Source organism: Pontibacillus chungwhensis BH030062 (genome assembly GCF_000770675.1).
Taxonomy (GTDB): domain Bacteria; phylum Bacillota; class Bacilli; order Bacillales; family BH030062; genus Pontibacillus; species Pontibacillus chungwhensis.
On the sequence record NZ_AVBG01000020.1, the window covers coordinates 1 to 50192 of the forward strand.

At 40.2% G+C, this 50192-nt stretch carries 39 protein-coding genes, 2 pseudogenes and 1 riboswitch; of the genes and pseudogenes, 33 read left to right on the forward strand and 8 right to left on the reverse strand.

Annotation, left to right across the window (positions count from 1 at the left end; translation table 11 throughout):
- Positions 1-18: 18 nt before the first annotated feature.
- The 4 genes and pseudogenes from N780_RS17780 to N780_RS17795 all read left to right on the forward strand — a co-directional run bounded on the left by N780_RS17780 (position 19) and on the right by N780_RS17795 (position 8203).
- Positions 19-1208: pseudogene (locus N780_RS17780) on the forward strand (ISL3 family transposase).
- Between the two features lie 472 nt (positions 1209-1680).
- Positions 1681-2235 carry a hypothetical protein gene (locus tag N780_RS17785; RefSeq protein WP_036787272.1) on the forward strand — a complete coding sequence of 185 codons (555 nt, stop codon included), beginning with the start codon at positions 1681-1683 and terminating at the stop codon, positions 2233-2235.
- Positions 2236-3192: 957 nt separating this feature from the next.
- Entirely contained in the window at positions 3193-6582 is a 3390-nt protein-coding gene (locus tag N780_RS19345; RefSeq protein WP_052115157.1) for a peptidoglycan-binding domain-containing protein, read from the forward strand.
- Positions 6583-6802: 220 nt separating this feature from the next.
- Positions 6803-8203, forward strand: coding sequence for a CAP domain-containing protein (locus tag N780_RS17795; RefSeq protein ID WP_036787274.1), 1401 nt, complete (start codon positions 6803-6805; stop codon positions 8201-8203).
- Between the two features lie 80 nt (positions 8204-8283).
- Here N780_RS17795 and N780_RS17800 read toward each other — a convergent pair whose 3' ends face one another.
- From N780_RS17800 to N780_RS17810, 3 genes are all read right to left on the reverse strand, one after another.
- The gene (locus tag N780_RS17800) at positions 8284-9006 is read right to left on the reverse strand and encodes a PQQ-binding-like beta-propeller repeat protein (RefSeq protein ID WP_036787276.1); all 723 of its coding nucleotides are present in this window, start codon (positions 9004-9006) and stop codon (positions 8284-8286) included.
- Positions 9007-9621: a PQQ-binding-like beta-propeller repeat protein gene (locus N780_RS17805; RefSeq protein ID WP_198135883.1), complete on the reverse strand. Its 615-nt coding sequence runs from the start codon at positions 9619-9621 to the stop codon at positions 9007-9009.
- A gap of 80 nt (positions 9622-9701) precedes the next feature.
- A complete protein-coding gene (locus tag N780_RS17810) occupies positions 9702-9899 on the reverse strand; it encodes a hypothetical protein (protein WP_036787281.1) in 198 nt (65 codons plus the stop codon).
- 239 nt (positions 9900-10138) lie between these two features.
- Here N780_RS17810 and N780_RS17815 point away from each other — a divergent pair, with 239 nt between their 5' ends.
- Positions 10139-12931: a glycosyl hydrolase 108 family protein gene (locus N780_RS17815; protein WP_036787283.1), complete on the forward strand. Its 2793-nt coding sequence runs from the start codon at positions 10139-10141 to the stop codon at positions 12929-12931.
- Positions 12932-13004: 73 nt separating this feature from the next.
- Here N780_RS17815 and N780_RS17820 read toward each other — a convergent pair whose 3' ends face one another.
- Positions 13005-14819, reverse strand: coding sequence for a hypothetical protein (locus N780_RS17820; protein ID WP_036787286.1), 1815 nt, complete (start codon positions 14817-14819; stop codon positions 13005-13007).
- Positions 14820-15100: 281 nt separating this feature from the next.
- On the opposite strand from N780_RS17820, the gene N780_RS17825 reads away from it, so the two are divergent.
- From N780_RS17825 to katG, 3 genes are all read left to right on the forward strand, one after another.
- Complete coding sequence (locus N780_RS17825; protein ID WP_036787288.1) at positions 15101-15811, forward strand: hypothetical protein; 711 nt, start codon at positions 15101-15103, stop codon at positions 15809-15811.
- Between the two features lie 71 nt (positions 15812-15882).
- The gene (locus N780_RS17830; RefSeq protein WP_036787290.1) at positions 15883-16149 is read left to right on the forward strand and encodes a hypothetical protein; all 267 of its coding nucleotides are present in this window, start codon (positions 15883-15885) and stop codon (positions 16147-16149) included.
- A gap of 291 nt (positions 16150-16440) precedes the next feature.
- On the forward strand, positions 16441-18660 hold the full coding sequence (gene katG / locus N780_RS17835; RefSeq protein WP_036787292.1) for a catalase/peroxidase HPI: 2220 nt from the start codon (positions 16441-16443) through the stop codon (positions 18658-18660).
- Positions 18661-18797: 137 nt separating this feature from the next.
- Here katG and N780_RS17840 read toward each other — a convergent pair whose 3' ends face one another.
- A complete protein-coding gene (locus N780_RS17840; protein ID WP_036787294.1) occupies positions 18798-19283 on the reverse strand; it encodes a competence protein ComK in 486 nt (161 codons plus the stop codon).
- Between the two features lie 451 nt (positions 19284-19734).
- Here N780_RS17840 and N780_RS17845 point away from each other — a divergent pair, with 451 nt between their 5' ends.
- From N780_RS17845 to N780_RS17905, 14 genes are all read left to right on the forward strand, one after another.
- The gene (locus N780_RS17845; protein WP_052115158.1) at positions 19735-20253 is read left to right on the forward strand and encodes a sigma-70 family RNA polymerase sigma factor; all 519 of its coding nucleotides are present in this window, start codon (positions 19735-19737) and stop codon (positions 20251-20253) included.
- Between the two features lie 740 nt (positions 20254-20993).
- A complete protein-coding gene (locus tag N780_RS17850; RefSeq protein WP_036787297.1) occupies positions 20994-22706 on the forward strand; it encodes an alpha/beta hydrolase family protein in 1713 nt (570 codons plus the stop codon).
- 261 nt (positions 22707-22967) lie between these two features.
- On the forward strand, positions 22968-23153 hold the full coding sequence (locus N780_RS20380; RefSeq protein WP_369094775.1) for a helix-turn-helix domain-containing protein: 186 nt from the start codon (positions 22968-22970) through the stop codon (positions 23151-23153).
- A gap of 241 nt (positions 23154-23394) precedes the next feature.
- Positions 23395-24414 carry an amyloid fiber anchoring/assembly protein TapA gene (gene tapA / locus N780_RS17855; protein WP_036787299.1) on the forward strand — a complete coding sequence of 340 codons (1020 nt, stop codon included), beginning with the start codon at positions 23395-23397 and terminating at the stop codon, positions 24412-24414.
- Positions 24415-24433: 19 nt separating this feature from the next.
- Positions 24434-25048: a signal peptidase I SipW gene (gene sipW, locus N780_RS17860; RefSeq protein ID WP_232299564.1), complete on the forward strand. Its 615-nt coding sequence runs from the start codon at positions 24434-24436 to the stop codon at positions 25046-25048.
- Between the two features lie 32 nt (positions 25049-25080).
- Complete coding sequence (locus N780_RS17865) at positions 25081-25755, forward strand: TasA family protein (RefSeq protein ID WP_036787301.1); 675 nt, start codon at positions 25081-25083, stop codon at positions 25753-25755.
- A gap of 67 nt (positions 25756-25822) precedes the next feature.
- The gene (locus N780_RS17870; protein WP_036787302.1) at positions 25823-26440 is read left to right on the forward strand and encodes a TasA family protein; all 618 of its coding nucleotides are present in this window, start codon (positions 25823-25825) and stop codon (positions 26438-26440) included.
- 47 nt (positions 26441-26487) lie between these two features.
- A complete protein-coding gene (locus N780_RS19350) occupies positions 26488-27141 on the forward strand; it encodes a class D sortase (RefSeq protein ID WP_198135884.1) in 654 nt (217 codons plus the stop codon).
- A 214-nt stretch (positions 27142-27355) separates the two neighbouring features.
- Positions 27356-27439, forward strand: a riboswitch (cyclic di-GMP riboswitch).
- An 18-nt stretch (positions 27440-27457) separates the two neighbouring features.
- Positions 27458-27712 (forward strand): anti-repressor SinI family protein, encoded by a 255-nt coding sequence (locus N780_RS17880; protein ID WP_036787304.1) that lies wholly within the window; start codon positions 27458-27460, stop codon positions 27710-27712.
- A gap of 59 nt (positions 27713-27771) precedes the next feature.
- The gene (locus N780_RS17885; RefSeq protein WP_036787306.1) at positions 27772-28095 is read left to right on the forward strand and encodes a helix-turn-helix domain-containing protein; all 324 of its coding nucleotides are present in this window, start codon (positions 27772-27774) and stop codon (positions 28093-28095) included.
- Between the two features lie 331 nt (positions 28096-28426).
- Positions 28427-28699: a hypothetical protein gene (locus N780_RS17890; protein WP_036787309.1), complete on the forward strand. Its 273-nt coding sequence runs from the start codon at positions 28427-28429 to the stop codon at positions 28697-28699.
- A gap of 14 nt (positions 28700-28713) precedes the next feature.
- The gene (locus tag N780_RS17895; protein ID WP_036787312.1) at positions 28714-29091 is read left to right on the forward strand and encodes a hypothetical protein; all 378 of its coding nucleotides are present in this window, start codon (positions 28714-28716) and stop codon (positions 29089-29091) included.
- Positions 29007-29522, forward strand: a complete 516-nt coding sequence (locus N780_RS17900) for a hypothetical protein (RefSeq protein WP_156969231.1) — start codon at positions 29007-29009, stop codon at positions 29520-29522. Before N780_RS17895 ends, N780_RS17900 begins: the two co-directional genes overlap by 85 nt.
- 298 nt (positions 29523-29820) lie before the next feature.
- The gene (locus N780_RS17905) at positions 29821-30021 is read left to right on the forward strand and encodes a cold-shock protein (RefSeq protein ID WP_026801633.1); all 201 of its coding nucleotides are present in this window, start codon (positions 29821-29823) and stop codon (positions 30019-30021) included.
- A 564-nt stretch (positions 30022-30585) separates the two neighbouring features.
- On the opposite strand, the gene N780_RS17915 is transcribed toward N780_RS17905, so the two are convergent.
- Positions 30586-30912: a hypothetical protein gene (locus tag N780_RS17915; protein ID WP_036787318.1), complete on the reverse strand. Its 327-nt coding sequence runs from the start codon at positions 30910-30912 to the stop codon at positions 30586-30588.
- Positions 30909-33017: a hypothetical protein gene (locus N780_RS17920; protein WP_036787322.1), complete on the reverse strand. Its 2109-nt coding sequence runs from the start codon at positions 33015-33017 to the stop codon at positions 30909-30911. Before N780_RS17920 ends, N780_RS17915 begins: the two co-directional genes overlap by 4 nt.
- Before the next feature lie 227 nt (positions 33018-33244).
- On the opposite strand from N780_RS17920, the gene N780_RS17925 reads away from it, so the two are divergent.
- The 6 genes from N780_RS17925 to N780_RS17950 all read left to right on the forward strand — a co-directional run bounded on the left by N780_RS17925 (position 33245) and on the right by N780_RS17950 (position 43330).
- On the forward strand, positions 33245-35008 hold the full coding sequence (locus N780_RS17925; protein ID WP_084599742.1) for a YecA family protein: 1764 nt from the start codon (positions 33245-33247) through the stop codon (positions 35006-35008).
- 663 nt (positions 35009-35671) lie between these two features.
- Positions 35672-36871: a hypothetical protein gene (locus N780_RS17930; protein ID WP_036787326.1), complete on the forward strand. Its 1200-nt coding sequence runs from the start codon at positions 35672-35674 to the stop codon at positions 36869-36871.
- Positions 36811-37386, forward strand: a complete 576-nt coding sequence (locus tag N780_RS17935) for a hypothetical protein (protein ID WP_036787329.1) — start codon at positions 36811-36813, stop codon at positions 37384-37386. Before N780_RS17930 ends, N780_RS17935 begins: the two co-directional genes overlap by 61 nt.
- A 12-nt stretch (positions 37387-37398) precedes the next feature.
- On the forward strand, positions 37399-38022 hold the full coding sequence (locus N780_RS17940; protein WP_036787333.1) for a hypothetical protein: 624 nt from the start codon (positions 37399-37401) through the stop codon (positions 38020-38022).
- Positions 38023-38055: 33 nt separating this feature from the next.
- Complete coding sequence (locus N780_RS17945; RefSeq protein WP_036787336.1) at positions 38056-41373, forward strand: DEAD/DEAH box helicase; 3318 nt, start codon at positions 38056-38058, stop codon at positions 41371-41373.
- Between the two features lie 88 nt (positions 41374-41461).
- Complete coding sequence (locus N780_RS17950; RefSeq protein ID WP_198135885.1) at positions 41462-43330, forward strand: nuclease-related domain-containing DEAD/DEAH box helicase; 1869 nt, start codon at positions 41462-41464, stop codon at positions 43328-43330.
- A 216-nt stretch (positions 43331-43546) separates the two neighbouring features.
- Here N780_RS17950 and N780_RS17955 read toward each other — a convergent pair whose 3' ends face one another.
- On the reverse strand, positions 43547-44242 hold the full coding sequence (locus N780_RS17955; RefSeq protein WP_036787341.1) for a DUF2306 domain-containing protein: 696 nt from the start codon (positions 44240-44242) through the stop codon (positions 43547-43549).
- Positions 44243-44501: 259 nt separating this feature from the next.
- On the opposite strand from N780_RS17955, the gene N780_RS17960 reads away from it, so the two are divergent.
- The 5 genes and pseudogenes from N780_RS17960 to N780_RS17980 all read left to right on the forward strand — a co-directional run bounded on the left by N780_RS17960 (position 44502) and on the right by N780_RS17980 (position 49989).
- Complete coding sequence (locus N780_RS17960; RefSeq protein WP_026801633.1) at positions 44502-44702, forward strand: cold-shock protein; 201 nt, start codon at positions 44502-44504, stop codon at positions 44700-44702.
- A 195-nt stretch (positions 44703-44897) separates the two neighbouring features.
- On the forward strand, positions 44898-46082 hold the full coding sequence (locus N780_RS17965) for a hypothetical protein (protein WP_036787343.1): 1185 nt from the start codon (positions 44898-44900) through the stop codon (positions 46080-46082).
- A 183-nt stretch (positions 46083-46265) separates the two neighbouring features.
- The gene (locus N780_RS17970; RefSeq protein WP_036787345.1) at positions 46266-47096 is read left to right on the forward strand and encodes a hypothetical protein; all 831 of its coding nucleotides are present in this window, start codon (positions 46266-46268) and stop codon (positions 47094-47096) included.
- Between the two features lie 131 nt (positions 47097-47227).
- Positions 47228-47392, forward strand: a pseudogene (locus N780_RS19630) (cold-shock protein); the annotation flags it as partial.
- 1256 nt (positions 47393-48648) lie between these two features.
- Positions 48649-49989, forward strand: a complete 1341-nt coding sequence (locus N780_RS17980; RefSeq protein ID WP_036787350.1) for an alkaline phosphatase — start codon at positions 48649-48651, stop codon at positions 49987-49989.
- Positions 49990-50192 lie beyond the last annotated feature (203 nt).

Sequence of the window (50192 nt, forward strand, 5' to 3'; positions counted from 1 at the left end):
AAGAAGTAAAGGAGTTGCGTGTACGTGTATTCTAACATGCCAGTACCAGGACTACAAAATGTAATTATAAAGAAAAGTGATGAAGTGAATGGGGACTTTCATCTTCATGTGGAAGTGCCGTAAAAGAAGCATAGATGTAAACAATGTGTATCGAACTTAGAAAATCCAACACCTCAAGATCTTTGAACGCACAACTTATCTCTTTTACCGGAAGCGTCGCTATATCTGTAAATGTGGAAAGCGTTTCTTTGAAGATAACCATCTCGTAAAACGATATCAACGGCACTCAAAGGAGTGGAATCAAGCTGTAGGTCTTCGGGTTATACAGGGCAAAAATTTCAAAGATACAGCCGCACTGTTTCGTACCTCGCCAACCACAGGGATGCGACGGTTTGATGAGCTAGCCACTCCAATGTTGAAAAAAGTAGAAACCCTCCCGCCAGTCATCGCGATTGATGAGTATAAGGGCGATACAAGTGCAGGGGAATATCAAGTCGTTATCGCCGACGGAGACACTGGCCAACTCCTAGATATCCTTCCTGATCGCTCGGTAGATACTGTGAAAGAATACCTTCGGGAGAAGGGATCTGAGGTAGAGATGGTCAATATGGACATGAGTCACGCCTTTAAATCTGCGGTAAAGAAAGCCCTGAGGAGTCCTGTTATCGTGGCAGATCGTTTTCACTGCTGTCGATATATCTATTGGGCCCTTGAAGGTGTGAGGAGGCGGGTTCAAAGCGAATTTGATGACTATAATCGGAAGAAATGTAAACGCAAGAAACACATCTTTTACAAACGCGAAGAGAACTTAACTGAGAATCAGAGATGGCACCTAGAGCGTTATTAAGTATGTCTCCAGGTATGATTTAAAGTAAGCTTTTCGATTCGTGAGTGGTTTGAGAGGGCGAAAGGGATTGGTGTAGAACAACTTTCGAGGGTGAAGGATGAGTTACATAGCTTCTATCAAAAGGTACATGAAGCTGTATTACCCAAGTTTATACTGGGAATTAAGACCCTTAAAAACTGGCAGAAGGAAATCCTGAAACAGTTTTGCATTTGATTATAGCAATGGTTTCGTAGAAGGAATTAATAATCAAACTAAGGTTATTAAGCGAAACGCATTTGGATTCAGAAGGTATGATTGCCTTCGTCTAAAAGTACTTCTTCACCATCAGGACAAGAATACAAAAGATTTTCAAGTTGGATAAAGATAAAGGGGGGAGGAGCTTGCCTCCTACCCCAACAATTGACTTAGAACCATTTTCCAATCTTTCACCGTTTATAACATAAATTCATTACCTGAATAATCCTTAAGCAATCTATAAATACTTTAAGCATACCTTTCTCTCACGGGGGAAAAGGTGTTGTCGCCTTCTAAAATTAAAATCCATGAAAAATCTGGTTCAATTCTATCAACATTAGTCGCAGTACATAGAAGTTTACTTTACTATAGTCAATTAAAAGGTCAAGGAGTAAGTAAATATGTGGAAGAAGCTCTGGATGCTGATTAGAGTTTTCCTTAAAGTTATTAATTGTAATCGTTGAGTCTTTGCATCATCTAGATTCTACAAATGGTAAATATATCTTCAACATCTATAAAAAGCAACCGATAAAATAAGTGGGAAAATGTGCTTACTTAGTATTTTTCTTAAACTTGATAGTATATGGAGGGAATACGGTATGGTGATAAAGAATCCTTTTATGGATAATTTTATTATTCATTTTGTATGTGTAGTAGCAGGTATTTTAACCGAAGGTGTTTTATTGATTCCTTACATCGGAATTCTGATTTATTTGAAGAAAAAACGTGAGAAAAATGCATCTGAAGAAATTAGAAGAGAATTAAATGAAGAACCCAAAATCCAAATAAGATCATACATGGAAGAAATAGGATTTGGGCAGTTGGGGGTTACAGAAAACTATCTCTTCTTTATACCTAAGCGTAAGAGAGAGGGATCAGTAATAGTTAATTTTAAGTATATTAATTATTATGATGCAAAAACAGTAGCCACATTAACTACAAATAAAACAACAGATTTTGATGGATCAGAGGAATCCTCTCCAAGAAAAGCACCTGTGTTTATGGTTCAAGGAATCTCTCATGATCAGGTAGAATTCAATTATATATGGATTACGGGACCTGGCATAAGTAAAGCAAACAAAAAATTATTTGATGTTGTAAATTCGCTAAGCAGTGCTCCTAAAAAAGTACATGTTGCTAGAAAGCAATTATGAGTTATAGGTAAACTAATAAAGAACTTAATCCTCATTTTTTACAAGGGTAAATTAGTTCCAAAATTATTACTATATTCAGTAAGTGCGGTTAACGATACTTTACTAGAAGTTACTACGTCCAAACGTGAGATTACTGAAGTAACTCTTGAAGAAGCTCCTGCTAGTGATGGCTTTTGCCTTAGGAGAACCTCGTGCCGCTATTGTAAAAGTCCCTTCTGATTTAGAAGATAAGGAAGGGCCTAATATTTTCGAGGTTATTGGAAGGTTTATTGAGTGTTAAAGTTGTAAATAATGTTTTAGTTGCTGACTCTATAAGTCAAATTAGTCTTTTAGCTTCATTAAATGATAACGGCTTTGAAAAAATGTGAATGCTAATCTAATTGCTTAGTATGATGCAGAATAGTTGGTTCTGAATATACACTTGAAGACATTCAAGCTGATATCACGCTTGTAAAATCAAATGTCGCAGCTGAACGAGCAGTAGCTGCTCTTAAATTACTAGATACAGACGAAGCAATAGAAGTTTACTCAAGAGTAAAGTAAACTTATCTTAATAAAAGGTTAAACATACATTATATTCATGATGGATCATTTGAGTCTTAATGCCTTCGCGTGTTAGGGCTATTTTTATGGGAAGGAAATAATGAACTTTAAGTATAAAGTGTTTCATATTATGTTGTGGGAAGAAAATGAGAGAAAAGTATTAATCATTCAAAGCGCAGATGGGTTAATTGGTATCTAATTGAAAGATTGATTGTTCAATTTCTTTCCGCTTCTAAAACCTATAACGTGGTAAAATTGAACTAATTGTCTTTTTGGTCAAACAATCCAAAATTTTATAAGAAAGGAGATGTACTCAGAAAATAGGGTGAAGAGGTTGTTGCCATATCAACAAAGATAATTGAACAAAACATGTAGTGAAAGAAACATATAAAATCGTCGAAGGGAAGTAGTTTTTTGGGAAAGAAAATTGTCAAGCAATTATTTAAGTTATTATTAGTTTTTACATTAGTGTTCACCCTGGTTGTAGGTACCAACATAACTCATGTAAAAGCATACACTGGAGATTCATTTGAATTACATAATAGAACCGGAATAAATATATCATATAGCTGGGGTTCCTCTTTGCCAAGCTTTGTTAATGATTTTGGATACGAAGATATCCACCCCTATTACACCATACAGATTTCAGATCCTAAGAAGTGGCGGATTATAAGGCATGTTCCTCTAGGTACAACTGCGTATAATGTTGTTTATGGGGACATCAATTGGAATACGTTATTAGAGGCCGAACTTGAGGTAGTTACAGGTGCTGTAGGCAAGGGAGTTAAAAAATTTAACCGGAATATAGTTGATAAAGCAGCAGAATTACTAGATCATTATGAAGAAGGGTACGCGTACAAGGATTTTAATAATGTTACTACTTTCTATGATAATATCTTAAGCAAAGATGGAGAAACCAAAGATGTGGAGGAACTCATAACTAAGTGGTATCAAGTCAACCAGGGTGACATAGATGTAGAATCAAAGACAATAAGTATGGTAGCTTATGCGATTGGTTCAACCTACCGACAATTTGACACGAAGGAAAGTTGGGAAATGTTAATCCCTCCATTTGATACTAGGTTTATAACGGGTGGTTTTGGGTCGCAGTTTGTGCTTATGGATGATAAAATCCAACTTTACCATTTGACGAGTGTGGGTGAAGGGGCTAAATATAAAGAGAATAATAAGTTATCCATATATTTGCGATCTTACAGTAAAACATTGAAGCCTAAGAATGCTCCTGAATTGCGGATGATGGTACATGATTTATACAATTTAATCGAAAATAAAGGAAAAGGCTACAGGGTACAGACCCCTTATGGGGATTATGCTCAAAACCTTTATTGGGATTACGTGACAACGGAAATAGATATGCAGATGTCTGAAATGCTAAACAACATGGAGAAGAGAAGTACTCCGGTGGAACAACCTACTACAAATACTGACACTCCAGAAATATCAGAACCCACATACGATTACCTGGAGACGGGCGACCGTGGCCAGAGAGTTGTGAAGGTACAGCAACAACTGAACTTGGTCGGATATCCTTTAGTCGTCGATGGAGTGTATGGTCCTAACACGAGAAATAAAGTAAAGGAGTTTCAAGGGGATCATTCTTTGTCTGATGATGGTGTCATTGGACCAAATACAGAAGATAAATTGAACTTGTTAAGTAAGAAAGCACCTTATGATCAGATATCTAAAGCAAAATCCCTCATGAAAGCAAATGATACGAGGCTTGAGAGTATCCAATTGCTAAGCAAATTAAGCCAATATCCCAACGTACCGAATGATGTTCAAGTAGAAGCGAAAAAATTACTAGCAGAGATCAAAAAGTCTTCTAGATACGGTGAAGCTGAATGGTACTACAAAGAAGGCAACTATCTCAACGCTCTCATCATAAGCGAGGAAGCTATGGAATACGGCTACCAAACAGAAGAAGCTCTTAATTTTGCAGAAAAAGCTGCAAGAAAAGTGTTGAGCGAAGCGTATAAGCTTAATGAAAATGGGGAAAACAAAGCAGCGTTAAAATTGTTTGAACGAGTAGAAGAGAATAGTACGTATTTGAACGCTATCCAAGAAGAAGCGAAAAGGGCAATAAAAACCATATATGAAGGTTCTAGTTTAGGAGAAGCCAAATGGTATTATAATAATGAGGATTACACGAACGCCCTAAGACTGGGAGATAAAGCCATACAATACGGATTCGATACAGATGAATCGAGAGCCTTTATTGATAAAGCAGCGCAAAGAGTGTTAGACAAAGCCTATAAGGTGAATGAAAACGGGCAGAAGGCACAAGCCTTGAACTTATTTAAGTTTGTCGAGCACTATACTGAAGTGACCGAAAAGATACGAGAGGAAGCTTCAGGAGGAGTCCGAACAATTCGAGAAGGCTCAAAGATTGGTGAAGCTACCTGGTATTTTGAACAAGGTAATTATGTCAATGCTTTGAAGATGAGTGATGCAACCATTGAGTATGGCTATGATACGAAGGAAACGAGAGAGTTAGCGAATCAGTCAGCACGTAAGCTGTTGGATCAAGCATACCAACTCAACAAAGATGGGAAAAGAAATGAAGGTTTGAATAAAATTAACTTTATCTTAGAGTACACGATTTTATCTGCACCGATTCAGGAAGAGGCTGAAAAAGCTCTAAAAGCCATTAAGGAGGGGTCTACCTTTGGTGAGGCGGAGTGGTATTATGAGCAAGAAAACTTTATCAATGCCTTACTATTGAGCCAAGAAGCGATTCAGTATGGATACGATACGAAAGAATCACGTGATCTGGCAAACCAGGCTGGGCGACAACTGTTAGATCAAGCACAGCAACTGAAAGCTGATGGCAGCATAAAAGAAGCACTGAAGTCATTTGAAATGTTAGAAGGGTATTCCATTTTAGAAAATTCTTTGCACCAAGAAATTGGTCTAGCTATCAAAACGATTCGAGAAGATTCAAAGGTAGGGGAAGCCACATGGTACTTTGAAAAGGGTGATTACACAAATGGTCTCATACTAAGTGATGAAGCTATCGAATATGGGTATGATACAGAAGAATCTCGCAATCTTGCCAATAAATCAGCGGAGAAACTATTGAATGAGGCATACCATTTGAATAGTTCAGGTGAAACGAAGAAAGCATTGGATTTATTCGGGTTCTTGAAAGAGTACAGTAGTATAGCAGAGAACCTTCAACAAGAGATCAATGATGCTATACAAACGATCCGGAGAGAATCAAGGATAGGCGAAGCGAAATGGTACTTTGAGAATGGGAACTTTATCAATGGTCTCATCTTGAGTGATGATGCGGTTGAATATGGGTATGATACGAAAGAATCCCGAGACCTTATCAACCAGTCCGCAAGAAAGTTACTAGATGAGGCTGCCCAATTAAGTACGGACAAAAAGCCAAAAGAGGCCCTCGAACTATTAGAGCTTATTGAGAGTCAAGAATATGTACCAGCTGCTCTTTTGGAAGAGACGAAAGAATCTGTACAATCCACATTAGCAGCATCTAAAGTCATGGATCATAGTGAAGCGGTAGATCAAAACAAGACTTGGACAATTAAGTTCAATAAGGAACTGGATGTATCCGACTTAAAGAAAGCGGGAATCAAGGTTCTTGATCAAGATGGGATAGGAGTAGAAGTAGCTATTACAAAAGGAAAGAATGGCGAAATTGTCGTCCACCCACCTGAAAGCGGCTACGAAAAAGGAACAGAATACAAATTGATGATCAGTAGCGAAATTACGACTTATGGCTTGAAAGAGCCTGTTATTTTTACATTTAAGATAAACTAGGATTGCCTATGAGGATATAAGTAGGCTGAGGATTAGGTGAGTAAGCATAAAATAATCTATTAGGCTACCAGGATACCAAAATTGATTGGTTGAACGGTAGCCTATTTTTTTAAATAGTTCAATATGGTTTTACATGTTTAAATGTCGGGCAAATCCCCCGATATACTACATGTGAGAAGCTCCGCATATCTAGCTAAATATCTTTATTGGAGGAAGTATAATGAAAATAATAAGGTATGGTATATCTGCATTAACGTTTATGTTCTTGTTGTTATATGTCTCAAGTATTACTGCTGCATCTACTAGCTTTAAAGAGTTCGATCCCGTAACAGAAGTTAAACCCTATAAAGATTGGACGATCCAGTTTAACACCGCAATGGATGGATCGACCTTTAACAAGATTAGAGTTGAAGATTCAAATGAGAACGCAGTTGACGTAGTAGTCTCCATTGACGATGACAACATGAGAGCTATTGTTGGAGCTCCAATGGAAGGATATTTAGGGGGAGAAACATATACATTAATCATTAGTAGTGATATAGCATCCATAAGAAATAAAAAGTTACAAGAAGAAGTTCGTATTGATTTCAAGATTAAAAAGGGTCCAGAGATGAACAATACAAAGGAAGAGGTTGCGACGAAATGGAACTCATATAAGCCTCTATTTCAAGGTGATCCATTTGCGGTAGCTCCCAGTATATCGTCCCCTTATGCTATGGGAGAAATAAAAGATGGATTTTTACAGGATGGTGTTAGGATGTCTAATTTCGTCAGGTATCTTTCGGGTTTACCGGATGATTTAGAGCTCAGCCCATCTTTAAACGAACAAGCCCAATATGGTTCCGTTGTCACAGCAGCAAACGGTTATTTAAGTCATCACCCGTCAAAGCCAGATGGTATGAGTGAGGAATTCTTTGATATTGGATATACATCGACTTCAAGTAGTAATTTGAGTCAACAATACACAAAAGAAGACTATACCTCTTCATATGAAGTGGAAGATACCATTCAAATGGGGACGTTGGAAGGTTCAGTGTATAGTTATATGATGGATGAAGATGCTTATAACATTGGTGGAGTTGGTCATCGCCGTTGGATATTAAATCCTCCGCTTAAAAAGATAGGATTTGGCTTTGCAATCAATGAAAATATGAATGATTATTATCACTATACTTACTCAGCTATGCAAATTTTCGACAAAAGTAGAGTGGAAGAGGTCGAGTATGATTTCATAGGGTGGCCAGGCAATAATAGATATTTCCCTAATGAATTCTTTAAAAGTGATGTACCTTGGTCCGTATCTTTAAATCCTAATAACTATCAACCTCCAAATATGAATGAAGTAGAAGTCCGCTTAAAGAGATTATCAGATGGTGAATCTTGGACTCTGGATAAGAACGATACTGATTTTGATGAAAACGAGCGTAATGTACCTGGAGAATATTTTAATGTGAACAATCAATGGATGGGAATTCCTTATTGTATTATATTCAGACCTGATCCAGAAGAGATAAAGGAGTATACTGGCTTGTATGAAGTTACGATAGAAGGATTGAAAGATCGTAACGGTAATGATAAATCTCTTCAATACACGGTCAGTTTCTTTGATATGTTGAAATAATCTAGTAAAAAAGATCACCTTTATGATTGTAAAGGTGATCTTTCTTTTTATTCTGGCTTAGTTTGCGAGTCTACTGTATTTTATATACCGCTATGCTTGCTTAAAACATACAAGGACTGCTTAGGACTAATAACAATATCGTAGACAATATCGTGACTATCAAGCTCCACTTCCCATTTTTTCGTTCCATCAGGACTCAGAGCATAGATCTTTCCACTTTCGTTCCCTACATATGAGTTGCCTTCCTTATCGACTGCAATGGCTTTGACCCAATCTCCTGTTTGAAAAGACCAGGAATCTTTATTCATAAAGGTATCAAAATCATATAGATCATGTAGTTTTTCATTCTCATAGTCTAGCCTAGAAGATGGAGGTACTTCATCAACTTCGTCTAATTCAAGCTTGTATAGATTCCCAGCTTCTCCACCTATATAGAGAGCGTTATTTCTCGTGATAATAGGCTTAACGGAAATTATTTCCCCTGTTCTTGATGATACGTACTTAGAAGAACTGGTCGTTGTTGTCTCGAACTCCATTTCCCATTTTGGTGTTCCGTCAGGCTTCATGGCTCCGACTTCACCGACATAACCACCAAAGTATATGGTTTCGTCTGGCCCTACAACAGGTGTAGAGTAGGCTGTGTTTAAATGAGGGTACCTCGTGAGAAAATTATCGTTATGGAAGTATAAATTATGTGCGAATAAATAGCCGCTAGATGTAAGTGTTGGGGTGGTAATAAATCCATTGAGGGTAAACTGGCCCTCATCACCAAGAGTATCGATGATCACCCCGTTTTGACTCACTTAATAAAGCTTTCCTTTTTGATCTCCTGAAAACGAAGATTCAGTTCCAATATATATGGACCCGCCAGGACTTATAGTAGGCCCGGAATAGGTAACCACTTCATCTAATAGGACTTTCCAAGCTTCTGTTCCATCTGGATTGAGGGCGAACAGACCTCCCTTGTAGCAAGAAGTCTCATCACATAGCTTTGTCTCTCCTTCAGCAAATTGTCCTGAAACTCCGAAAAATATTCGACCATCTTCTGCAATTACTGGGGCGGTACGGATTTCTGCACCTTCTCCGATCTTAAAGTTCCATTCCAGCGTTCCATCTGGAGAAAGGGCATACAAGATTCCGCTAGAATTACTAAAGTACATCGTTCCGTCTTCAGCAACAGCAAGCTTGGAATCCGCCCAGTTTCTTGAATCAGATAACTCGGTTACTTGACGTACTTCGTCTGGCCCTTTGAAGGTCGAATGTCCTGTCCAACTACGTGGTGCAGGCAGGATAGCGCTTTTGTCATATGCTCCATCTGCATATCCCTTTCCTTGTTGGAAGGGTTCATTATTAAAATCAGGCTGATCGGTTTCTGATTCAGTAGTAAATGTCATGTGTACTTGGCTATCTAATGACACTCCCCTTGCTGAGGGAATTGTAGGTTCCATTGTTAAATGGTATGTAGTGTTCGGAGTATATGAAGAGGTGGGGGCTACAATTATCTTGTTTTTTCTTGATCTACTGTAATAGGTATATTAGCTCCTCGATCACTGATCACATACACAGATTTTGTATGTACCGTATTTGGATTTACATTCACGTTAAACTCAATGGTCCATTCTTTTTCAAGAGAGACATTTTCAAACGTGTACTCTGAAGTAGCATGCACTGATGTAAGGTTACTTTCGAGGATCATAAGGTAATGTGTGCTCCGATAAGAAATATAGTTCTTCTCACAAAATTCCTCCCGTAAAATTGTCTTTCATTTTGCAATTTTAGTTGGATAGGATAAAAGTTTCAATAAATCTACTATATTCCTGAAGATTTTTGTGGGTAGTTTTAAAAATATTTAGGTATAACTTCTCATTTATATGTTATATCGGTATAATCGGTAGGTATTACCTTTAAAAGAATAAGGAGGAATTATAGTAAAATATGAGAAATGTTGAATTGGTGAGGAAGACTCTGATCTCCTTTATTTTCTTTATGCTCATTCTAAGTTTAACGGCATACTCTGTTAGTGCAGAGGCAACTAGAATGAAAGATCAAGGTATAAAGAGTTTTCAAGAAATGATTAACGTTCCAAATGACAAAGAATGGACAATTACATTTAATGAGAGTATGGATGTATCAAGCATAAATCGAAACACGGTCTACGTAAGAGATGAGAGCGGCAAGCCCGTCGAAACGATTCTCCGTATCGACGATGATAAATCGATTAAAGTAAAACCACCAATAAATGGATACATCCCAGGTGAAGTCTATACACTGTATGTCTCTAAAGCATTGAAAGCAAAGGGTGGTGGTTCCCTTAGAAAACCTGTAGAGCTCGTCTTTGTAGTTGAAGAAACAAAGAAGAATATCCCTCTCCAAACCATAGAGATTGGTCAGGATTCAGTATCTATGAATCTGGGTGATATTCAAGAACTAACCGCTAAAGTATCCCCATCTGATGCGACGAATAAAGAGCTAACCTGGAGGTCAGACACCCCTTCGGTTGTTGATGTTCAAAATGGTATGGCCATTGCAGTATCAGAAGGAACCGCAACCATCACGGTAACGAATCATGAAGGAAGCATAGATGATTCCATTCAGGTTGAAGTTGGTGAACGAACGGAAGTCTACAAAGTTTATGACGGACAAGAGTTTATGAAAGACCTAACAGATCAAGAGGAAGCGGTTAATTATGCTCGTACTCTTGAGCATGGGAAAGTGCTTGAAGAGGACTCTCTGGATTTGATTTGGGAGAAAGAGAAGGACGAATCTACCGAATTGGAATTAGGAGAGAGAGCTACGTTATATGGGGAACCAAGCTACCTATCAACAACGTACGGCACGCTATCCCCTCAAAAGGTAGCGGCGCTACAAAAGAAAGAAAATGGTTGGTATAAGGTCAAAACCTATTTAGGAGAGAAGTGGGTTGCTCCTGAAGGAATGACAGTAAAGGTAGAAGGGGAATGGTCTCTATACAACGAACCAACGATTACTTCTGAATCTGTAGGTGTGGTTAAAAATCAAGAGGTCATAGCAATTGGAGCAAAGAGTGATGGCTGGCTAAAGATAAACACACCAACAGGCGATAGGTGGCTCAATCAAATGATTAAGAAGACTCCTGAGAGGGAGCTAAACTTGATAGAACGCACAGTTCTGTATGGACAACCCGATGAGTCCTCGACTACATATGGTTCGTTATCTCCTCAATCGGTAACGGTAGTAGATCAAAATGGGGATTGGTATCAAATTAACACCTATTTGGGCCAAAAGTGGGTTCTAGTTAAAGAACCTCAGTTATCTTCTGATGAAGAAACAACAAGCACGTTGAAAACCATTCAATTGGAAGAAAGAGTAAAGCTTTATAAGGAATCAAATTATATGTCCGAGACCTATGGTACGTTATCACCGCAAGAAGTCAGTGTAGTTGAAGAAAAATCAAACGGTTGGGTTAAAATCGATACATATTTAGGTCAGAAGTGGGTCGCACCGCAAGGCCAAACGATGAATCTATCTGAAACTCATAACGTATATATGGATCCTGCATTCACATCAGAAACGATTTCAGAAGTTCCCGCTCAGGAAATAGTCATTACTCATGAGAAAGTAGGGCAATGGTTTAAAGTAAGCACGAGTAATGGAGATGGCTGGATTAACCTGAGTGGTAAACAGCCGTTACCTAATGAGGAGACTCAGATTACGTTGGAAGAGAGAGTCAACTTTTATGAAGAGGCCAGTTTCTTATCCGATTCGTACGGTTCCCTATCGCCGCAAACGGTAACAGTATTAGAAGATAAGGGGAATGGTTGGTACAGGATTCAGACATGGACCGGGGATAAGTGGATTGCCCCTGATGGAATCAAGCTGTCTGTTGAAGAGTCTACTAAGCTATTTAATGAACCTCATTTAAATGCCAAGACATTTGGCCAAGTATCGCCGCAAGAAGTAACAGTTATTGGTGCTGCGCCAGGCGGTTGGTATCAGATCAAATCTTGGGTGGGGGATAAGTGGATCGCGCCTAATGGTGTAGATTTTATACTTAGAGAACAGACTTTCCTTTATGAAGAACCATCCAAAGATACGAAGATGAGTGCGAACCTATCCCCTCAAACCGTTAAAGTTTTGGAGAAGACGGGGGGAGAATGGTATAAGGTAAGCACATGGTTAGGAGATAAATGGATTTTCTTGGGTGAAGAGTTACCTGACGGTGAAGAGTCCTATCAATCCGCTATTTCGTTTGCAGCTAAATGGGAAGGTGGTTATTCTAATCACCCAAATGATTATGGTGGTTCTACTTATAAGGGAATTACTCAACGAACTTATGATGCGTACAGGAAATCTGTAGGCAAATCAACAAGGGGTGTCAAGTACTTAACAGACAGCGAATATACATCGATCAGCTATAATAACTATTTCGTACCTGTGCATGCAGATGAAATGGATGAAGCGTTAGCAATAGTGATGTTTGATACAGCCTTTAATTTTGGGACAGGGGGAGCAATACAATTTCTCCAACGATCCCTTGGTGTAGCAGCAGACGGAGCCTGGGGTCCAATTACAGACGGAGCGTTTAAAGATATACCAGTTTCCGAGCATAAGGATATAGCATTAGACATCGTTCAACAAAGAATCGATCACCGACATCGATTTGTGAGCAGAGATCCAGATCAAGAAGTATTCCTGGATGGGTGGTTGAATCGAGACAATGACCTAAAAAGCCATATTGAAGGCTTATAAAGAGAAGAGAATGAAAAGTCAGGATATGCATCAAAAAAGAGGTAACTGAAGTCAGTTACCTCTTTTGTTTACTTTACTTTTCAATAACAAAGTCCATTTTCACGTTTTCACCGAGAACAACACCATTCGTACCTTTGATATCTTTCATCCAAAGTGTATACTTTTGGCCTCTCTTGTACTCATTAACAGGTGAAATCGTTAGTTTTGTAGCATTGTCTTTCCGATCGATGATATAAAGCATCGGAACAATCTTATTATCCTCGTTTACGATGTACACGTTTTTCTCGATGATTGTTTCAACATCCATAGGAACATTAAACTCTACGTTCCATTCTTTTTCAATGCCTACATTTGTTTTTGTTTCCCATTGTTTGTATTCGCGAATGTCTTCCTCAGGATTGCTATTGGTTAGAATTGGGGAAGAAAAGATAATTGCGTGATTATCTATACCTGCGCTATTACCGTCGCCGTCATTCATATTTGCTTTTAATCGTAAGTATTGAGTTCCTGGTGGGATCGTTACCTCTATGTTATCTTCTGTTCGGTTATTTGTGAAATCTTCACTGTAAATGACTTGATCATCAGCAAGGATCGAAGCGGTAGTAGTCCCCAGGTCACCAGTAAGGTATTTGGAATCAAGGCTGATTTTTGTTCTTAGTTTGGAGTACGTATAATCCCCTATATAGAAATCAGCGTACATATTATTATCTTCACCATAATAAGAAGGTTCAAATCCATAACCGTGGGAAATCAGTTCACCATCTACTTCGAAAGGACGGCCAAAATCCCAATCTCCCATATGGAAGTCATCCGAATAGCTAGTACTTGAAGACCCTATGGAAGTTAAAGCTGTATAATCTCCAACAGATATAAGAGGGAGCTCATTGGTCAGTATAGGATCCTCAAATATTAAGCCATGAGTTCCTTGTTCTCCTCCATCTTGAACTACATAGAGATAAAGATATGTTGTGTCCTTTGGTATTTGTACTTTTACATCTTTAGAAGAAGTATTGTTTTTAAACTGGGCGCTATAGATTTTTTCATCATCAGCATAGATAATAGCTTGCGTTTTACCTAGATCGCCTTTTGTCCATTTTTTGTCGATGGAAATAGTGGTCTCAAGAGTAGTGTAAGAATAGTCTTTTATATAGAAGCTACTATACATTCTATCTTTATTGGCACTATAGTAACTTGGATCAAAACCATATCCGCGCGCTAAAAGACTCCCGTTACTACGCTGAAAAGGCAAATTGGACCAGCTGCTAAGGAAAGAATCGTCACTATCAGATGATGCAGCAGTACCGATAGTAGTTAAACTTAATTGATCTTTCTTCTTTTTCGGTGCTAATGAGTTAGTAAGCCTTGGATTATCATAAATAAGTGCGTGGTTACCTTGATTCCCTCCATCTTGTATAGCGTACAAAGTGATAGAGCTCGTGCCCTTAGGAACGGGGAGCTTTACAGTTTCTACACCTGATGTGTTCTCGAAGGTCCTGGAGTAGATTTTTTCATCGTCAGCATAAATGACAGCTTCAGTAACTCCATTATCTCCTGAGGTCATAGATTTATCTAATGAAATGGTAGCTTCAAATGTAGTGAAGTCTTGCTCTTTTATGTAATATTCAGCGAACATTCTTTCTTGTGAATTTGAGTAATAACTAGGTTCAAAGCCAATTCCGTTTGTTGACTTTTCCCCATTCGCTAATTCAAAAGGGTGATCATTCGACCATTCATTATAGTAAACGTCATCAGAATCATTAACCCCGATTTCCATACTTGAATTGAATTGGACTGAATTAGAAGCTGCATTTGTTCGGGTAGAGATCGTAACAATAGTTAATAAGACCAGTAAACTTACAAAAATTCCTTTTATAGGATATTTAAACAAGTTTTCAACACTCCTTTTATTATATTTTGTATCGGGTTTTCTAAATTCTCCTTTCTAGTAATTTAGACTTATAAACCGCTTCTATTAGAATAGTTAATTTTTACTTAAAAAACAACCTTTATATGGTGTGATTTCTATATTAATCTAATTTTCGGAGCAGGTGAATAACGTAGAGAAGTGTATCCTTTTAATTATTGGAAATCCTCTATTACAAAAATCTACCACATGTTATACTATAATTTAGCATGTAAAGAAACTTAAAGAAGTAGGAGGAGTTAGCATTGCTAAAGAAGTTCTTAACCCCGATGCTTTTAACATTAGTGATTATTGTAGCGGGATGCAGCTCTGATAGTAGTAAAGAAGCAGAAGAAGCTGGCGAAGCGGGAGAAAGTACAAAAGTCGGTAACGAAAAAGAAACACAAAAAGATGGTAAGAGTAACGAAGAGGAAAATAATAAAGAAGAAAATAATAAAGACCAAGACCAAAAAGATCAGGACAAAGAATCCTCTGATGATCAACAAAAAGAGGGTGAGTCCATAGAGAAAGAAGATGGACAAGATTCGTCCACGTATGAAGACGGAGATTCTTCTGAATCAGATCAAGGTTCTGATGCTTCTGGTACGAATGAAGGTTCTGAAGCGGATGCTTCTAAATCCAGTTCATCAGACTCTAACAATCAAAGTGGAAAGCAAGAAGATGAGGAATCCAACGACACAAAGGACAATTCCAAAGAGAGTTCCTCAGAGGTGAAGACTTATACATTTAATGAGGTAAATGGAACTGCTGAAGAAATCCTCGCTGGAGTTACCGGTGTAGAAATTAAAGTGAATGAACTAAATGGTGCTACGAAGAACTCTAAAGTCTCTCTTGAGGCTGATGGACAAAACATAGAACTGTCCTATGACAAGGAAACAAATAGCTTTTTAAATCTTCAAGTTACAGCCTTGGAATTAGCTAAGATTAAGAAATCAAAAGTCCTTGTAGAAGGCTAAATCAACGTTGAGATAAGAAGGATTTTCCTTCATAATAAAGTATGGAAAGATAACCTTAAGGGGGATTCAACATGAGTGTAACGGTAAAAGACCACAATCCAGTTGTTAAAAATGTAGCAGGCGTTGCGAATGCATTAAAAATCGATGCATCTTCACTAGAAGAGCTGAAAGGTGAAGAAAACTTATACTTAAGCATGGAACTCGCTGGCGAAGAGAAACTAGTTAAACTAGATTACGATGAAGAAGTAAATGAATTCCACGCTCTTCAAATACCTCTAGTCTTTTCAGAGGAAGACATTTTAAACGCTCAAATTGTACAAGTTCAAATTCAAGATTAATCTAGAGCCCCTTCGTATTATACGGAGGGTTTTTTATGGATTAGAAAATAGCACGGGGAGGGTCTCCGTGCTTCTTTTGTGTATCTATTTATTCATATAAGTCTACTACCTAACCAATTATGGAGGATATATATCATGAAGCTATTACCGTAATAATCAATTGCAAAATGAGAATCTCCTAAAAAATTACTGCATCATAATAGTTCTCGCTTTCAATCTACGAACTTATTTATTATAATTATAATCTAAGAACATATTTAATTTTTTCACAAATAGAAAGGAGCGTCATCTATGGACAAGAATGAAATGCAACATAGCCAGGCAGAAGGGTGCCCGTTTTCGGGGAATGGACAGGTTAAGCAGGAGGAGACGAGTGCGATTACTCCGGTTAAGGTCGGTACGAAGAACAAGGATTGGTGGCCGAATCAGCTGAACTTGGACATTCTTCACCAGCACGACCGAAAGCCGAACCCTATGGGGGAAGACTTCGACTATCGTGAAGCGTTCCAGAAGCTTGATTTCAAAGCAGTGAAGGAAGATTTGAAAGAAGTGATGAAGGACAGTCAGGATTGGTGGCCTGCTGATTATGGACACTATGGCCCGCTTTTCATTCGCATGTCTTGGCACGCGGCTGGTACATATCGTACCGCGGACGGCCGTGGCGGTGGCTCTACAGGTCAGCAGCGCTTCGCTCCATTGAACAGCTGGCCGGACAATGGCAACTTAGATAAGGCGCGGCGCCTGCTTTGGCCCGTTAAACAAAAATATGGCAATAAACTATCCTGGGCAGACTTACTAGTTTTAGCTGGTAACGTTGCGCTAGAAGACATGGGTCTTGAGACGGTCGGCTTCGGCGGAGGTCGCGAGGATGTTTGGCATCCCGAGCATGACATTTACTGGGGAAGTGAAACGGAGTGGCTTGGCAACGTAGACCGTTACAATGAAGGTCGTGAGCTAGAGCAGCCGCTTGCAGCCGTGCAGATGGGGCTGATCTATGTAAACCCTGAAGGTCCAGATGGTAACCCTGATCCTCTGGCGAGTGCAAGAGACATTAGGGAAACGTTTGGTCGTATGGGCATGAACGATGAGGAAACGGTAGCCCTGACCGCCGGTGGTCACACATTCGGTAAGGCCCACGGTGCAGGGGATGCGGTCGCTCATGTTGGTGCCTCACCTGAAGCTGCGGACATCGAAGAACAAGGTTTTGGCTGGAACAGTACGCACGGAAGCGGTAAAGGCCGCGATGCGATCACAAGTGGGATACACGGTGCGTGGACGCCAACACCGACGAAATGGGACACGAGCTACTTTGACCTTTTATTCGGCTACGAGTGGGAGCTAACGAAGAGCCCGGCTGGCGCTTACCAGTGGAAAGCGGTCGATATGAAAGAAGAACACATGGTGCCAGACCCTGAAGATCCTTCTAGAAAAGAAGAACCAATGATGATGACAGCAGACTTAGCGCTGCGCGAAGATCCGGTGTACGAAGAGATTTCCCGTCGCTTCCACCAGCGTCCGGAAGAGTTTGCCGATGCGTTTGCGAAAGCTTGGTTCAAGCTGCTTCACCGCGACATGGGGCCGAAGTCTCGCTATCTAGGACCAGAAGTGCCGAAAGAAGAATTTATCTGGCAGGACCCTATTCCAGCGGTTGATTACAAGCTGACAGGTTCCGAGATTGAAGACTTGAAAGCTCAAATCCTCGACTCTGAACTGACGGTAAGTGAACTTGTCAAAACCGCTTGGGCTGCAGCGAGCACATACCGCCAGTCTGATAAACGTGGCGGTGCAAACGGTGGACGCATCCGTCTGTCTCCGCAGCGTAACTGGGAAGTGAACGAGCCTGAGAAGCTTGAGAAGGTTCTATCGGTCTATGAAAACATCCAAACGAACTTTCATAAAAACGTAAGCCTGGCTGATTTGATCGTGCTCGGTGGCTCAGTAGCGGTGGAGAAAGCCGCACATAAGGCTGGGGTAGAGGTGAAGGTACCATTCACCCAAGGCCGCGGAGACGCAACAGAGGAAATGACAGACGAAGAAAGCTTCGAATTCCTTGAGCCGATGGCCGATGGATTCCGGAACTACGAGAAGGCAGAATACACGCTCAGTCCTGAAGAGATTCTCGTCGACAAATCTCAGTTACTCGGCCTGACTGCACCTGAGATGACTGTACTCGTTGGCGGTATGCGCGTGCTCGGTGCCAACTATGGGAATAAGAAGCACGGGGTATTCACAGACAACGTCGGAACACTTTCTAACGACTTCTTCGTAAACCTATTAGACATGGGCATCAAATGGGAGCCGGTTGATTACAACGAATACGAAGGTCACGACCGTAAGACTGGAGATCTGCTTCGTACGGCATCACGCGTTGACCTTGTCTTCGGCTCGAATTCCACTCTTCGTTCTTATGCGGAAGTGTATGCCCAAGCGGACAACAGGGAGAAGTTTGTGCGTGACTTCGTAGATGCTTGGGTGAAAGTAATGGACGCCGATCGTTTTGATGTGAAATAGAGTGTATTCATGAATAAGGAAGGTGCTCGCTAAAATCTAGCGAGCACCTTTTTCTATAGAATGAAAGCCAGAAAACAGTCGGCTTCCTGGCTCGGAGGAAGGGGGATGAAGCGGGGGAGGCTGACCTTAATACGTCGCTATTGCTCGGCTATGGCCATCTTGTATTTAAAGTAAATCTCACACGTACGCTGGTATTGTTTGTTTAATACATAATAAGAAATCGGGAACTCCATGCGAACCTGATTCCGGAAAATGATGTACGAACGATTCTTGTCCCCGCCTTTTTTCCAAACGTGACGCGGAAAGATCCAATAGCATCCGAATTGCTCTGGTGATATGGTCGGAAAACCGAAAAGGTCCAACTCGGGTTGGATCGCAAGTGGTGACTTTTTGTGAAAACCCAACTGAAACCTCATCGCCCTCCGAATCCCCTCTGGTGCACTTGACCAGTGCAGACAAGACGATTCAATGATTTTAGACGTTGTTTCCTCAGAATAAATTTCTCCAGCATAGCGATCGATAATTGTTGCTTGGTACCATTCATGATGGTAAGGTGCGAGCACCATTGTCGATGGAGTCACAATGTCTTTCTCCAGTGTAAGAATCTCGTTATTTTTATTCATTTTTCTGTTTCCCCCATATTTTATTTTCTATAAGCCTACTCATTACACGGTGTTTATAAAAAGGAACACCGATCCTCCTCCCGTCATTCATTGGTCACTCACATCTGTATTCGCCAGAGGTCAATTACTAGAGAGATTCTGAAGGCCTTTCATCATGGGGAATTTATGCACTCACCTCAACATTACCTATATTATAGTTATATAATTCCAAATATTTCAACTATAAATGTCAAAATACCTATAAATTTTACATTTCATATACAGAAAACGCTGAAAATTATATGCAAACTAGAAGAACCCTTGTCCATTTTTGACGTTTCAGGGTGGGAAACGTAACGTTTGAGCGCTGGAACGCTACGTATGTCGAAATGATGAGAAATGAATCTCGTTATATGATTCTCTTACCGGCGGAATAAAAGGAAAAAGCGCGCTTTTTGGAAACGAGGAGCAAGTGGCTAGAGAAGATTTAGAATTTGAGGGAATGATGGCGCAGTTCACACCTATGATTCATCATATCATTCATAAACTACGCATTCGTGATCCTTACGGGGAGTTTTACCAGGAAGGAGTCCTTGCGCTGTGGGAAGCGGTGCAATCTTTTCAAGAAGACAAAGGGAAGTTATCGTCCTATGTTTATTTTATTGTACGTAATCGACTCATCTCTAAGATGAGTAAGGACAACCGCATTTCAGAGAAAGATGAGCAGTGTGCTCTTCTTTTGGAAGAAGAAGCTGTGTATTATGACCAACTATCCTTTAATCTCATCGATCCTTATGTATATAAAGAGATCAGTCGGGTTTTAACGGATAACCAAATTAAATGGTTCGATGGCTTCATTCTGCGTGAGCAATCGTTACAAGAAATCGCTGATAAAGAGAACACCACCCTGAACGCCGTCAAGAACTGGGGCAGGCTTGCAAGGGAGAAATTACGAAACTGCCCGGCTTTGATAGACTACCTAACTGCGTAGCACGGGAGTCGACATAGGTCTAATAATATTGTAGGGAATTTAACGGACCATCATCGCACGCGGATTGATGGTCTTGTTATTCGTGACTTATCGGTGAAAGCCATTACGAAAAGAGAGCGGACGACCGTGTGGCCGTTGGAGAACTGGTCATAGAAAGCGAGAACAACTTTCCTTTAATGGGGAGCTCTTTTTTTGTGCGTTGACTGACCTAGAGTCATATCTACCTTAGGAGGAACGGGTAATTATTAGAGAATGGTTTTTACACCTCCGTTGAGCGTATCCTACTTACTCATCCCTTGAGAAAAACATTTTTATAGCAAGTTATCCCCTGAATTCGATGCTATTTATGTTAGAGATCCAATCCACAAAGCATATTGAAGAATTAATTCAATGTGAATGCAGGCTATGTACATGGTATTGTCTTCGGAGCTTCCAAGCATTTGCCTAGCAATGAAACGAACCATAAGTGTAAGCTCCTCGTTATGCCTTATGATTATGTGTAATATTAATCTCTGAACGATCAATGTAACCTTAATGTAAGTGTAAAGTAAATTCAGTTACGGTCTAAAAACTTTGAAGCAGGAGGGCGGTTCTGGTCCTCTCTTTATAAAAAGAGCTAGTATCGATGCCTTATTATACAGTTTCTATTGAATTGAGATATTAAAAAGCGTCTCTTTTGTGGTAAAATCTTACATAAGTTAGTGGAGGTGTATACTAATATTAAGGGGGAATTGAATTTAATGATGAAAACAATTTGGTTCTTAGGAGTTATGGTGATGCTAATATGTATTTTACCGACGGAGGTGAGCGCTGAAGTATCGGAAAGTAAAAAGTGGAATGTTCTCTTTAGTACCGATATGGATGAACGTACGATTAATGGTGAAACGGTAAAGGTGAAGAAACTTAACGGGGATAGATTAGAAGTTGAACTACATATGAAAGCGCCTGATAAATTAGAAGTACGTCCTCCAGCTAATGGATACACTTCTGGAGAGAACTATATCTTATATGTATCTAGTGAAGTTGAGTCTATCGATGGAGTTCCTTTAAAGGAAGAGGTTTTCCTTGATTTCACCATCGAGCAAGAAAACAATACTTCAAAATCTGGAAACATGAAAACCTATAATCACGAGTTGGTAAGTCCGATCGATGCATTTGAACCATCTGTGTTATTGGGTGATTACTCTATCGTAGAGGAAGATATAGATTTGATGGGCGTTGCAAGAGACGGTGAGAATCTTTCGCGTACATTAAAGGTCGATGGTAAGGGATTGAGTATTGGTACCGAGAATGGATTGCTTCCTTTAGAACTTAATACTTCGTACTTGCTTAAGATTTATATGAAATCTGGAGATAGACATTATATAAATTTTGCTACGGATGGTCTCCCTGCTCTTCCTCAGGATAGTGAGGGAAGTGTTGTGATGATTCCGGCTGATCCGGCAGAAGGGTTTTATTATCCTTATTTTCTCCGTTTGCCCTCTGAACGGTATAAAGAAAAAAATGAGGGGGAGACAAGGCGACTAATGGTTGTTTCAAATAATACAGGTCCAACCAACAATTATTTAGATACATTGAAGAGCACGAGGGAAGAGCTAAATCGCTATATGTTGTCCCGACATGTACCTGATAAATTATGGGTTCCAACTCTTATGCCAGCCTTTCCGAGGTATCGGGCCGGGTATAATGGTGGTTATTTCTATACCCATGCCTTGGACCGGTACACAATGAATCTTAAGAATATGTTACCTATTATGAAATCAGATGAACGATTCCTGCGTCAAATTGAAGCGGAAGATTTGGCGGTAAAGGATTTCCGAAATTTAACCCGTGTCGATTTGCAATTAGAAGCTATGATTGATCATGCCATAAATTATCTAAATGACCGTGGCGAAGGAATTGCTACTGATAAAGTGTTTCTATCCGGCTATTCTGCGGAAGGAAATTTTACCAACAGATGGGCTGCTTTACATCCTGACCGAGTAAAAGCTGTAGCTTCCGGTGGAGTTAATAGTACAGCAATTATTCCTATGAAGGAATACAAAGGAGAAGAGCTGATCTATCCAATTGGTGTTGGAGACTTGGAGGAGCTCACTGGTGAATCATTTAATCTTGATGCCTACAATCGTGTTGCGAATTTCATGTATCAGGGCGAAGAAGACCGAAACGATACGTATCAATACGGAGACACATTCGGACCTGAGGAGAAACGTTTAATTAAGAAATTGATGGGTGAAGAAATGTATCCAACGAGATGGGAAAACAACAAGAGGTTATATTTCGAGTCAGGTGCAAATGGTGCTTTTGGGTTGTATCTTGATACTGGACACGAGATTACAGATGAGGCTGAACGTGATTTGATAGAGTTCTTCAAGAAAAATCGCGCTTCTAACGCACTGTGGCTGCCTTCTTCGTCAAGCTATGTAGATGTTGATAAACAAACTTCTGATTAGAGGATTTGGAAGGGGGGCGGGGTTGGTTTCCGTGGTTCTCATATATAGTTATAAATTATGAAGAGATTGGATGGTAAGGCGCGGATTATGCGTCTTACTTTTTTTATACATCTATGAAAAAATACTTTTTAACGATTGTTATAAGAAAACAATAGGATTAAGTTGTTCTTTATAAAGAACAACAAAGATTTAAATTTTAAAGGAGGAAAAGAGATGGATGGGGGTAGGATTAGGAGACTGAGAAAAACTTAGGGAATCACTCTGTCAGAGCTTGCAAAAACGGCAAATGTTTCAAAGTCCTATATTAGTCAAATTGAAAGGGGGCAGAAAGAGAATCCAAGCATTACGATCCTGACAGATTTTATTATTTCAAAAACAGTCCCACCGCAACGGGAAGAGGGTAAAGGATACCGGGTTAATTTGAACACTAAAGCATATCTTAAATGAATTTAAAGTAAAGTAAACGGTCCCTAGAGTAAATTTTTGTTCGTTATAAAAAACAAAAATTTTAAGGAAAATGAAGGGAAATGAAGGAAATTAAAGATATTTGTTCGTTATAACGAAAAAATAGACGTATATGAAGGTTTGCAATAATCACAAGAGAAGCTATACTTCTATTTGTAAGTTCTTTAAAACGAACAAAAGAACAACGGATAGTTCTTTTTAAAGAATATCGTTAGGGAAGAGGGTGATCCTTATTCGAAAATCCAGGACCAGAACATATCGAGGTACCAAACATAAACAAACGTTTATAATCTTTCAAGTTGCTGTGCTAAATTGCTCCATTTTCGTGTCGAGTATGTACGTAAGCACACCGACCAATGCTTCATTTATTGATGTAGAGACTGCGAGGACTCACATACAAGCAGGAGTGTGGGAGGTTGACGATGATAGTGATTGGGATAAAAGCTCATTAGAGTTTCTTAACTCAGGTACTAAGGAAGAGCCCTCTTTGATGATTTATGCAGTTATTGGAAATGGAGAAGACTCAGGTTCCATGGAAGGACCAGTGTCTTATGAAGTCTATTATTCTCCAGAAGGAAATCCTAAAAATGGTGAAATTAAATACACTGGTGAAATATCTCCATTAAAAATCGGAGAGGAAGCAACCCTTGAATTCACTCCTGCTCAATCTGGTAACTATAAGTTTAAAGCTTATCAGCGGACGGGTCATCCGGGTACGGGAGAGCTTTGGAGTGAAACCATTGTCATAAATCTTACGGATGCCTCTGAGGAAACAGTTACAACAAATTCAGTTGAATCTGAATCGCTCACGGAGCTGGAGGAATCAGAGTCAAAATCTCAGGAAGATAATAAAAATAAAGAGAACGCATCAGTGCCCAAGAATTCTTCAGAAGAAGACGGTAACTCTGGGGAGCAATCAAAAAATGAAGTCGATACCCAAAAAGACAATGCTGACGATCAAGTAAAGGGACAAGAGCCGACAAAGAAAAAATCAAAACAAAAAGAACAACCTCAAAAAGCTTCTACCTCTGAAGAAGACAAGAAGGATACAAAAGATAAGAAACAAACAATGGAAACAAAAGGTGATAAGACAGAAACGAATGGTGAAGCAGAACAAGCGAGCACACCAACTTCTAAGTATCCCAAGGAGAAACAGGAGACCTCATTAGAAAATAAAGAAGAGGTAACAGAAGCTACCAAAAAAACTTCTTCCAAAAATTCAAAGGAATCTAACGGAAAATAAAATGATGGAGGACGAATTTGTGAAGTTCAAAAAAGTGCTTAAACTGTTTAGTAATGTGCTAAATGCAGCTTTATTTCTGTCTTTAGTGCTTATGACTTTTGTTGTGATATCAGCCAAAGCTTCTGGCGGAGAACCTCAAGTAGTTGGTTATCAAATAAAAAATGTCCTATCTGGCTCCATGGAGCCTGAGATACAAACCGGATCGATCATTGCTGTGAAACCACTAGAGGAAGTAGAGAAATCATCTCTGATTAAGGGAGATGTTATTACCTTTAAGAACAAAGACGAGTCACTAGTTACTCACCGCATTATTGAGGTACAACAAGTCGGAACATCGACTACCTATCAAACCAAAGGGGATAACAACAATGCTCCAGATACTGAACCTGTTCTTGCACAAAACGTCGTAGGCAAATACGCCGATTTCACTATCCCTTATGCGGGCTATCTGATGAACTATGCTGGTTCAAGAGCTGGAAGTATTGCCTTAATGATTTTGCCAGGTATTCTGTTACTCATGTACTCTGGTTATCTAATCTGGAATGCCATTAAGCAATTCGAGAAAAACCTGATCCGAAAGAATTCATCAACCAAAATCGTTGAAACTCCTTACATAAGTGAGGATTCAAAATAAAAACTACTTAATTTTTAGAGGAGGAAGAAATTATGAGTTTGAAAGCGAAACTAGCAATGGGCGTAATGACTGGAGCACTTGGATTATCACTAGTAGGTGGGGGAACGTATGCGGCATTTACGGATACTGAGTCGGTATCTAATACGTTTGCAGCGGGTGAGTTGGACATTAAACTTAAGCAACAAGATGGAACAACTAATCTTGGAAGTGAGCTTTTCACTACAAACCTTAAGAATTTAAAGCCAGGGGATTCTATTACTAAGACAATTCGTGTGAAAAACGCAGGAACTTTATCTGTCAATCAAGTATTTGTGAAAGCTGATTATGATGACTTCGTTGATGGTGGTGCAAATATAGATGGTGATCCTGACTTAGGTGGGGAGAATGGCCCTCATGCATTTGCTGACCAAATTGACGTTAAGATTACAGGGAAAAGCGGTCATGTTGTTTATAATAATACTCTGAAACATTTAAAAGATAATTCTAGCAGTGATATCACAGATTCTACCACAAATGGTGCTTTACCTGCTATGCCGTCAAAAGATACTGACCCAGTTACAATAACTTTGACGTTTAATGGTGAAGCAGATAACACATACATGAAGGACTCCATGAACATTAACTTCCACTTCGAAGCAACTCAACATGCAGGAACTAATTTCAATGACGGTGATGACATTAATTTCCTAAACGGTAGTCAAGAATAGAAACTGAAATAAAAGGTGGGTTCTGCACCCACCTTTTTTATAAATTAAACCAGGAAGAAGGTCTCGGATGATGCACATTCCCTTCAAACGTATTATCCTCGTCTCAATATGCCTATGGATGTTTATGGCTACAACCTTCCATTACTCTACTCTCGCAGAAGAAGCTGATCAAGAGATTGATTTTTCCCTATCTCCAGCTGTTACCTTTATCGATGTTAAGAATCTAAAACCAGGAGATACGATTACGAAGACTTTAACCGTGTCAAATAGTGGACTTATGGATTTTTCTTATTTAATGAATTCCTATAAAGATTCAGGCTCAGATTTATTCTACAATCAGCTCCATTTACAAGTTTCTATAGATGATACCCAACTCTATAACGGCCCTTTGTATAGCTTTTCCGGTATGGAAGCTAGGGATCTTGTGAAATCCACATCAGAAGAAATGAAGCTAAAGGTCACTTTTCCGTGGGAATCAGGGAACGAATTTCAAGGATTGGCTACTAAAGTAATCTTCCAATTCATTGCTGAAAGGGATTATGCTACAGATGGAATACCAACAGGTGGAGGTATGTTACCTCAAACGGGTGAAGAGGGACCGGGTATGTACTACATGCTTGGTGGAGTACTTGTTTGTGCTGGTTTAGCTCTATATGCAACTTCACGTTATATTAGAAGAGAATGAAGGTATATGAAGCATCTTTCTTTGAGTATAAATGGAGGGGATTCGAAATGAAGTGGATATCGGTGATCCTCTTTGTCGTTGGAATAGCCTTTGTAAGCTATCCTAAACTACAAAACTATCAGGTTACTAATCATCAAGAGAAGATTATTGACGAATTTGAAAATCGTGATTTACCTCAATCTTTATCATATACAGCAGATTCGGTGAATACAATGAATGGTGCTCTTGAGATTGGTCCTAAAGTAGGGGGAATCGAAGATTCTTCTGAACAATCTGTTGATCCCGTAGTTTCAAATAAAGTCCTTGGAACATTGGAAATAAAAAAAATAAACGTAAAGCTCCCAATTCTTCAAGGAGCTACTCAAGAACATTTAGAGTATGGTATTGGTCAACTTATGGGGGATTCGCAAATTGGTGCGGCAGGAAATGTTGCCCTGGCAGCTCATCGAGGGTATACCTACGGAAGGTTGTTTAACCGCCTTGATGAATTAAGGGTTGGAGATGAGTTAATTGCAACAACGAGCAAAGGCGCCTATCGTTATCACGTAATAGATACTTTTCTTGTTTTACCTAATGATCTTTCTGTTCTTGAAGAGGATGGTAAAGAATCTTTTATCACCTTAATTACATGCCATCCTATAAAAGACCCGACTCATCGGTTAATAGTTCAGGCAGTTCTTGTGAATGATTCTGATCTTTAATAAAGTTTATAAAACTACCAAATATAGGGTTTGTTAGTATGAAGAAGTAGGTATATGTATTTATTGCTAAAATATTCCTTTGGTGTCTGGTTTTCGCAGCTATATTTACTAAAGTTACACACAATCGACAAAAGTAGTAATCGTTTGCAACACAATCCTACAATGTTAACACTTTGTCTATAGTACTATTGAATTGGGTAAATCATAATAATTCTTCAGCAAAGGGCAAACTTATTCGAAAGATGAGGACGCAAAGTTACAGATCTAACGCTCAAGCTATGATGGCTGAACTACCTGGGATAAGAAGGGGCGAAGAATGTTTATGTTGACTGACAAGCAAATGGAAAGTACGGCTGATTATGTGGATCAAGAGTGGGTAAATCTTATGAGGGAAGCTAAGAAATTAGGTTTTGATCGGGAACAAGTAAAAGAGTTTTTGGACTCTAAGACAAATAATGAGAAGCAGCGTACCAAAAAGAATGAGAGTAGGCTACAAAAAGAAGCCGGAGCATTGGTTCAACCTATCCCATTTCTTCAATCTGCTATGGTTTCATTTACAATCTTGCCATGAAATTCTTTTCGACACTCTCTTTCGTTGTGTTATAATTTTTCACAAAGAGGGTGGATAACATGGTAGGTCAACGCATAAAACAATATCGTATAAATAAAGATATGTCTCTATCAGAACTTGCGGACCGAGCGGGAGTGGCCAAGTCCTATTTAAGCTCCATTGAGCGTGAATTACAATCAAATCCATCCATTCAATTTTTAGAAAAGGTTTCTAAAGTGTTGGACGTGTCTGTAAATGTTCTTCTTAACGGTGAGGAAGACGGAGATGTGGAACAGTTGGACAAGGATTGGATGGACCTTGTAAGGGAAGCTCAAGATTCAGGAGTGTCTAAAGAGCAATTCCGTGAATTTTTGGAGTTCAATAGATGGAGAAATAAGAAATAGGTGTAAATGTTTGATTATTCAGCGTGTACCTTTACATAAGTATGAGCTTTAAAAGCTTGAGTTAGTTTAAGGACTAGTACTCAATCTTTTTTGTTGTAATTGTTTTTTCCTGAGGAAGTACTGGGATGGTTCCCGCGCTTCTGGAAAGGTAGAGATTTATTAGAGAGAGCGAAAAAAGGAGCACAGCTGTGCTTCTTTTTTTATGTCTATTCGATCAAATAGAGCAATAGAAGCGCCTTCATGCTCCCTTCTAGAGCATTAGTCTCATTATATATAGGTGGAAAAATGTCGATGAAAAGAAGAAGTAGAACGAGAGAAAGGGGAATGAGAGATGCGCAGCTGGATCCTGTTTTTTGCCATTATTCTTTTATTTATGGGAACGACAGCACAAGTGAATGCAGAATCCTATGAGTACCGTACTTCTATCAGCACATGGTTGTGGGACACTTCAATGATTATGAACGAACCAGATGAGGTTCTTCAGGATTTAAAAGCCAAACATGTACAAAAGCTCTATCTTCAAGTGAACCGTGATGTCCCTGAGCATGACTACAAATCTTTCATTAAGAAGGCAAGCCAACAAGGCATCGATGTTATGCGTTAGGCGGATCAACCAAATTGCTAAATAGAGGAGACCAACGACTTCCTTTATTCAAGCAATGGGTCATTGAGTATCAAAAAGAAGCCCATAAGACCGAACAGTTTGATGACTTTCATTTGGACATTGAACCACATGCCAGTAATGGTTGGGATACCGACCAACAGAAAATGATCCTTCGCTTTCAAAAAATTATAGCAGACTTTATGCTGCTAGCTAACGAGCTTCAACTATCTCTTGAGTTAGATCAGCCCTGTTGGTTTGATTCGGGGAACTATGATAACGAATCTTTTGGTAAAGGGGTCTTAGGCGAGTGGTTAATTCAGCAAGTGGATGGCGTCACGATATCCTTGCTTATCGTAATTTTTCAGAAGGAAACAACGGGATTAATAAGCTAATCGAAAAGGAAATGGCTTATGCAGACCAATTGAATCGCAAGGTTGAAGTTGCCATCGAAACAAAGAAGACGGAGTTAGACTATTTATCCTTTTATGGCTTCACCCAAAAAGATATGGACCAAGTGTTTGCGGAAGTATCCACTCAATACGAAAGCTACCCTAGTTTCAATGGCTTTGCGGTTCACAGATTCGAAAGCTGGAGACCATTCGGAAGTTCAACCGTAAATCTCGAGGAGAAAGCTTGGAAGTTATATAAGGCAAAAGAAAACGTAAATACAGACCACAACTGGACGATGCAGTTTAATACCGCCATTGTCCCAAAGTACACGAATATTTATGTGAAAAATAGTGAGGGAAGCGTAGTCGATACGAGGGTGAAGTTGTCCTCAGAAAATGTTCTTCACGTGGAATCCCCAGTGGAAGGGTATTAAAAAGGGGAGGCTTATACGTTATACATTGAGGAGATTCGATCAAGGGGTGGAAAGAGTCTGTCCGGGAAACTATTTATGCCTTTTTATGTGGAGTAAATGGAACATGGAGGAAGTACGGGCGCGCTTTCTGGAAAGATAAATATAAGCACAATTGTTCATATAGTTTGTCCAGATGCTATGATAAAGTTGTAATTAACTAATTGTTGTTCGGATAATAATCATGAGTATTTGAAGCATCTTAAGAAATTGGTAGAGCAAGAATGGTAATATTCGTGCTACGCGCACTGGAGGAATTTAAATGAATAACGGTACAGTAAAATGGTTTAACGCAGACAAAGGTTTCGGATTTATTGAAGTAGAAGGTGGAGACGATGTATTCGTTCACTTCTCTGCAATTAATGAAGAAGGCTTCAAAACTCTAGAAGAAGGTCAAGCCGTTTCTTTCGATACAGAAGAAGGAAGCCGTGGACCACAAGCAGCTAACGTTGTGAAAAAATAAATCGTACAAAAGCTCTTTCCTTATAGGAAAGAGCTTTTTTTGGTTAGGTATATTGTATATGAAACGCTAGAACCTTAGCCGGGTTTCCTATGCGTGATATCATAAAAGACGATCTTTACTCTTAAAGGAACTAAAGATCGTCTTTTATGATTTGTGGGTTAGTTTGTATTGCGGCGACTCACCCTTGGTCAGGTTGGACCATAAGAGATCCTGATTTTTTTGAGACACATTCTTGTCTATAAAGCGCACAGTCATAATAGTGAAAAATACAATTCCTCCTATTAGACCAGACTGAACAATGCCTGGTGGAACAAATAAGACGATCAGAATAAAGGGAATGAGATATAAAACAATCGACAAAAGTATACGTTTGCTGTGGCTCATATATAGTGAATCCTCCCTTGGGCTAAAAGGTATCATTGAGCGGAAGCATAGGGGCGGTTTCTGTGCTTCTTTTTTAGTTGAATTAATTGCTTCGAAGGAAGCGCCAGAACCGTCCTCGCGCTTCCAACAGCTTCTTGTTATTCAAATGTTTGAGGTTGTGGACAGAAAACCTATCTCAAGTTACACCAACCCATCGGTTATTCCATTCCCATCTAAATCCACATTCAGATCATTTGTATCTTGAATTCCATCATGGTCCATATCAAATCCAACGTCATATTCATCGTCAATCCCGTTTTCATCAAAGTCTAGAGTGATGTCACTGTGATCTGGAACACCGTCTTTATCCAAATCTAAAGCTAGTTGTCTCTCATCAGCCATGCCATTTTGATCTACGTCTTCAAATAGGTCGTGTTGATCAGGGATATGATTTTGATTCATATCAAGAAAAGGGTCTGTTTGTTGCCATCCTTCTGGTCTGAAGGGGTTTCTGTTAATCATACTCATTCATTCCTCCTCCATTTTCTAAGCGGCTGCTTCTCTTCCTGATTTGTTACCATGAGACTCTTCAATATGTCATTTAAATAGAGGTCCTCCTGTAGATCTAACGGGAAGTGTTTCAATGCATAAGCATCAGCGAGTTTATTGAAAATGACTTGCTTCCTCGTTTCGAGATCAGTAATACTTCCATTTAATATAAAGGGACCGTTGTTCTTTGTAGTCTGATAGAAAGATTTACTAACCTGTGACACATAGTAAGGAAGCATTGTGTCTACTAGGTGATCAAAGGCATCAAGCGCTTGATGAAGGTGAAAGTCGGTCTTAAGCTGATCGCTCAGTTTTTGGTGCTGTTCTTTCTTTTCATTTTCTCTATTAGATTGATATGTCTTATAAGCCGTTATTGCAGCTGCTGCATAACCTAATCCGCCAGTGGAGAGTCCTATTCCATGTGTGGCAAGACCAAGTCCTCCCCAGGCTAGAGCTGGCCCATAACTTTTCTTTTTGTGCGGATTGTAATCATCAATCTCTGGTTTTGGAATAATAGCAGAAGATAGAGGCCTCAAAGCCGATTGGACTTCTACTAGATGACGGCGATACTGGGATGTTAAAGCCAATAAACGATACTGGAGTTGCTCATAATGTTCAGTTGGCATTTGATTTAAGAGACTCTTATCCTCGTGGAAAACCATCTCAGGGAACTCTATTGAAACCCGATCAATGGAGCGGTTATATTCTGTCATGCCATAATATAGAACGTGTAAGAGCTGTTCCCTTTTGGTAGATGAAGGTAGCCCCTCATTCTCTTGGATGGAATGAATTTCTCTTTGAAGGATGACTAAATCACCAAAAAAGTTATAGAGCAAGACGTCATTTATGTGCCTGCTCCAGCTCGTATATAAATCATTTAGAGTCGCTTTGGATAATAGTGATGACTTGCACTGTCTATACTGGGTTCTCAGCAATGTTTGTGCTTGATTGGCGGCACATTCAAGTTGGATTGTACTGTTCCCGATTAATGGTTGGAGAGCCATTGGTGCGACCGTAACGGCTGTATGTTTTATTGGTGCTGTTGCTAGACCCTGATGAGAGTAGCAATGGATTTCTAACAAACAACGATTCTCGTCCGGCTGTCTTAGGACCTTAATTTCTCGAATGTTAGAATAGGGAATCTTATCATAGGAGTTACTCGATTGAACAAATACCCATCCCGTCTCTTTGGTTGTTACTTGATAAGGTTGGTTTTGGATATGAATAAGATCTGTTTCTGTATCATGATCTAAATTTAGTATCTGATCCATTCCTTCGGGCGGAAGAGCCACGTTGATAAAGGATACATTTCCGTCATTAGATGTAACAGCAAGCGTTAATTCGCATCCTCTTTGTTCGCAAATGTGTAGCTGGTCGTAGTAGTACTTGTAGATTTCATAATAATCCTTAATAAATAGAATCTCTTCTTCCTTAAAAAAGATGCTCACCTGCTGATTTTTCATTTTTTCAGTACCTAGAGATCCATTTAGTAAGCAACTATTATGGAAATAGATATTCTGATTAATGGCAAACATACTTAAATCGAAAGGGATGGAATCTCCTTTAAATACTATGTAATAGGGGGACCCGATATAGTCAAAAGCCAAAAGAATATTTCCACTCTGATAAAGTGTTTTAGTAGTGTTAAGCACAAGAAGGGATTTCTTTGTCTCCAAGGATTTCACTTCTAACATGGTTTCACTGTATGTAACGGACTTCTTTATCTCTACTTCCATCTGCTCAGTATTTTCCCCGGGGCCTTTTATCAATCTTCCTTGCACTGATTCGGTTAATAGGCCGACATCTTGGATAAATGTATGACGAACCTTGTCATTTGAAATAATTATATGTATTTCATCAATAAACTGGTCTTTTTGATAGAAAGAACCTTTCAAACAGCACCCTGCAGAAGAGTTCACCATTTCATCAATGGAGGATATAGGAATACGATTCCATTCAGGGTGGGTGAGGTAAATATACCCATTTTCCACAGAGAAAAACATGTATTCAGAACGTGCTATTTTAGGGATGGAAACCAAGCATCTTCCTTGGATCTTTTTACTGGGGGGTTGGACATAACTCATATAAAACGCTCCTAACAGTAACATAAGTTAGCTTCAGCTAGAATTAAAGTGTATCATGTAGATTTTACCATAAACTTTCAAGCGTGGGGGAGAGAGGTCCGGTGCTTCTTTTTTATGTGGAATGCTGATACGGTGGGTTCTTGGCACTTGGTTCAAAGACCCAGGGAACCCGTCTCTCGGCACGCATGTTACACTAGTACCACAACAAGTGTGTAAGGAGCGGTTCCATGTCGATCGGACGAAATGATCTATGCCACTGCGGGAGTGGCAAGAAATATAAGAAATGCTGTATGCAGAAGGATGAGCAGCAAGAGACTTTAGAAATGAAAGAGGAGCAGTTTAATAAGCAGAAGGAGAAACTCGTCTTTGCCGTTGATCGTTTTTTACAGAACCAAGCATCTTCTTCTGAAATACGGAAATTAGAGGATGAGTTTACGGAGCGTGCAGAGTATAGTAGAAAAGATTCCGGCTTCGCTATGTTCTGGAGGATCTTCTTCTTACGATATAAGAATGGACTTCGTGGGATTGAGTGGTTTTGGGAAGTAGAAGGTCATGATTTAAAAGACGAACTGAAGGAAATGGCCGAAAGATGGGTAGAGATGAAGCCGCGTTTAGTAATGGCTGTGGATCTTCAAGAGGATGTCATTGTATATGAGGACATGCATACAAAAGAACAGTTCCCTTGTGCTAAAGAAAAGCAAGGACCGGATCGGATAGCGTGGAATAGTACAATTGGTTTGTTAGAACCTATGTTTGATCGGTATTACTTTAATGGTCTCCGTGGCATGTATGGGCCGGAGGAGCTGTATGAAACGTATGACAAGATTCAGTCTTGGATGATAGAAGAGGGAATTTCTTTTGATGAAGCACTCCTTCGCTATTATCCTGAAATCCTTGCATCTCTAAGCGAAGATGAGTCCCCTAAAAGGGAACAAGAAGCTATTCCAGTCACGGAGTTCACCTATATATACGATGTCGTGGACCCGGAAGCGTCGTACGCTCTCATACAGAATGAGCCTGAGTTTACAATTGATCATTGGGATGAAAAGAAGATGAATTTTTCGTGGACGAAGAATTGGCAGGGATATACCGATAGCGAGGCCCCAGGAGTTGTGCGGATTGCGGATGAGTATGCCTCATTCACATGGAACAGGGTGACAGAAACCATTACGATGACGGCCTTTCACTTGAGGTATGTGAACCCGATGCTAAGAAAGTTGATGGAGTCAGACGGTGCCATTAAGCTACGTGAGGACCGGGAGAAACATTTGGGGGATTTACCAGGAGCCATTTATATGAGGCAATCATTGAAAGTGGAACACGGCACCCCGAAGTTGTTTGGCACCCTTGCTCAGCAGCGACGATTAATTCCTCTTGATGACCCGATTTTCCTATATGGAAACCGGTCACTACGAGAATTAGTGCAGCAGGGTGAAGGTCAACTAGCTGAGCGGTGGTTAAAGAGGTCTGAGAACCAGTCCCATGTTATGCTTTGGCAAGACCACCATGACCTTTCCGTCACGCCGGATTATAATACGGTCAGGCGAGAGCTTGGGTTGCAGCTCTCTCCCTTTGTGACATCGGGTGAAAGTAGGCGCACTACGCTCGAGTCTATTGAATCACATGACGAGAGAGAAACGGTTGTAATCGAAGCAGAAGTTCCGTACTATGAAGACCTTGGCTTTACGGATGAGACAAAGAATGCCTTTTACGCTAGAGACTTAGTTCGCTTCTATCGAGAGAAAGTGGATGGGAAATCGGATTCTACGAAACGGAAGTATAAGAAGGCGCTCTTTGCTATTCGTGGGGTATTAGAACGGAAGGGAAGCCAAGTCCGGAGTTGGGAGGAGCTTGGGGCTGACTTTTGGACGGTGGATCTTTTTGAAGATGAAGAGGTTCTGGCTCAGTATCCGCGGTTGGTTCAAGTTCATGAGTTTTCTTCTGTTGTGAAGGCGCTCTTTAAATGGTTGCGGAGCAAAGGGGATCTCTGACTTCTTTAGAAATAAATACGTGAAAAGGTCACAGATAGGTGGTATCTGTGACCTTTTTTGTAGATATAGGGGTAGAAAGGTCACAGATCATCTATTTTCAGGCCTTTTAGCCTTCTAATACTAGTGAAAATGAGGAAGCGCCTGGATTCACGCCTATTTAAAGGAAAGGGAGCTTTTCAAGACATAGGGGCAGATTTCTTTAAAATAAGAGATTTATACGTAAAAAGGTCACAGCGCAACAGTCTCTGTGACTTTTTAGTGGAGAATGGGATAGAAAAGTCACTGATCGTTCTCTTCAATGACCTTTACTGTAGTTTTGCGATGAAAAGGTCATTGGTTATCCTGCTCAGTGACTTTTTGAAGATTAAATCCCCCCAAAAGGTCATTGATCGCTCTCTTCAGTGACCTTTCAGAGCTCTTATACTGTTGAAATGTAAGAGACGCCAGCGCAAGAGCCGTGCCGTGTGCACTGTGAACGAAGGAAACGCGGGAACCGTCCCCGCGCTTCCCGAGAAACGCCCCTGCGTATCCCCTCCTTTAGAAGTAAGGCTATATTCATGATCCTTTCCTCCTTAACTTCTACATAATCCTTCCAATAGTCCGATAATAAAAGGAAGTGTATATTTTTATGCAACAATAGGTCTAGGATAAAGGGGGGCAAGGATGATCGCGAGTACTTTAAAGGAGAGAATCACCGTGGCTGTGCCTGTGCTGAAAGCCAGGGTGAAGGTCGTGTCCCAACAGCTGAATGAGTTAGGGCAGTTCTCTCAATATATCCTATTTGCTTTTGGAAACGGATATCGTCTTGAGGATATCTTAGCGGTTGTTAAACTCGAACCTCACGTCATTCAAGAAGAGATTCGTTATCTTAATAGAATTGGGTTGATAACGGAAGAGGACGGAAGTAGTGAAATTAGACTTACTTCAAAAGGGCAAGGGCTCTTTCAAATCATGGGAGTCGTGAAGCGGTTTAACCATCAAGGTGAAGGGGTTCTGATTAACGGTGTTACAGGGCTTATTGAACCTTTAGAGGAAGGGGAGATTTATCATTCTTCAGAACTAAGTGGTAAAGCGTGTAAGGTCAAAGAAAAGATTGTACGCACCCTTTACCGTAATCCGAACCCTTCGAATTCAAAGAAGTTTGTCTTGTCCCACTTCCCACTTGGTGATTTAGATGACGAGCAAAAGGAAGAGCTTCAAATTGAGCTTCGTTATGAATCTGTTCCTTATTACATAGAGAAACAGATTGAACAGCTTCCATCTCCCCAAGCGAATGTAAGTTTAGCCAATCAAGGTGTAGTTCAGGAAGACGAAATCAATCAATTAGAGAGCTACCTTCATGTAGAACGTGTCCTTCATAAAATCAACATAGATCTGAAAAGGACCGAACTTGATCCGTATCGTACGGTTTTGGATTCTTTGGAGAAATTAAGGCAGTTCGACCAAGGGTTAATAAGCCAAAAGGCTGAACATGTATTGCTGCAGGCGGAAGAAGAGTTGCAAAAGAATAAGGAGGATCACCTATTCTTTTTCGACCCGGTAACAGGCCAACACTTCTTGGATAGGCCCCAGTACCCTTATGAACATGCGAAACCGTGGACAGATTTGACTCCTGCTAGGTTTTACCAGGAGGATAAAATGCCTGATCATCATTCGCTCTATCTTTTATTTGGTGAGCAGGACCGGAGAGGAGAGGTGAAACGTGAGGAAGCATATACCATTCGTCAGAGGATACCGTATGATGTTCTTTTTCAGAAGGTGACGGAAACATCAACTGTTGAGGAGGAAGGGGCTGAAAGGACTTGGACCAAGAAAGAGCGTTTCGTTTTTTCGGATCCGCTAAAAAAAATGTACAACACGTAGCAGCCAGCAAAACGATGACAAAGTCAAATGTAGTCTTTCTGGCAATTGATACAGCTGTTGAAGTCATACAGGCGGGGATCAGTTATGTCAATTTGCAATATGAAAGGCAACATACAAAAGATCTTGAAGAAGAGTTAAATCATGCAAGGATAGCTCAGGATGAGGTGTATCAGGAGCAACTCAAGCAATATCAAACAAAAATACATGAGGCTAAGGAAAGAATGAAAGCCGATTTAAATCAGTATAAAGTCGAACTAGAGCTCGAGTCTCAGAGAATCAGAAGTGAATTAGAGCACATGAGGAAGAGCTCTGACTATGACGTTGAAGCATATATAAAGAGATTGGGCATTAATGATCGTCTGAGAAAGCCGCTGCTTGATGCTCTCCAATATATTGCAGAAATGATCGATAAGGAAAAGGAAAAAGGAACAGACTTTCGGGGTTTGGCGAAGCTCCAAGAAGAGTACAGACATGCTTATGCCCGATATAATGAACTTATTCAAGTCTTGGTATAGGAGGAATGAATGATGAAAAAAGGGTTAGATGGTTTAAGGAAGCCGGGTGGACGGCCGAAGGGAAACAAATCGGAAGTCTTCTCACAAGAGAATGGGAACATAGAAGTCATGACATCAAAGGAAAAACCTGATAAAGACGTACAGCTTGGGAAGATGGATATGGCAAGCAGTGTAGTGGATACAGTAGGAGATGTCGTATCCCAAGTATCACGGTCAATCGAGAATGTGAAATTGGCCTCAATGGAGCTAGACAAGATTAGGGAAACATCACGGCGGGACGTAAAGGTTGCGAAGGAGTCAACGAAAACGACGAAAATAGAAGAGCGTGAGAAAACAAAACGATTTGTACAAGAAACTGAGAAAGAGATCCGAGAGATTGAGAAGGAATCAACAAAGCTCGCGAATACGCACATGGAGACGATGAAGAAACAAGATCAAGAACACGAAAGAAAAATGAAGCAATTGCAACTGGCTGAGGATCACTTGGGACAACTTAGCGATCATTTGCAAGTATTAATGGATAAAGTTAAGCAATGTCATGCGGAAGGTATTGAAGTTCCAGAAGAATTAACGCTCCAAATACAAGAGCACAGTAAGGTTCTGACTGAACGCACGATTCAGCTACAGCAATCTTAATGGGGTTAAAAAAAGCAAAGAAGGGGGGATTCTATGCCTCATCCAGCACTCGTTATAGGTCTTGCTGCTGTAGGGATTGCAGCCGCAACTTTTCGCTTTGTTTGTGATGAACTGTCAGATGAAGAGAAGAGAAAACGTGAGAGAATGCGGGAGGAGTATAAGAAGTACGAGCAAGAAAGGAACAAGTATAGCGAATGGCGCCACCGTCAGGATGTCCATGATATTAAGGCGGACCATGATGGAGCAAAGCAACGTGCGATGTACGAGGAAGAGGGGAAACGAGAGACCGCACGAAAGGCTTATTACCATCATATGCAAGACAGCCTCGAGCAGATGAAAGCCCAGCGTGAGGACCTATTAGGGGAACTCAAGCAAGCGATTCAAACAACAAGAAGTCAAATGACGGGAGAGCAAAACACGCATTTAAGGAAGCACTCACTTGTACAGTTGCACCAGTCACTTGAAGAGGCAAAAGAGAAGCTTCATGCGTATTTGTACTACCTTCATAAGTATGAGAAATACTTACACCGGTGTGAAAGCCAAGGGATGGAACTACCGGCACCTTTTGAGTTGTTGTTACCAGAGCTGTTTCCATACATTGGGAAGTTAATTACCTATAAGAAGAAAGATTTATTTGCAAAAGGCTCTTTGGCAATTGACCAGGGGATAACTCTCCAGTATGCGTGCCCTGACTTAAAGGTGATAGAAGATTATGATGAAGAAGCTGACATTCACCTATTCGTGGAGTCTTCGCGGAATAATACGTGCACCTACTCCATTTCGAAAGGGCTTTTTAAATATACAGCACTTTACGAACCGGGGATCGGAATCGAAGCCAAAGTCTTACGTCATGATAAGAGTTTTATTCATTTAGATTTTAAAGGTCTCCTATTAAGGATGTATAAAAGTGACTTCGAGAATCCGTTCAGAACTCCTCCTAGAAATGTGGACATTCGAGTGTTTCCTAAGGAGTGGACGTACAACTTGCGTCACAGGGAGCCGCTCGTTACGGAGAAGTATCAAGAAAGCTTTGCCGTTTGTCAGTTCAACAGTGTACCCCTTGTGTTCGATTATGATGACTATGAAGATTTTTATAAATGGGTTGAGCACAATGAGCACGTATGGAGCCAAACGAGTGAGTGGAAGATTGCTCCGCTTGATGAGGGAGATATCCCTTATGCTGAAGAGGTCATTCTTCAGCTTGGAACAGATCTGGTAATGAAAGCTAGAGTTATGAATAGTGAAGACGGTCGGTCGTTTCTTTATTATAGAGGGATGCTTGATTTATCAGATAACCTTCTACAGCCGGAAGATATCTTCGTGGCTTTGAAAGGAAGCTTTTCTGTTGCGTTCTCGGAGGAATTTGACCTCCTGCCTGAAGAAGATTTCATCGAAATGGAACAGTTCTCATTATTATTGTTTAATGAATTTAGGGAGCAAAAAGTCATTAAAGAAAGCTATGTGGGAAGTCGCTTTTTTAATAGGTGGGCAGAAGTCACGGACGCTTTAATTACCTATTTATATAAGGGAGATGCTGAGGTGTGTGTAACAGGCCCTGTTCGTTACACTGGGTTCAATCATGAATTGAAGTTAAAGAAATATGAGGCTGAAGTGAGGAATGATCAGGACATACACGCTTTTCTTAGTGAATCGATGACCTCTTATCAACAATATTGCTTCATTGTTGCCGATGACGGTAGGTATTTACCTGTAGAATTCTCGCCAACTGCTGAGTGGGTAACCGTTTATGGCGATTTCAAGGAAGTTAATGAAGATCAAGAGCTTACCGTATACATAAAAAATTTTCCTTATCCTGAAGTACAACAGAAGAAGGCGTTGAATCAGTTTCGAGAAGGGTTACTTAAGAATTCAAGGCTAAAGAGTGGTTTGTTGAACCCGGCATCGATTCAGACTAAACAGAGGGAGATTGGTGAACTTTCCTTCTATAACCGTTTGCTGAGTGAGAACACAACGCAGCGAACAATCGTTCATGAAGCACTACAAGAAGAGGATATTTATTTCATCCAAGGCCCGCCTGGAAGCGGGAAGACGACAGTCATTCAAGAGATCATTCATCAGCACCTGCAGCATCATCCAGATGACCGGGTACTAGTCGTTTCTCAAGCGAATGTAGCCGTCGATAATGTGATGGTCGATCTGGTTGATCGTTACGATGAAGAGTACATGATTCGCTGTGGGAAGACGCGAGAGGGAGACGTGCTGCCAATTAGCTTCGATAAGCGGTACGAAGAGTATTTGGAAGGAATACGCTCTATTGACCCGGAGACGGTTCCAATAGGGCTTCTTGAAGAGTGGAAAGAAATCGTCATGCCTGAAGATTCTCATGGGAACAATTCTGAGGTAGGAGAGCTTATTCTTAAAGGGAATCGAATCGTAGGCGCTACATGTGTAGGCCTGGCTCAAAAACGAATAGGATTAGACCGCTTATCATTTGACCTCGTCATTATAGATGAAGCAGGTAAAGCGTTACCTGCAGAAATTCTCATTCCAGTGAATCGTGCTAAGAAAGTAGTCATGATTGGGGACCATAAACAGCTTCCTCCTACCGTTAATACGGCATTGTTTGACCCTGAGAAGATTGAATTAGAAGACCGGGAGTACTGCACGAACGAAATGTTTGAGAAGAGTTTATTTCAGCGATTATATGAAGATTGCCCGGATCGTAATAAGAGTATGTTGGACACGCAGTATCGAATGCCAGCTGTCATTGGAAGCATGATCAGTACTTTCTTCTATAGAGGTCGCTTAATGAATGGAGCGCCCACCTATGACAAACGACCAGTATTCTTCAACAAGCATTTGAATTGGCTAGATATGTCACAAGATGTGTTCTTTAAGGAAGATGCGGCACATGGATCGCCTCAAAATAAACGGGAAGCGGAGATTGTTTGCAGACTAGTAGATAAGATCAAAGAAAGTCTATCGAATGATCAAAGGATTGCTGTAATTACGCCATATAAAGGACAGAAGAGATTAATTGAGCAAGCGTTTCGAAAGAACAAGGTTGCCCTGGAGGGACGCGTTGCGATTAATACGATCGATGCTTTCCAAGGGGATGAAGCCGAACTGGTCCTTTATTGCACAACCCGTGCTGAACGAAAAACAAAATTCTTCTCCGACTACGCAAGGTTAAACGTAGCACTCTCAAGGACCAAATCGGATTTACTCATTATAGGATCACGTGACTACTTTAAAACGTACGGGGAAGACAGCATGCTTTATCAGATATCGTCTTATATTGAGGAATACGGAGATATGTGGCGGTATAAAGAATTGCTAGACTTTCTACCTGAGACGTTGGAAGGAAGGAATACTCTGCTTCAGAGATAAGGTGTGATCCTTTCTGTTATATAGCTTCGGATAGTAAAGCTTTGCGTAGTTGTATTTAAATTTCCTGGAAAGGGGTGGAGGAATGGGAGTGGATGTAATAAGAAACTCTTATTCATATGATGATGTCCAGCACGGGGAAGACTTCTTCTTGAAGCAGTTGGAACAAGCAGAAGGGTTAGAAGGATGGACCGTTTATGAGCAACCTCATTTGAACGGGGATCGGCCTGATTTCGTGCTGTGCCATCCAGAAAAGGGAGTCATTATAGTAGAGGTGAAAGATTTCAATTTGAAGTCATCTAGCTATAAAACCCCGGGCCTAGTAAAGGGGGAGGATGGTCGATATATTGATCAAAATCCGGTTAAACAAGTAAAAAGGTATAAAGATAATCTGCTGCAGTATATATCAAGGCAGTACTTAAACGCAGAAGAGAAATACTATGCTCATTCCTATGCCATGATTGAAACCATAGTCTATTTTCATAATGCAACAAGAGAAGAAGGCGAAGCGTACTGCCAGCCCAATGATTATACGAAAATACTAGGTCGTCAAGAGGCGCTGTCTTTAGGCAACAACGACTTCCGTGCATCAAATATAGCTACACTTAACTATTCAAAATCAAAATTCTCTAAAGACGGTATTCTCCAAAACTTCGTGAAAGATTTAGAGGCGTGGATGAATCCCTCTGATTACCACAAAGATCGGTTAGAGCCGATTAAGCTGTATCCAGACCAACAGAGGTACATAAAGGTCAAGCCTGGATCCTTCAGGAGATTGAGTGGAGTGGCGGGATCGGGGAAGTCATTAATTCTAGCGACTAAAGCTGCTGAAATGTTAAAGCAACATAAACGGGTATTACTCCTAACCTATAATATTACGCTAAGACATTATTTAAGAGATTTAGTTAGCCAGCAGTTTGGTGAAGGTGACCGTAGACTCATTCGGGATCATTTAGTGATCAAGCACTTTCACGACTTCGTTAGTGGTGTAGCGGATGAGCATGGAATTGAACTTCCAGAATCGAAGGGCGATGATTTTGAATTGGTGTGGTTAGACAAAATTAATGCCAAGTTGAATCAAACGTCCATTCATGACGACTATAGGTTCGATACGATTCTCATAGATGAAGGACAAGACTTCAAACATCAGTGGGTGCGCTTCTTGAAACAATTCTATACTGGGAACACGGATTTCTATTTATTTTATGATGTTCAACAAGATCTGTATGGCAGGCAGAAGGAAGTCTGGATAGAAGACCCGGACGTGATTATAGGGATGGGTTTTAAAGGGAGCCCGGGAAGGTTGAAGATCTCTCGTCGTTTACCTGGTTCAGCAGTGCAGATGATTAATAAGATAAGAGAGCATTTCAACGATGCTCAAGAAGAAATTCTCGTTCCCTCAGCTCAAATGGATCTGTTCACTACCCTTCACTGGGAAAACGTCGATTTAATATGGGAAGAAAAAGACGAAGCCATAGAAAGACATATCCAGTCGCTCATAGATAACGGTGTCCATGTTGATGACATTGCTGTATTAACAACCCATGAGAAGACCGGAATGCTCATCGTAAAGACCATGCAAAGCAAGGGTTACACGCTCTCTCATGTTTATGACAGAAAGGGCGAGGCGGATCAGAGCGCACGACGGGCAGAAAAGTGGAAGTTCCAACCGGGCAATGGAAGATTGAAAGTATGTTCCATTCATAGCTTCAAAGGATGGGAAGCTTCTCATATTATTTTGGCTTTAGACAGACCTGCTCGCACTTTTAGTAGTTCAGAGGTCTCTTCCTCTAACAACCAATCATCCGAAACTGCGGCACAACTGGAGGATGAAGTGAAGAGATATTTGTTTATGGCCCTATCCAGAGTTCGATATTATCCTAAAATGGTGACATGTAGCTTTACATGCTTGAACTTTATAGAAGAATACAACGGGTTAGAGGAGCTATTCCGAACATAGGGGAGCTTTCTCGAACACTATAAGAGATGTATACGTGAAAAGGTCACAGAGCGAGAGAGTCTGTGACCTTTTTCGTGGTGAAAGGGAGAGAAAAGTCATTGAGCAGCGCGACTATTGATTTATTGAAGCTTCGTTCCTTTAAAAGAAGCACAGGGAAGGTTCCCGTGCTTCTTTTTATTTGATTCGAATAAAGCACTAGAACCATACTCGACCTCCTCACGAAGCCCGTGTCGCTCCACCTGATTTTTTGACAGCACCGTATTTATTAGTGAACCAAAAAATGAGCGGTAAGAAAATGATGGTTGGCAAAAACCATAGTAAGATGTGACTGGAATCAACACCAATAAGTCGTGGAGCGCCAAAGACAGTAAATGCCGTCACCGTGGAGATTGAGCATGTTAACATACCAGTAATGTGTTCAACGATCCAGCTCTTTTTCGTCGTCATTGGTTTAAGCCAATAACGCAGTTGTCCAGCGCCTAGAAATACACCCAATAGAGGAAAAAAGGTGATGAGCGAATTGCCGATTATCATACCGTAGACGACACATCCTAAACCGGCGAGGAATAGCAACGCGGATGCTGCAAGGTCTAGAGGTTGGCGATGTCTTGGTTCTTTTTTCTTAAACTTTAGCACCCGAATGCCATAGTACGCCGAAACAGCACTTAACGTTGCGATAAATAACAAGAAGATTGAGAATTGCATACGCTCAGGTGTAGTATCCGGCTGAACAAAAATTCTGATGGAGGCCATGCCTACAGCTGATACGCTAACCAAACTCATTCCATACACGAACAACCAGCCGACCCGGTTGTGCCACTTCCCGCCTTTTTTTGTTAAAAGAGGAATCCACAACAATAGTAGTGAACTAAATCCACCAATTAAATGAGCAATCAAAAACAAGGTAAACATGTCAATCTCACTCCTTTTGATCAAGTACTTTAATTATACACCCCGTGTACTGTATATGGTGGGAAAAGAAGTGTAGGGAAGGTTCCTGTGAAGATGAATATAAGCACAATTGTTCATATCGTTCATTCCAAAGCTTTGATATAGTTGTAGTTAACTAATTGTTGTTCGGAATCATAAACATGAGAATGTGTAACATCTTAAGAAATTGGTAGAGCAAGAATGGTAATATTCGTGCAAACAGCACGTGGAGGAATTTTAAATGAATAACGGTACAGTAAAATGGTTTAACGCAGACAAAGGTTTCGGATTTATTGAAGTAGAAGGTGGAGATGACGTATTCGTTCACTTCTCTGCGATTAATGAAGAAGGCTTCAAAACGCTAGAAGAAGGTCAAGCCGTTTCTTTCGATACAGAAGAAGGAAGCCGTGGGCCACAAGCAGCTAACGTTGTGAAAAAATAAGTCATAGAAAAAGCTCTTTCCTATAGTAGGGAAGAGCTTTTTTTAGTTCTGAGAGTTATAGTGAATGGTTGTATTAATTCCTATTTACGGATTAGGGTAAGATCCATGCTTACATTTAGAGAATTAGTCTCATTTATATAGGGTGGAAAAATGTCGATGAAAAGAAGAAGTAGAACGAGAGAAAAGGGGAATTAAATGCGAATCTGGCTCATATTTTTTGCTATTATTCTTTTATTTGTAGGAACTACATCACAAGTAGATGCAGAATCCTATGAGTACCGTACTTCTATCAGCACATGGTTGTGGGACACTCCAACTATTATGAACGAACCAGACGAGGTTCTTCAGGATTTAAGAGCCAAACATGTACAAAAGCTCTATCTTCAAGTAAACCGTGATGTCCCTAAGCATTACTACAAATCTTTTATTAAGAAGGCAGACCAACAAGGCATCGATGTTTATGCTTTAGGCGGATCAACCAAGTGGCTAAAAACAGGAGACCAAAGACTTCCTTTATTCAAGCAATGGGTCATTGAGTTTCAAACAGAAGCCAATAAAACCGAACAGTTTGATGGCTTTCATTTGGACATTGAACCACATGCCGCTGACGCTTGGGATACCGACCAACATAATATGATCCTTCGTTTTCAAAAAATCATAGCAGACTTTAAAGTGCTAGCCAACGAGCTTCAGCTACCTCTTGAGTCAGATCAGCCCTTTTGGTTTGATTCGGTGAAGTATGGTAATGAATCTTTTGGTAAAGGTATCTTAAGCGAGTGGTTGATTCAGCAAGTGGATGGGATCACGTTACTAGCTTATCGTAATTTTTCAGAAGGAAACAACGGGATTAATAAGCTAATTGAAAAGGAAATGGCTTATGCAGAACAAGTAGATCGCAAGGTTGAAGTTGCTATCGAGACAAAGAAGACGGGGCTGGACTATTTATCCTTTTATGGCTTCACCCAAAAAGATATCGACCAAGTCTTTGCGGAGGTGGCCACTCGATACGAAGGCTCCCCTAGTTTCAATGGCTTTGCGGTTCACAGATTCGAAAGCTGGCGACCATTCGGATCCCCAACCGTTAACGAAAAAGGTTGGAAGTTGTATAAAGCAAAAGAAAACGTCAATAAAGATTACAACTGGACGGTTCAGTTTAATACCGCCATTGACCCAACGTACACGAAGATTTATGTGGAGAATAGTGAAGGAATCGTAGTCGATACGAGGGTGAAAATGTCCTCAGAACATGTTCTTCACGTGGAAGCCCCAGTGGAAGGTTATCAAAAAGGGGAGGATTATACGTTATACATTGAGGAGATTCGATCAAGGGCGGGAAAGAGTATGGCCGGGAAATTATTTATGCCTTTTTATGTGGAGTAAATGGGAAGAAGCACAGGGACGGTTCCCGTGCTTCTTTTTAGACTTATTATGAAGCACCAGAACCGTCCCGGGCTTCTAGGGTACGAGTATAAATAATAGTTGGAAATTTAAGAGAAAACAGTTAGACTAATACTGGTGCGATTTTCCTATACATGTACATAAAAAAGTATGGAGGTTTTGAAATTGAGCGTAAGTAAAAATTGGTTAGCAATGTTGGTGGTAATTAGTGCTCTAATGATCTTAGGCGCATGTGGAAATGAGGAGGCTAATTCTGAGGAGGCACCTGTACAAGACGGCCAACAAGATTCCTCCCCAAAAGAATTAATGGCTATGAGTGAAGGACTTAAGGAATATTCTGTTTGGTTTAGAACGAGTAACAATCCAAGCAGAAATTCTAATGTGAGTGACGTATATATCTTCGGGGACGGGGAAGTGAAGAGGTATAGTAACTTTTCAGATCTTTCTATCGAGGAGATTTATGAGCTTTCAGATGAGGATATTATTCAATATGTAAGTGAAAATGCAGAGTCGAGAAAAGAAGGGAAATTTACTTTGGATATTTCGCTTGATCAATTAGGGCAAAATACAGAAGAAATGAATGTGGCATTGGCAAGTGGTAAAAGTGTCAGGACGTTTGATTTAGAGGCTGCAGCATCTGAACATTATCATACATACTATGGCGAAGGTTCTGGTGAATTTTTTGATAAGTATCCGGAGTTTAATACGTATCTATCGGCAGTAAAAAATGGTGAAGTCGAGTTACCGAAAAATTCTGATGCTCAAACAAATGAGATTGATGGTGATAAAGTCATCGCTACTCAACCTATCGAGGATGGAAATCTAGTTACGTTTCAGCCAAACATAACTCACCAAACTATTTTCGATACAACTTTCTCAGGGCTAAAAGTGAGTGATAATTATAGTCTATTAACGCGTGTGAATAGTTCATTTGTGGGCTTTAAGGTAGATGATCCAGATACCAAAAGTAAAAACGTAACTGTTGAAGGGGAGTAAAGAGGAGGAATCACCAGAAACATCTCCGCGCTTTCGTCGAGACAGAAGTTCTAATGTCAATCGAGGAAGGACGGGGACGGTACCCGTATTTCCTTGTAAAGTGAATCTAAGCACCAGAAGCACAAGGACGGAAGGGTTTCGGATTTATTGAAGTAGAAGGTGGAGACGATGTATTCGTTCACTTCTCTGCAATTAATGAAGAAGGCTTCAAAACGCTAGAAGAAGGTCAAGCCGTTTCTTTCGATACAGAAGAAGGAAGCCGTGGACCACAAGCAGCTAACGTTGTAAAAAAATAAATCATACAAAAAGCTCTTTCCTTATAGGAAAGAGCTTTTTTTGGTGTTAGAAGAAGCACATCAATAGTTCCTGAGGATCCTCAATACCTTCCTTCCATACATCTCTAAGTGCCAATTGAGGAATCATCGCGATTATTAAGAATCAAACACTATTCTAAAGTAGATTGAAATATGTAAAATAATGTTTCTTTTTTACTTATTTTGGTTACTAGAATATCATGAGCCGGTTTGGTTGTTTTGAAGACTTGCTCATATCAATAAAATTCTAGGAGGTAATAAAGTTGAAAAAATTTCTGGTTTCTATGATGACTTTAATTGTAGTTTCTATGGGTGGTCTTTTTACAAGCCAAAGCGTAGAAGCAACAAGAACAGTGGAAGGGCCGTTTTACACTACTTTTACAGGGGCAGAATTGACATCTTCTTATTATGGTACTCTAGCTAGGAGATGTGAATCAGCCGTAGAAGATTACGGTAGCACAATTAGATCCGATTCTAAATATACATGCCAATGGTATAATCGAATAGACAGAGGCAGGTCTTCTACTATAGGTGTAATAATTGATGTGACGTACTCTCCATACTATATCTATTACTAAATGCAAACGGCACATACGTTTTTATTGAAAATATCCTTGTCTGGAAATGACCATATCAACACATAGAATAATAGATTTCTACGAAGGGAACGGTCCATTGGCATAAGTTATGAAAGCCAAGGGAGCCTCTAGTAATGTTAGAAGCACGGGGAGAATTCCTGTGCTTTTTTTATTGGTCAGGGGAAGCGGAGAGACGGTTGCTGCGTTTCCGTTTTACATTAAAAGCTTATGAACCATCTTTCTTGAAGCGCAAGAACCGTCCCCGTGCTTCAAAAAGAGAGGCAATAGCGCCCCTGCGGAAGCATTTCTATTCTACGAAGAATTCCGTATCAATATTTCTCTTTTTGATCTTATATGTTTTGTGAAGGGAGCGCTAGAACAGTCGAGTCGCTTTTAAATAACTAAACAGTTAATTAACAAAATATTGGCCATATTTTCCTTTGACTTTTTAACGGGTGAGAATAACAAGACTAATTTCAGGGTGAGGAAGTCCTGAATTTTTTGTCATCTTTATTAATCTAAGTGTTAAAATTACTTTCTATTAGGATGTTTGACTTATTTTTGGTCATGACTTCCATATTAACCTTTACTTTACATCCCCTTAAAATTAAGTTGCTATCATAATTGTGTAAAAAACTTGACTTGAAAGGGGAGCTATTCATGTTTAAAAAAATGGCTACAGTTGCACTATGTGCAGGAGTGTTACTATCAGGAATGTACGTTAATGTAGGGTTTAATGAGGCTGAAGCAGATCATAAGGAAAAGGCCGGTAACGCTAACAGTAACGAGAAAGTCAAAAATGTAATCTATATGATTCCGGACGGTTACAACGCAGATTATGCAACAAACTATCGTTGGTTTAAAGGAGAAAAGTCTTCTTTCGATCCGTACGTTAAAGGATTAATTCAAACCTATTCTGCTAACTCTGAAGTTACAGATTCCGCCGCAGCAGGTACAGCCATGGCAACAGGCGTAAAAACAAACAATGGAATGGTTAGTGTATCACCTGAAAAGGAAGAAGTAGATTCAATCCTCGATGCTGCCGAAGGTTCTAAGAAATCTACTGGATTGGTCGCAACTTCAACTATTACACACGCAACTCCAGCATCTTTTGGGGCAAGCGTGGTAGATCGTGGTGATCAAACAAAGATTGCTCCACAATATTTTGATAATGATGTTGACGTCATCCTTGGGGGAGGTAGAGATTATTTCTTATCAACATCCGAAGGTGGAAAACAAACAGAAGGTAATTTAATTGAAGAAGCACAAAAGGATGGGTATGAATACGTAACCAATACGGATGAACTTTCTAAAGCTAGAGGAGAGAAAGTTCTTGGTTTATTTTCTGATGGAGCGATGGCCAGTGAACTTGAACGCCCGGAAACATCTCAACCTAGTCTGGCGGATATGACAGATGCTGCAATCAATGCCTTAGACCAAGATAAAGATGGCTTCTTCTTAATGGTTGAGGGTTCTCAAATTGACTGGGCTGGACATGCTAATGATGCAGCGTGGGCCATGCACGATTCAAAAGCTTTTGATGAAGCAGTAGCAGAAGCCATTGAGTTTGCGAAAAAAGACGGTAAAACACTAGTTGTTGTAGCTGGTGACCACGAAACTGGCGGGATGTCAGTAGGAGCTAACGGCGAGTATGATGTGAAGACTGAAATTTTACGTGATGTTACGGCATCTGGTGCTTATATGGCTGAACAATTAAACGATAAACGCAGCAATGTAAAAGATGTTGTAAAAGAATATACAGGTCTTGAATTAACAGATAAAGAGGTTAAGCAAATTAAAGATGCTAGTGCTGCTGATAGCGCAATAAATAAAGTGATTAGCGACCGTGCTTTAATCGGCTGGACAAGCGGTGGACATACAGGTGTTGATCTCCCTATATATGCTTATGGTCCTCAATCCGAAAAATTTAATGGATTACTTAATAACGTTGATATTCCAATGATCATGGCAGAAGCAATGAAAATAGAACTTGAAAACTAATAGGAAGCACAGCAGAAGCACGGGGACGTTTCCTGTGCTTCTTTTTTATATGGAGTGCCGAGAAGGTGGTTTCTTGACCCATAGTTGAAAGGGCCGTGGAACCCGTCCCTTGGCACACATGCAGAGATATGCAAAAAGGTCACAGATAGCTGGTATGAAGTGCCCCCTGTCAAGTAGACAGTGGAAATAATATAAAGACTTAA

Excerpts from the sequence above, each read along its gene's own strand:
- N780_RS17930 (WP_036787326.1), top strand. The coding sequence starts at position 35,672 with ATGATCGCGAGTACTTTAAAGGAGAGAATCACCGTGGCTGTGCCTGTG.
- N780_RS17915 (WP_036787318.1), bottom strand. The coding sequence starts at position 30,912 with ATGAGTATGATTAACAGAAACCCCTTCAGACCAGAAGGATGGCAACAA.
- N780_RS17960 (WP_026801633.1), top strand. The coding sequence starts at position 44,502 with ATGAATAACGGTACAGTAAAATGGTTTAACGCAGACAAAGGTTTCGGA.
- N780_RS17785 (WP_036787272.1), top strand. The coding sequence starts at position 1,681 with ATGGTGATAAAGAATCCTTTTATGGATAATTTTATTATTCATTTTGTA.
- N780_RS17955 (WP_036787341.1), bottom strand. The coding sequence starts at position 44,242 with ATGTTTACCTTGTTTTTGATTGCTCATTTAATTGGTGGATTTAGTTCA.
- N780_RS17965 (WP_036787343.1), top strand. The coding sequence starts at position 44,898 with ATGCGAATCTGGCTCATATTTTTTGCTATTATTCTTTTATTTGTAGGA.
- N780_RS17920 (WP_036787322.1), bottom strand. The coding sequence starts at position 33,017 with ATGAGTTATGTCCAACCCCCCAGTAAAAAGATCCAAGGAAGATGCTTG.
- N780_RS19350 (WP_198135884.1), top strand. The coding sequence starts at position 26,488 with ATGAAGTGGATATCGGTGATCCTCTTTGTCGTTGGAATAGCCTTTGTA.
- N780_RS17890 (WP_036787309.1), top strand. The coding sequence starts at position 28,427 with ATGCGCAGCTGGATCCTGTTTTTTGCCATTATTCTTTTATTTATGGGA.
- N780_RS17795 (WP_036787274.1), top strand. The coding sequence starts at position 6,803 with ATGAAAATAATAAGGTATGGTATATCTGCATTAACGTTTATGTTCTTG.
- N780_RS17945 (WP_036787336.1), top strand. The coding sequence starts at position 38,056 with ATGCCTCATCCAGCACTCGTTATAGGTCTTGCTGCTGTAGGGATTGCA.
- N780_RS17980 (WP_036787350.1), top strand. The coding sequence starts at position 48,649 with ATGTTTAAAAAAATGGCTACAGTTGCACTATGTGCAGGAGTGTTACTA.
- N780_RS17840 (WP_036787294.1), bottom strand. The coding sequence starts at position 19,283 with ATGAATAAAAATAACGAGATTCTTACACTGGAGAAAGACATTGTGACT.
- N780_RS17905 (WP_026801633.1), top strand. The coding sequence starts at position 29,821 with ATGAATAACGGTACAGTAAAATGGTTTAACGCAGACAAAGGTTTCGGA.
- N780_RS17870 (WP_036787302.1), top strand. The coding sequence starts at position 25,823 with ATGATGCACATTCCCTTCAAACGTATTATCCTCGTCTCAATATGCCTA.
- N780_RS17830 (WP_036787290.1), top strand. The coding sequence starts at position 15,883 with ATGAGTGTAACGGTAAAAGACCACAATCCAGTTGTTAAAAATGTAGCA.
- N780_RS17865 (WP_036787301.1), top strand. The coding sequence starts at position 25,081 with ATGAGTTTGAAAGCGAAACTAGCAATGGGCGTAATGACTGGAGCACTT.
- N780_RS17925 (WP_084599742.1), top strand. The coding sequence starts at position 33,245 with ATGTCGATCGGACGAAATGATCTATGCCACTGCGGGAGTGGCAAGAAA.
- N780_RS17815 (WP_036787283.1), top strand. The coding sequence starts at position 10,139 with ATGAGAAATGTTGAATTGGTGAGGAAGACTCTGATCTCCTTTATTTTC.
- N780_RS17850 (WP_036787297.1), top strand. The coding sequence starts at position 20,994 with ATGATGAAAACAATTTGGTTCTTAGGAGTTATGGTGATGCTAATATGT.
- N780_RS17880 (WP_036787304.1), top strand. The coding sequence starts at position 27,458 with ATGTTTATGTTGACTGACAAGCAAATGGAAAGTACGGCTGATTATGTG.
- katG (WP_036787292.1), top strand. The coding sequence starts at position 16,441 with ATGGACAAGAATGAAATGCAACATAGCCAGGCAGAAGGGTGCCCGTTT.
- N780_RS17810 (WP_036787281.1), bottom strand. The coding sequence starts at position 9,899 with ATGATCCTCGAAAGTAACCTTACATCAGTGCATGCTACTTCAGAGTAC.
- N780_RS17940 (WP_036787333.1), top strand. The coding sequence starts at position 37,399 with ATGAAAAAAGGGTTAGATGGTTTAAGGAAGCCGGGTGGACGGCCGAAG.
- N780_RS17885 (WP_036787306.1), top strand. The coding sequence starts at position 27,772 with ATGGTAGGTCAACGCATAAAACAATATCGTATAAATAAAGATATGTCT.